Source organism: Leeuwenhoekiella marinoflava DSM 3653 (assembly GCF_900129005.1).
GTDB lineage: Bacteria > Bacteroidota > Bacteroidia > Flavobacteriales > Flavobacteriaceae > Leeuwenhoekiella > Leeuwenhoekiella marinoflava.
In genome coordinates this window covers 1-57,671 of the sequence record NZ_FQUN01000021.1, presented here as the reverse complement: position 1 = coordinate 57,671, position 57,671 = coordinate 1, and the positions used below count along the sequence as shown (strand labels likewise).

General features: G+C 37.3%; 57 protein-coding genes, 1 rRNA gene and 2 pseudogenes (1 of these 60 running past the window's edge). 35 read left to right on the top strand and 25 right to left on the bottom strand.

Annotated features, from left to right (window positions below; genetic code table 11):
- From BUB91_RS17415 to BUB91_RS17315, 21 genes are all read right to left on the bottom strand, one after another.
- A protein-coding gene (locus BUB91_RS17415; protein WP_034886831.1) for a type II glyceraldehyde-3-phosphate dehydrogenase crosses the window boundary here: on the bottom strand, window positions 1–61 show its beginning. Its footprint begins 953 nt before the window's first position; 61 of the gene's 1,014 nt are visible here — the first part of the coding sequence; the start codon lies at window positions 59–61; its stop codon lies beyond the left edge, outside the window.
- An 18-nt stretch (window positions 62–79) separates the two neighbouring features.
- On the bottom strand, window positions 80–1,435 hold the full coding sequence (locus tag BUB91_RS17410) for an APC family permease (RefSeq protein WP_034886832.1): 1,356 nt from the start codon (window positions 1,433–1,435) through the stop codon (window positions 80–82).
- Between the two features lie 7 nt (window positions 1,436–1,442).
- On the bottom strand, window positions 1,443–2,798 hold the full coding sequence (locus BUB91_RS17405) for an NAD(P)/FAD-dependent oxidoreductase (RefSeq protein WP_034886834.1): 1,356 nt from the start codon (window positions 2,796–2,798) through the stop codon (window positions 1,443–1,445).
- Window positions 2,799–2,832: 34 nt separating this feature from the next.
- Window positions 2,833–3,294: a universal stress protein gene (locus tag BUB91_RS17400; protein ID WP_034886836.1), complete on the bottom strand. Its 462-nt coding sequence runs from the start codon at window positions 3,292–3,294 to the stop codon at window positions 2,833–2,835.
- Window positions 3,295–3,322: 28 nt separating this feature from the next.
- Window positions 3,323–3,838 (bottom strand): hypothetical protein, encoded by a 516-nt coding sequence (locus tag BUB91_RS20675; RefSeq protein ID WP_051931021.1) that lies wholly within the window; start codon window positions 3,836–3,838, stop codon window positions 3,323–3,325.
- 4 nt (window positions 3,839–3,842) lie between these two features.
- On the bottom strand, window positions 3,843–4,559 hold the full coding sequence (locus tag BUB91_RS17390; RefSeq protein WP_034886837.1) for a lycopene cyclase domain-containing protein: 717 nt from the start codon (window positions 4,557–4,559) through the stop codon (window positions 3,843–3,845).
- Window positions 4,560–4,563: 4 nt separating this feature from the next.
- The gene (locus BUB91_RS17385; protein WP_034886838.1) at window positions 4,564–5,358 is read right to left on the bottom strand and encodes an AlbA family DNA-binding domain-containing protein; all 795 of its coding nucleotides are present in this window, start codon (window positions 5,356–5,358) and stop codon (window positions 4,564–4,566) included.
- A gap of 6 nt (window positions 5,359–5,364) precedes the next feature.
- Window positions 5,365–6,519 (bottom strand): hypothetical protein, encoded by a 1,155-nt coding sequence (locus BUB91_RS17380; protein WP_034886840.1) that lies wholly within the window; start codon window positions 6,517–6,519, stop codon window positions 5,365–5,367.
- A gap of 17 nt (window positions 6,520–6,536) precedes the next feature.
- Window positions 6,537–7,811, bottom strand: coding sequence for a multicopper oxidase family protein (locus tag BUB91_RS17375; protein ID WP_034886841.1), 1,275 nt, complete (start codon window positions 7,809–7,811; stop codon window positions 6,537–6,539).
- 3 nt (window positions 7,812–7,814) lie between these two features.
- Window positions 7,815–8,093 carry a DUF5676 family membrane protein gene (locus tag BUB91_RS17370; RefSeq protein WP_034886842.1) on the bottom strand — a complete coding sequence of 93 codons (279 nt, stop codon included), beginning with the start codon at window positions 8,091–8,093 and terminating at the stop codon, window positions 7,815–7,817.
- 17 nt (window positions 8,094–8,110) lie between these two features.
- Complete coding sequence (locus BUB91_RS17365) at window positions 8,111–8,329, bottom strand: SHOCT domain-containing protein (protein ID WP_034886843.1); 219 nt, start codon at window positions 8,327–8,329, stop codon at window positions 8,111–8,113.
- Window positions 8,330–8,349: 20 nt separating this feature from the next.
- On the bottom strand, window positions 8,350–8,568 hold the full coding sequence (locus BUB91_RS17360; protein ID WP_034886844.1) for a heavy-metal-associated domain-containing protein: 219 nt from the start codon (window positions 8,566–8,568) through the stop codon (window positions 8,350–8,352).
- Between the two features lie 12 nt (window positions 8,569–8,580).
- On the bottom strand, window positions 8,581–8,838 hold the full coding sequence (locus tag BUB91_RS17355; RefSeq protein WP_034886845.1) for a hypothetical protein: 258 nt from the start codon (window positions 8,836–8,838) through the stop codon (window positions 8,581–8,583).
- A 25-nt stretch (window positions 8,839–8,863) separates the two neighbouring features.
- Complete coding sequence (locus BUB91_RS17350) at window positions 8,864–9,325, bottom strand: hypothetical protein (protein WP_034886847.1); 462 nt, start codon at window positions 9,323–9,325, stop codon at window positions 8,864–8,866.
- 159 nt (window positions 9,326–9,484) lie between these two features.
- Complete coding sequence (locus BUB91_RS17345) at window positions 9,485–10,087, bottom strand: WG repeat-containing protein (protein WP_034886849.1); 603 nt, start codon at window positions 10,085–10,087, stop codon at window positions 9,485–9,487.
- A gap of 70 nt (window positions 10,088–10,157) precedes the next feature.
- Window positions 10,158–10,739: a helix-turn-helix domain-containing protein gene (locus BUB91_RS17340; protein ID WP_034886851.1), complete on the bottom strand. Its 582-nt coding sequence runs from the start codon at window positions 10,737–10,739 to the stop codon at window positions 10,158–10,160.
- A gap of 171 nt (window positions 10,740–10,910) precedes the next feature.
- Window positions 10,911–11,333, bottom strand: coding sequence for an HYC_CC_PP family protein (locus BUB91_RS17335; RefSeq protein WP_034886854.1), 423 nt, complete (start codon window positions 11,331–11,333; stop codon window positions 10,911–10,913).
- Window positions 11,334–11,498: 165 nt separating this feature from the next.
- Window positions 11,499–13,946 (bottom strand): TonB-dependent receptor, encoded by a 2,448-nt coding sequence (locus tag BUB91_RS17330; RefSeq protein ID WP_031427473.1) that lies wholly within the window; start codon window positions 13,944–13,946, stop codon window positions 11,499–11,501.
- Between the two features lie 8 nt (window positions 13,947–13,954).
- Window positions 13,955–15,319 carry an HTTM domain-containing protein gene (locus tag BUB91_RS17325; protein WP_031427474.1) on the bottom strand — a complete coding sequence of 455 codons (1,365 nt, stop codon included), beginning with the start codon at window positions 15,317–15,319 and terminating at the stop codon, window positions 13,955–13,957.
- Between the two features lie 3 nt (window positions 15,320–15,322).
- Window positions 15,323–16,447 carry an imelysin family protein gene (locus tag BUB91_RS17320; RefSeq protein ID WP_031427475.1) on the bottom strand — a complete coding sequence of 375 codons (1,125 nt, stop codon included), beginning with the start codon at window positions 16,445–16,447 and terminating at the stop codon, window positions 15,323–15,325.
- Between the two features lie 72 nt (window positions 16,448–16,519).
- Window positions 16,520–17,740, bottom strand: coding sequence for a DUF4856 domain-containing protein (locus BUB91_RS17315; protein WP_031427476.1), 1,221 nt, complete (start codon window positions 17,738–17,740; stop codon window positions 16,520–16,522).
- A 248-nt stretch (window positions 17,741–17,988) separates the two neighbouring features.
- On the opposite strand from BUB91_RS17315, the gene BUB91_RS17310 reads away from it, so the two are divergent.
- The 30 genes and pseudogenes from BUB91_RS17310 to BUB91_RS17165 all read left to right on the top strand — a co-directional run bounded on the left by BUB91_RS17310 (window position 17,989) and on the right by BUB91_RS17165 (window position 48,391).
- Window positions 17,989–18,405 (top strand): HYC_CC_PP family protein, encoded by a 417-nt coding sequence (locus tag BUB91_RS17310; protein ID WP_013073638.1) that lies wholly within the window; start codon window positions 17,989–17,991, stop codon window positions 18,403–18,405.
- 103 nt (window positions 18,406–18,508) lie between these two features.
- Window positions 18,509–22,261 carry an efflux RND transporter permease subunit gene (locus BUB91_RS17305; RefSeq protein WP_013073637.1) on the top strand — a complete coding sequence of 1,251 codons (3,753 nt, stop codon included), beginning with the start codon at window positions 18,509–18,511 and terminating at the stop codon, window positions 22,259–22,261.
- A complete protein-coding gene (locus tag BUB91_RS17300; RefSeq protein ID WP_013073636.1) occupies window positions 22,258–23,475 on the top strand; it encodes a TolC family protein in 1,218 nt (405 codons plus the stop codon). The genes BUB91_RS17305 and BUB91_RS17300 overlap by 4 nt, the downstream gene beginning before the upstream one ends.
- Before the next feature lie 4 nt (window positions 23,476–23,479).
- Complete coding sequence (locus BUB91_RS17295; protein ID WP_008610774.1) at window positions 23,480–24,046, top strand: helix-turn-helix domain-containing protein; 567 nt, start codon at window positions 23,480–23,482, stop codon at window positions 24,044–24,046.
- A gap of 64 nt (window positions 24,047–24,110) precedes the next feature.
- Window positions 24,111–26,498 (top strand): multicopper oxidase domain-containing protein, encoded by a 2,388-nt coding sequence (locus BUB91_RS17290; protein WP_031427478.1) that lies wholly within the window; start codon window positions 24,111–24,113, stop codon window positions 26,496–26,498.
- 18 nt (window positions 26,499–26,516) lie between these two features.
- Entirely contained in the window at window positions 26,517–26,711 is a 195-nt protein-coding gene (locus BUB91_RS17285; protein WP_013073634.1) for an SHOCT domain-containing protein, read from the top strand.
- 119 nt (window positions 26,712–26,830) lie between these two features.
- Window positions 26,831–27,418 carry a DUF3347 domain-containing protein gene (locus BUB91_RS17280; protein ID WP_013073633.1) on the top strand — a complete coding sequence of 196 codons (588 nt, stop codon included), beginning with the start codon at window positions 26,831–26,833 and terminating at the stop codon, window positions 27,416–27,418.
- Window positions 27,419–27,871 (top strand): heme-binding domain-containing protein, encoded by a 453-nt coding sequence (locus BUB91_RS17275; protein ID WP_013073632.1) that lies wholly within the window; start codon window positions 27,419–27,421, stop codon window positions 27,869–27,871.
- A gap of 23 nt (window positions 27,872–27,894) precedes the next feature.
- The gene (locus tag BUB91_RS17270) at window positions 27,895–28,455 is read left to right on the top strand and encodes a DUF3347 domain-containing protein (RefSeq protein ID WP_008610779.1); all 561 of its coding nucleotides are present in this window, start codon (window positions 27,895–27,897) and stop codon (window positions 28,453–28,455) included.
- Window positions 28,456–28,511: 56 nt separating this feature from the next.
- Window positions 28,512–28,943 carry a hypothetical protein gene (locus BUB91_RS17265; protein WP_008610780.1) on the top strand — a complete coding sequence of 144 codons (432 nt, stop codon included), beginning with the start codon at window positions 28,512–28,514 and terminating at the stop codon, window positions 28,941–28,943.
- 410 nt (window positions 28,944–29,353) lie between these two features.
- Complete coding sequence (locus tag BUB91_RS21080) at window positions 29,354–29,491, top strand: hypothetical protein (RefSeq protein WP_008610782.1); 138 nt, start codon at window positions 29,354–29,356, stop codon at window positions 29,489–29,491.
- A gap of 16 nt (window positions 29,492–29,507) precedes the next feature.
- Window positions 29,508–30,182, top strand: a complete 675-nt coding sequence (locus BUB91_RS17260) for a DUF2231 domain-containing protein (RefSeq protein ID WP_013073630.1) — start codon at window positions 29,508–29,510, stop codon at window positions 30,180–30,182.
- 9 nt (window positions 30,183–30,191) lie between these two features.
- Window positions 30,192–31,718, top strand: coding sequence for an FMN-binding glutamate synthase family protein (locus BUB91_RS17255; RefSeq protein WP_028376592.1), 1,527 nt, complete (start codon window positions 30,192–30,194; stop codon window positions 31,716–31,718).
- Window positions 31,719–31,731: 13 nt separating this feature from the next.
- Window positions 31,732–32,259: a YceI family protein gene (locus tag BUB91_RS17250; protein WP_241077759.1), complete on the top strand. Its 528-nt coding sequence runs from the start codon at window positions 31,732–31,734 to the stop codon at window positions 32,257–32,259.
- A gap of 29 nt (window positions 32,260–32,288) precedes the next feature.
- Complete coding sequence (locus BUB91_RS17245; protein ID WP_013073627.1) at window positions 32,289–32,885, top strand: DUF4136 domain-containing protein; 597 nt, start codon at window positions 32,289–32,291, stop codon at window positions 32,883–32,885.
- A gap of 257 nt (window positions 32,886–33,142) precedes the next feature.
- Window positions 33,143–33,700, top strand: coding sequence for a potassium channel family protein (locus BUB91_RS17240; protein ID WP_013073626.1), 558 nt, complete (start codon window positions 33,143–33,145; stop codon window positions 33,698–33,700).
- An 18-nt stretch (window positions 33,701–33,718) separates the two neighbouring features.
- Window positions 33,719–34,201: a YybH family protein gene (locus BUB91_RS17235; RefSeq protein WP_013073625.1), complete on the top strand. Its 483-nt coding sequence runs from the start codon at window positions 33,719–33,721 to the stop codon at window positions 34,199–34,201.
- Between the two features lie 134 nt (window positions 34,202–34,335).
- The gene (locus BUB91_RS17230) at window positions 34,336–35,454 is read left to right on the top strand and encodes a hypothetical protein (RefSeq protein WP_241652663.1); all 1,119 of its coding nucleotides are present in this window, start codon (window positions 34,336–34,338) and stop codon (window positions 35,452–35,454) included.
- Between the two features lie 71 nt (window positions 35,455–35,525).
- The gene (locus tag BUB91_RS17225; protein WP_013073623.1) at window positions 35,526–36,068 is read left to right on the top strand and encodes a hypothetical protein; all 543 of its coding nucleotides are present in this window, start codon (window positions 35,526–35,528) and stop codon (window positions 36,066–36,068) included.
- A 157-nt stretch (window positions 36,069–36,225) separates the two neighbouring features.
- Entirely contained in the window at window positions 36,226–36,519 is a 294-nt protein-coding gene (locus BUB91_RS17220) for a hypothetical protein (RefSeq protein ID WP_013073622.1), read from the top strand.
- A gap of 74 nt (window positions 36,520–36,593) precedes the next feature.
- Window positions 36,594–37,949 carry an APC family permease gene (locus tag BUB91_RS17215; protein WP_013073621.1) on the top strand — a complete coding sequence of 452 codons (1,356 nt, stop codon included), beginning with the start codon at window positions 36,594–36,596 and terminating at the stop codon, window positions 37,947–37,949.
- A 14-nt stretch (window positions 37,950–37,963) separates the two neighbouring features.
- Window positions 37,964–40,501, top strand: coding sequence for a heavy metal translocating P-type ATPase (locus BUB91_RS17210; RefSeq protein ID WP_028376591.1), 2,538 nt, complete (start codon window positions 37,964–37,966; stop codon window positions 40,499–40,501).
- A gap of 2 nt (window positions 40,502–40,503) precedes the next feature.
- Window positions 40,504–41,217, top strand: coding sequence for a PepSY domain-containing protein (locus tag BUB91_RS17205; protein ID WP_028376590.1), 714 nt, complete (start codon window positions 40,504–40,506; stop codon window positions 41,215–41,217).
- 17 nt (window positions 41,218–41,234) lie between these two features.
- The gene (locus BUB91_RS17200; protein WP_013073618.1) at window positions 41,235–41,714 is read left to right on the top strand and encodes a DUF305 domain-containing protein; all 480 of its coding nucleotides are present in this window, start codon (window positions 41,235–41,237) and stop codon (window positions 41,712–41,714) included.
- Window positions 41,715–41,782: 68 nt separating this feature from the next.
- Complete coding sequence (locus BUB91_RS17195) at window positions 41,783–43,567, top strand: efflux RND transporter periplasmic adaptor subunit (protein WP_073100508.1); 1,785 nt, start codon at window positions 41,783–41,785, stop codon at window positions 43,565–43,567.
- 256 nt (window positions 43,568–43,823) lie between these two features.
- Window positions 43,824–44,388: pseudogene (locus BUB91_RS17185) on the top strand (helix-turn-helix domain-containing protein).
- Window positions 44,389–44,530: 142 nt separating this feature from the next.
- A complete protein-coding gene (locus tag BUB91_RS17180; protein ID WP_008610798.1) occupies window positions 44,531–44,851 on the top strand; it encodes a four-helix bundle copper-binding protein in 321 nt (106 codons plus the stop codon).
- Window positions 44,852–45,096: 245 nt separating this feature from the next.
- Window positions 45,097–47,355, top strand: a complete 2,259-nt coding sequence (locus tag BUB91_RS17175; RefSeq protein ID WP_008610799.1) for a heavy metal translocating P-type ATPase — start codon at window positions 45,097–45,099, stop codon at window positions 47,353–47,355.
- A gap of 23 nt (window positions 47,356–47,378) precedes the next feature.
- Entirely contained in the window at window positions 47,379–47,591 is a 213-nt protein-coding gene (locus BUB91_RS17170; protein ID WP_008610800.1) for a heavy-metal-associated domain-containing protein, read from the top strand.
- 14 nt (window positions 47,592–47,605) lie between these two features.
- Window positions 47,606–48,391, top strand: a complete 786-nt coding sequence (locus tag BUB91_RS17165; protein ID WP_008610801.1) for a M90 family metallopeptidase — start codon at window positions 47,606–47,608, stop codon at window positions 48,389–48,391.
- A gap of 112 nt (window positions 48,392–48,503) precedes the next feature.
- Here BUB91_RS17165 and BUB91_RS17160 read toward each other — a convergent pair whose 3' ends face one another.
- Both BUB91_RS17160 and BUB91_RS17150 read right to left on the bottom strand, forming a co-directional pair.
- Window positions 48,504–49,718, bottom strand: coding sequence for a site-specific integrase (locus BUB91_RS17160; protein WP_008610802.1), 1,215 nt, complete (start codon window positions 49,716–49,718; stop codon window positions 48,504–48,506).
- Window positions 49,719–50,112: 394 nt separating this feature from the next.
- Window positions 50,113–50,268 (bottom strand): transposase, encoded by a 156-nt coding sequence (locus tag BUB91_RS17150; RefSeq protein WP_073100507.1) that lies wholly within the window; start codon window positions 50,266–50,268, stop codon window positions 50,113–50,115.
- A gap of 221 nt (window positions 50,269–50,489) precedes the next feature.
- Here BUB91_RS17150 and BUB91_RS17145 point away from each other — a divergent pair, with 221 nt between their 5' ends.
- Window positions 50,490–50,777 (top strand): DUF6922 domain-containing protein, encoded by a 288-nt coding sequence (locus tag BUB91_RS17145; RefSeq protein ID WP_073100514.1) that lies wholly within the window; start codon window positions 50,490–50,492, stop codon window positions 50,775–50,777.
- 815 nt (window positions 50,778–51,592) lie between these two features.
- Here the strand turns inward: BUB91_RS17145 and BUB91_RS17140 are convergent.
- A complete protein-coding gene (locus BUB91_RS17140; protein ID WP_073100506.1) occupies window positions 51,593–52,813 on the bottom strand; it encodes a HEPN domain-containing protein in 1,221 nt (406 codons plus the stop codon).
- Between the two features lie 225 nt (window positions 52,814–53,038).
- Here BUB91_RS17140 and BUB91_RS17135 point away from each other — a divergent pair, with 225 nt between their 5' ends.
- From BUB91_RS17135 to BUB91_RS17125, 3 genes are all read left to right on the top strand, one after another.
- Window positions 53,039–53,446, top strand: coding sequence for a helix-turn-helix domain-containing protein (locus BUB91_RS17135; RefSeq protein WP_073100505.1), 408 nt, complete (start codon window positions 53,039–53,041; stop codon window positions 53,444–53,446).
- Window positions 53,447–53,847: 401 nt separating this feature from the next.
- Window positions 53,848–54,045 carry a hypothetical protein gene (locus BUB91_RS17130; RefSeq protein WP_073100504.1) on the top strand — a complete coding sequence of 66 codons (198 nt, stop codon included), beginning with the start codon at window positions 53,848–53,850 and terminating at the stop codon, window positions 54,043–54,045.
- Between the two features lie 838 nt (window positions 54,046–54,883).
- A complete protein-coding gene (locus BUB91_RS17125) occupies window positions 54,884–56,053 on the top strand; it encodes a HEPN/Toprim-associated domain-containing protein (protein WP_073100503.1) in 1,170 nt (389 codons plus the stop codon).
- 192 nt (window positions 56,054–56,245) lie between these two features.
- Here BUB91_RS17125 and BUB91_RS17120 read toward each other — a convergent pair.
- Window positions 56,246–56,536 (bottom strand): annotated as a pseudogene (locus BUB91_RS17120) (transposase); the annotation flags it as partial.
- A 947-nt stretch (window positions 56,537–57,483) separates the two neighbouring features.
- On the opposite strand from BUB91_RS17120, the gene BUB91_RS17110 reads away from it, so the two are divergent.
- Window positions 57,484–57,671 (top strand): 16S ribosomal RNA (locus tag BUB91_RS17110); the annotation flags it as partial.

Here is a 57,671-nt window from a genome sequence, read left to right as displayed (position 1 = left end):
TGATGGCATCGGCCACCCTTTTTCCGATGACTCCGTATCCTATAACTGCTATATTTTTCATATAAATTGTTTTAATTAATTATGATTTGTTGTTTTTATTATTTGTATTCTCCATTCCCATAGGCATATTGCCATCATCGTCTGTATGCGAAATCATAAAAAAACGTTCCGCAATGAGAATCAGGATAATTCCAATTGCTGCTACGATGAGCACCATTGGATCATTCAGATATTTTATATATAGAAAGGCTGCCAGTACTACCGTGTCCATTACAATAGCTATTAACGGAATGATGGGTTTAAATTTCACCTCGTTTTTTAGGTAGCGAAAAAGCCCCCAATGGATAGCTATATCCATAATAAGGTAGAAAATAGCTCCTATAGAAGCGATTCTTGTTAAATCGAAAAGGGCAGTGAGTAAAATGGCAAGGGAAACCGTGAATATGAGCGCTGGATTTTTAAAATTACCTATCCTTTTTAAAGAGGGTACTTGTTTCATATTACTCAACATCCCCAATAAGCGCGATGCCGAAAATACACTGGCGATAACCCCTGAAAAGGTTGCTACAATAGCGATTGCTATAGTAAACCATAAGCCCCATTCCCCAAAAACAGGTTCGGCTGCTGCTGCCAAAGCATAATCTTTTGCCTTTATTATTTCAGGAATGCTTAAACCGCCTGCAACAGCAAGTGCCAAGGCTACATAAATAAGTGTGCAGATAAGAATAGAAATCACAATGGATCTTCCAAGGTTTTTGTGTGGATTTTTGATGTCTCCACCTTGATTCGTTATTGTTGTGAACCCTTTATAGGCAAGGATTGATAATGCCAATGCCGCTACAAAGCCGAACCCTTGTGGTAAGGTTTCGGTATTTTGTGGGATATAGTCTCCTGTAATATCCGCAAATCCAGAAGCTACCAGACCTGCAATCGCAAGTAGTGCAATACCACCTACTTTAATAATTGCTGTAAAAGTGGCCGTTGCTCCAATTACTTTATTTCCTAGAATATTTATTATATAAGCTGTTACCAAAAGTAGAATACCAAGTATGGATGCATAACCAGCATAACTTTCTGGGAATAATCGAAGGGTATAAGCGCCAAAGGTTCCTGCAACTAAACTTTGTGCAACGACCATTGAAACATACATTAGTAAAGAATAGACACCGGTTGTCGTTCCAGGTCCATAGGATTTATTGAAAAACTTAACCACACCTCCAGAGGATGGAAAAGCATTTGAGAACTTTACGTAGGAATAAGAGCTGAAACCCACAACAACAGCTCCCGCAATAAAGGCAATCGGGAACAGATCTCCAACTAACTCCGCTATTTGTCCCATAAGAACAAATATGCCAGCACCAATCATTACACCAGTTCCTAGAGATATAGACCCTATTAAGGAAAGCTTATTGTTTTTATCTGTTGTGTCTTTCATTCGTAAATTATTTCTTTATGTTATTAACCGACGGTTTTGGTTTAAAATTTCTAATAATTAGGCGGTTGCTCTTTTCATAAGTGAAATAGCTTACCGCCCAATTAAAACCAACCATCAATCTATTTCTAAATCCGCTTATGGATAATAAGTGTACAACTGACCATAATAGCCAAGCGAAATAACCTGCAAATTTGAATTTGCCCAAATCAGCTACTGCCTTACGTTTCCCTACTGTAGCTAATGAACCTTTGTCTTTATATTCGAAAGAGTTCACACCCTCATCCTTAATAATTTTCAATAATACATTACCTAAATATTTACCTTGCTGAATAGCTGTTTGTGCTACTTGCGGATGTCCTTTTGGCGTTTCTTCTGTAATTACAGCCGCTATATCGCCTATGGCAAAAATGTTTTTGTAGCCTTCTACCATTAAAAATGAGTCTGTTTTTAAGCGGTTACCCTTTACCACGTGTTTTTTATCAATACCTTTTGGAAACTGTCCTTTCACACCAGCTGTCCAGATTAGGTTTTTTGTTAAAATAATCTTATCACAATTTGTGACAACCTGTGAACCATCGTAATTGCTTACCGATTCATTGAGTAATACCTTTACCTCCAAATCCTTCAAATATTCTAGCGTTTTTGATGATGCCTTGTCTGACATCGTACTTAAAAGCTCATCAATGGCTTCAATTAAATAGATGTTCATTATGGAAGAAGGGTATTCTGGATAATCTTTGGGAAGAATATATTTGCGGAATTCTGCCAAAGCTCCTGCCATTTCCACACCAGCGGGACCACCGCCAACGATGACGAAATTTGTTAAGGCATCACGTTCTTTATCATCACAAGTGATTGCAGCTTGTTCCAGATTTTGCAGCATCATATGGCGAATATTTAAAGAATCGCGAATGTTTTTCATCCCAAGACTATGGGACTCGACATTGTCCATACCAAAAAAATTAGTTGTTGTACCCGTTGCCAATACGAGATAGTCGAAGTGAACTCTTCCTTTATTGGTTATAATTGTGTTTGTAGAAGGTTGGATTTCCTCGACTTCAGCTAAACGAAACAATACATTTTTATAACCACTAATTTGTTTTCTGAAAGGGAATACAATACTATCAGGTTCCAAAGCACTCGTTGCCACTTGATAAAATAAGGGCTGAAACTGGTGGAAGTTGTTTTTATCGAACAGTACCACCTGCACCTCTTTGTGTTTCAGTTTTTCAACCAACGCTAAACCTGCAAACCCACCACCTATAATAATAACACGAGGTAAATTAGAGTCTGGAAGGCAGATTTCATCTGTTACTTTGCAAGCAGATTCTTTTGTATTATTATTTGAGTGGTTAGCGTTCATATTTAATTTTTATATCATTGGTATTAGCAATAGTTTACTTTGCGTCCTTGTCTTTTACAATCATTACTGAACATTTGGCGTGTGTTGCTAAATACTGTGAAACGGAACCTAATAAAAGACGTGAAAATGCGCCTTGCCCTTGCGAACCCACTACAATCAAATCGGCATCAAAAGATTCCGCTTTTTCCAAAATTTCTTTTTTAGGAAGACCGCTGACAACATTTGTTGTTATACGAAGTGAGCTATTTTTTTCTTTCAATACTTTACCAGCTTCGGAAACAATCTTTTTCCCTATTTTTTCAGCGTTTGATAAAAACTCTTTGTAGTAGGAATTAATAGAACTTGTTGATGTAATTAATGATGGTGTTGATATCGCAGGATGTTCATACACGTTTATAATGCAGACCTCACTTTCATTTTGTAAGGGTAATTTTGCAAGTTCTTTTACTGCTAGTTTACTAAAATCAGAACCATCTATGGCTAACACTATTTTCATAACTTGAATTTTTATGAATAAAGATTTCCTATCCTTTATTCTTATTTATAAATGATTGGGCATCTACTATGGAAGCGAAATAAAAAACACTTCCGCTACTTTTATCTTGAACAATAATTGCTGAAGCTTTATCAACTTTTGTATCATTTAGTGGATTACTCCCAAAGCGAACATCATCTAGATTTTTCTGTAACTTTTCAACACAATTTTCACAACAACCATAGTAGATAGTTCCATTGACGTCAATAGGTATTTGTGACACACCCATAAATCGGTCATTGACCATACAGACTTTTTCGTTGGGAACGATTTCATAATTTTGGGCTGATATAATGGCCTCATTTGCTGTTTGGGATGTTTCAACAGTTGGCTGTGTTACGCTTTCTGCAACATCTTTTTTCTTGCCAGAACAGGATAGAACTACTGCTGAAAGCAGTAGAAGGAACAATATAGCGATGGATACCTGGTATATCTTTCTTACTGGGTTCTTAATGGCTACAACTTGGATAGCATTGTTTTTTTGATTTGAGTGTATTCGTTTCATAGTGTTAATCTTTAAGTGGAATAATTATTTCAGTTTGAATGAGTTTTCGCCAATAGATATGTTCATACAATCCAGACCAATACATCCCAAAAGTGAAGGCGAACATTAATTCTTCAATAGGAATGCCCAAGACAAGAATATGGGTCAGGTTGTCTAGATTCCAGTACAACTCCACATATTGAGGATAGAACGGAAGGATGCTTCCGAAATAAATGAAGTACAATACCGTAAACAGAATTCCCCCAACCCAAATCTTTCCTTTTAAATCTGGGCGACAATAAAGAGTCGCCAATCCACCTATGAACAAAGCTATAATGCCGCAATAAATGTGATTGAGCGACGTAAAAAGCGCCAGAATGATGAATACAGCTGCTGGTATAAAAAGTATATAAATATGCAATCGGTGCCTACTATGACTTCGTTCGCTATGTGGTATTTCGGCAAGTCCTCTTTTAAAAATAAGGTTGTAGAGTACAGTGCCAATTCCACCTATTGCGAAAGAGAAAATCAAACTTTCGATATCGAAGCCTGTTTTTTCGGCCAAATCAAAAAGCGAAGGTGGAAACCAATATTCTGGTACAAACAACGGTTCTGTTAAACCAAAGGGCATCGTAATTAGGCTCATTTTGAGCATTTCTCTTCTAACTCCTTTTTTAGATAGATAGATAACTACCCAAAGAGCGAGAATGATAAGTGACCATATAAACCAGATGTATTGCATAACTTTATATTTTTCTAGTTTCTAAATAATTAACTGCCTCCTTGACCGTAAGTGGATAGGTGGCGTTGCCAGTACGAACATAAAAGGTGGTGTTTTCGGTATCGCTAACATAAACAGGTTTTTCAGAAGGTTCGATATCTACTAAACACACATCTTTTTCATTTAAACTATAGAATGAAATATGATTACTGAAACAAGCCTCGTGACCTAATTGTGTAGAAATGATTCTGAAAACTTCCCGCTCATAACCATCCCTGTTCTTGTGTTTAAGTGTTTTATAATCTTTTTCTAATCCTAAAACATTTCCGTCATCATCTACACCAATAATTAGTTTGCCACCCTTTGCATTCATAAAACCAGTGATAGTTTTAGCAATAACCAGCTCCAGTTCCTTATTGGTTGTTTTTCGATAATAGTCATAGCGTATGGAAGACTTGAACTCCACCATTACGTTTTCACCGGCTTGTATCAATGCTTCAATATCACGAATTAGCAATCGTTGTTGTGTGCCGATAAGCTTATTCTTTTGCTTAATGGTTATGAAAAACAGACCTGAGATTGTACCTAGAAAAATTCCTAAAAGCGTGAGCAAACCACCCATTCCCCTCATATCAAAAGAGAAAGACTCTAAAAAACGAGTTTTTAAAACGTCTTGAAACAAGGAAAATGAGAATGCCGTATTGCTGTACTCAAACCAATAGAGCACCATTGTGAAAGGGTGTACCAAGAAGTAGAAAATACCTGCCCAAATAAGTATCTGTACAATTATTGTTTTAATATGTTGCGTGGTATAGGTCACTTACTTTTATTTTATATAATTGTGTTCTAAGTTTAATAAGTCTTCGCGGTCACCAAACTGCTTATTAAATATTTGACTAAAAGAATATACAATAGCTAGTTGTAGACGATGCTCATTTTTTCCAAAAAGGTTTTGTGTAAAACCTTCATTTTCAGTATATCTATACTGAAATCCAATATCAAAATTTTGCCCCATTCGATAAAACCCGTTTGCTATAAATAGTAATTGGTTTGAGTCGGTCGATAAATTGTCCAAGGATTTATAACCACCACCAACAGAAATTTGATAATGTGGGCGTTCTAATTTTTGTTTCAAATATCTAAAAGTACCAAAGAGAGATGTTGACTGCGTTCTTGTGTAATCAAAATAATCATTAAGCTCTGTTATTTCATCCCAACCAAAGTTTTGAATAGCTTGAAATTTAAAATCCACAAAATTTATTGGGTCTGGCTTTAAATTCAGTATAGTACTAAAAAGTAAGTTTTTTACCGAAGAGTCAAAATCGTTAGAATATCCTGGTCTATCAGTGAAATAGTTGTTGTAACTCAATCCAATTTGTTGTAAGATATTTCTATTCCACCTTTGACTTTCTGGTACTCTGTAAACCAACGATAGTCCCATAGAGTTTAACCTAAAATCGTTAGGTTCTAAACTATCGTAGAAGTTTTCACCGTGTATTGAAACAGAAAAGCGTTGCTTAAATATGTGTGTGTAATCCAGTACATTGGCATATTGGTCACGTTCTGTATTTACACCATCAGAAAATGGGTTGAGTGCATAGACGAACTGTTGTGCATCATCATCACGTAATGTTGGGAATTCATTTAAGTTGGTCTGTGCAAGTGTACGCCCTACTTTAAAAATGTTGGTTTGGTCTTCCAATTTCATAAAAATATTATTGTAAAAGACCTCGCCCAAATTTGAATTGGCATCAGGAAATTGAAGCCCTAAAACAAATTGCGCTCTCCAGTTGTTATAAAGCTTTTGGCTAAGCCCCATTAATAATTGGGTATCAGAGAAATCTGTAACTGCATTGGACTCTTCGGAATTAAAGTTTAAATTGCCTGAGAAAACACCTTTGGCTCCAATTTCAAATTCTGGTGTAATCTGTGCGTTTGCAAGCCCAGAAATTAAGATGGCTATATATATGATTTTTTTCATTTTAACTGTTTTATAAATTATTCATCAAGAGCGATTTTTGGAAGTTTATCTTCTCCAAACATCATTTTGTTCATACTTCCCATATTTTTGTTTTCCATACCTTTCATATCTCCCATACCAGCATTTGGATTGTACATTGGATTTCCTGAATGTTTTGAAATAATCAACTCATCAGCTGGTAAGTCTTCGTATACTAGTGCTAACAAATTTCCTCCAGGATATAAACCGTTATTGGTCACTTTACGCGTGTCGTGATCGTGAAAAGTCCAAATACCCCTGTTCTTGCCTTCAACAATAATGTCAAAAGTTTTACCAGGTGTAAGAGGCACTGTGTTGCGTTTGAAAGGGTTCTCTAGAGGTACTCCATCGTCAGCTACCATCCAAAAATCGTGTCCGTGTAGATGTAAATGATGGGTTTCTGCACCAGCGTTTATAAGCCGAATTCGAATGTTCTCTCCAGATTTGATAAACAAATAAGGTGTAGATGGATATGACTTACCGTTAACTGTAAACCAATTGGCTTGTGGTAGATCTGAATTTGATCTTCGGTTGGTTACGTATGGTGGTTGATATCCGTTTTCTAAACTGGCGGTAAACTGTTCCTTATTATCAAAAACCGCCCATTGCTCGCTATTAAACCTTCCTTGTTTCATCAAATAGCTACGCTGTTTCATTCGCTCTAGCATACTATTCATTTCTTCACGTATATAGTTAGTGTCGTGTGATGAGTACACTAGAGTATATTCACGTTCATAGGGGAATTTCTTTTTAATTGAATCGTTTGGGTTTTCAACAATAAGACTACCAAACATTCCTGCCTGCATATGCATAAGTGTTCCCCAATGACAATGGTAAAAGTGTGTTCCTTCAGGCTCTGCTACAAACTCGTATATGAATTCATTTTTGGGCATTACTGGCAGTTGTGTAACGAAAGGAACGCCGTCCATTCGCCAAGGCACATAAACACCGTGCCAATGTATGGTATGGTTTAAATCTGTTTTATTGATGAATTTGACGCGTACCTTATCCCCAGCATTTACTCTTATTTCTGGCCCAGGAATCATATCATTAAAAGCAAGCGTATGATACTTATAACCTGGCGCAGGCTCGTGGGTATGAACATCTATATACAGCTCAAACTCTTTCCACTCGCCATCCATTTTATAGGGTAGCGTTTGTACTAGTTTGTGCTTATTGTTAGTTTTTGCTTCCTTGGCTAGTAAGTTACCAGGAAAGAATAGCATCCCTGCTGTCGAAACAGCTCCAGTGGCTAAAAAATCTCTTCTATCCATAATTTATCTTTTTACTTTAATTTGAGCATTATAAAAAGCACCTATGCACGCACCAATAAGCCACCCTAAAATGAATGTTTGAACGATACCGAATAATGCTTCTATTAGAGGAACATCCATTCTTATAATATTCGTGGTGTCTAGACCGTGTAAGAGGCTATTAAAGAAGGTGATTGTTCCTTCTTGACCCGCTGTGGCCATCACAATCATACAGCCCAAATAAATTAAGGATCCTGTTAGACCAAAAGCAAAACCGAGTTTTTTTATGTTTAATCGATACATAGTTTTATGATTTTCAGTTAGTTTTCTGACTTTAAAATCTTTACAGATTCTTCGTATTCTTCCTTAGAAATTTCACCTTTTGCAAAGCGTTTTTTAAGAATCTCTAATGGGCTTTCCTTCTTTGTTTTTTGATAGGGTATGTCAGCTGGGATAAAAAAGATCCAAGCAATTAAAATGATCCATATAATCCACCATATTAGGTGCATTCCTCCAAAGTGTCCGTCGTATAAATGCATAGTTTTTTAGATTTTAATTGTTATTGATTAAGTTCTGTGATTGTATATCCATTGAGCTCATCGAGTTGCTTTTGCAAGTCGGCAACCGAAAGTGCTTCATTCATCGTGATACGTGTAGCTCCTTTTGGTGCCAGAAAAATTTCTGCCTTTTCGATATTGGGATGTTCTTCCAAAGTCTTCTTGACCCTTGCTACACATCCACCACAACTAATTCCGTTTATTTGAAATTTTTGTTTCATTGTATATAGTTTTTAGTGATGTTGATGTCCTTTGTGTTCTTCTTTTGTTTCTTGTTCAGAATGATTGTGGTCGCTATCCTGATGCTTATGATTATTGTGCCTTCCGTGTCCGTGTGAACCGTGGGGCATAAACAGATGGATGCCGAACATAAAAAGGATGAAAATAAATAGTGATGAACCACCTCCTATACCAAATGAGGGCGCTAAAAAGATGAACAATAGTGGTAGCCCACAACCTATGACCATCCAAATCCAGTGATTGTTTTTCATTGTTTTTGTATTTAGAAGTTAAAAATTAATGATGCTCGGTATGATCCTGTTTGTTTGGACTATTCATATTCTGCATATCCATTCCTTTTTCGCCCATCATCTTTGAGCAAGATTCCATACAGTCCTCGCTCATCATTCCTTTTTCGTGCATCATTTTCATCATTGTTCCCATCATTTTTCCGTCATTCATCATTTGGTTCATCATCGAATGCATCATTGTACTGTCCTTCATCATCATTTGCATTCCTTCTCCTTGCATCATAGAGCCCATCATTTTTTTGTTGCCCTGCATCATTGCCATTGTGTGTTGACTGCCGTGCATACTTTCCATAAACTCGGTCATATAATCGTGGTTCTCGGTAACGGCATTAAACACCTCCGTACGAGTTTCAGGATTTTCCAATAGTGCTTGAGGATCTGCTCCTTGGTTGCAACTGCTTAAGCTTAAAAGCCCGATTGTTGATAAAACAATTAGTAATGTTTTCATAATTTTCTATTTTATTGAGTTAAACATTTATTTTTATAAACCCATTCCCAACAATCCACAAACCGTAGTTTAGGGAATGGGTTATCAGCTATTAACTGTCAGATTTAAAAAGGTTTTCAATCTTCTTTAATTTCATTTCTGTCGGGAACTTTTTCATTGTTATTCAATTTTTTTTAAACGCCATTTCTTGTTGCTGTCTTTAATGGCCACTAAATTTTCCGAAATGAATTTAGATGTTATGGTAGGTGGATTTTTATCCTCCTTATCTTTAGGCGATATATGAATGGCCAATTGAGTTAGATGGTCAATGGCTTTTCCTTGTTTATCTATAATTACTTCAAAATAATGGTAGCTAACGACGTCTTTGTTGAAAATGTCATTATAGCCTATGGTCTCTTTTTCAACTTTTAGTACCAATGCCTTATCATATTCGAAATTGGTCGCATTCAAGAATTGAGGTGTAATGACAGTTTTTCCAGTTTTATCGATATAGCCATAATACAGTATGCCATCTTTTTGATGGGCAATCAAGCATTTTTCGTTACTGAATATGGGGTAGGTTGCATTTCCTGTTTTGGTTAGCACCAAATCATTTCGAAAATCAATGATTACTTTGCCGTCTTGGTCAATAAACCCCCATTCGTTCCCTTTTTTAATGGCAGCTACTTCATTGTTAAAAGGCGAGATGTACTCTAAATTTTCTATAGTTTGTGTAATCCCTAGAAAGGGAATTAATACTAATGTGATGAGTAGTTTTTTCATTTTAGTTTGATTTATTTTGATAAAATTAATGATTGCCTTAAGCGTTTATCTGCATAACTTTCGTTGTTATCTACATAATTTCATCGTAAAAATTTCTTTTCCAGTTTTCAGTATTTTTATAATCGGTCATACTCACTCCAATTACTTCTTTGAACTGTCTAGACAGATGGTTGACGCTGCTGTAGTCCAATAAGTACCCTATATCTGAAAAGGAATGTTGTTTGAGTTGAATGAGCTCTTTAACTTTCTCTATCTTTAATTTGATAAAGTACTTTTCAATGGTTGTCTGTTGATTTGCTGAAAATAATTTACTCAATGTCTTGTATTCCCTATGAAGGCTTGATGCCAATAGTTCAGATGTTTTTACTTTGATATGTAATGGTAGCTCTTGTAATTGTTCAATTAGAATAATCTTGATTCTTTCTACGAGCATTTCTTCTTCGTTCTGCACTATTTCAAAATCATTGGCGTGAAGCACGGTTGTTACTGCATTGATGATTTCACTGTCTGTTTTATTTGGTGCTTCTACTAACAATCTTCCCAATTCCAATGAAAGTACGGTTACTTCAAGTTCTTGTAACTCCTGCATAATTACTTTTAAGCAGCGATTACAGACCATATTCTTAATCCAAAATTCTTTTGGTTTGCTCATAGTATATAATGTATTGTCATTGAGTTTTAACTCAATGGTTTGAAAGGTTAAGACCTAACAGGGTTAATGGTGTATAGTATTGTTGGGAATAGAGTACAACAAATGTTAGCCAGAAGTGAAACTTTGGCTATAGAGGTAATGCAGATTAAAGTCAATCTGCGATGTAGAAAATCAAATTAAGAAGGTCTCGTTGAGAATTATAATATCTGTAGATAATAAAGGCGGCCTATAGGTTTTAAAAGAAATGACTTTTTCTTCTAGCCCCTCGAACAGATTAATATAAGTATTAAAAAAAGTATTTAAGAAAACTAAAGTCTCAATCTCTAAAATTGTATTGGACTTCTTAAAGGTGTCATCTCCTTCTTTTACAATGGTCTGATTATCGCAACAATCCTTCTCTTGTATGGAAGTACATTGCTTGGAATTATTATCTTTTTTTTGTACAATCTCCATACAGGATTCTGCCTTACTAAAAAAAGCCATATCCACCAATTTATTACAGCAAAAGTGCATATCCACCGTGAAAGAAGAAGTAGAAAACAGTATAAAAACTGCTAAAAAAAAAGATAGTATTTTGGTAAAAAAAGATTTCACAGTATTAATAAATTTTGTCTAACATTAAATGTTTTCGTAAATTAAATGCTGCTGTTTAACAAGCTTGTTATCAAATTTTTATGAATTAACAGCAAAATTAATTAATGCGAAGATAATTTTAAAGGTTCAACAGAAATATGATTTTTGTCATTAATGCAGATTAACTCAAAATTTAAGTTGTAAGAGCACATATATGGTTCGTGGTAAACTTGGTATGATCCCTGGGCCCGGATAGCCCGTCGCACGGCGTGTAAAATAACTTTCGTTCAAAACATTGTTGACCCCCGCTTCCAGTTTAAACCGATTATAGGTATAGGAAAAAGAAAGATCCATAATATTATAGGCAGGTATTTCACCTACAATACCACTCTGGCTTTGAAAATCCCTGGGCGAATTGGTGGCATCGGTAAACTGTTGGCCCAAATAAGTATATTGCAAACTACCCAAAAAGTCTTTATACCCAAAATTTAATCCTGTTTTTAGGTTAATACCGGGAATGAACTCCACTTTTTTGCCCTTCACATTGTTTTCTTGGGAAGAGGTGTATTTTGAATCTGTAAGGGCCAGGTTGACAAAAGTACCGAGTTTGATATCGTTTTTTTCTGTGGACAGGGTTTCCCATATATTCCAGTCCACAAAACTTTCAATGCCATAGGTAATGGCATCCCCTATGTTCCCTCTAAACCGCTCCTGTTGGATATCACTTACTTCCCGTAATATCACACCCAAACGATCTTTGTAATTTAAAAAAAATGCTCCCACATCATAGGAAAGGTATTTCTTTATTCGCCCGCGAGCCCCTATATCAAAAGTATATCCTTGCTCATCTTTGATGTTGGGATCTACGGTCAATGACGGATTGGTAATTCTAATATCATTAAAAGTAACCGAGCGGTAATTCTGGCTTATATTCCCATATAGTTCAACCGTTTTATGGGGTTTATAACTTAGCCCAACACCCAATAAAATAAAAGAACGTTCAAGATCACGGTTATCCGCCACATCTTCGTTTAAGATGGGGTTACCTGCAATATCAAAGTTGATCCGTTTAAATTCGCCCCTACTTCTAGTCTTTATATATTCAAACCGTAGCCCAGGAGTTACCGAAATTTTTTCGGAGAACTTAAAGACATTTTCGGAAAACAGGGCAAGGTTCAAGTTCGGAAACCTAAAATCGCTTTGCCTTGGGTAGTTGGGGTAGGTCTGTTCTTCAAAATTAAAATTGGCGTTGCTGCCGTTGCTGCCGGGCCCCTGCCGCTCTGTATTATTGGATTGATAGTACTTTCCACCAAAAAGCACCGTATTCTCTTTTCCGAAGAAATTATACCGCGTCAACAAACGGGCCTCTGCCCCCCAATTGTTAAAATTACCTACTATCAATTCCCTTGGAGCCTCCACATCATCCTCCTGTGAAACCCTGTTTTCGCGAAAACCAACCGATTTCCTATAGGCGTCCAAGGCAAAGAGGTTGAGGCTAAAATCGGTTTTATTGCTCAAAGCGTGTTCCAATCGCATAGCATATAATTTCCAATCCACATTAAACCAGTTTCGGGTTCGGTTGCTAAACGTGGGGTCTTCCTCAAACTGTTCATCGGTAAGACCGCCCGGTTGCTGTGCCAAATAGTTTAAATAGCTTACCTCAAAGGAAATTTTGGTCCTTTCTGTAGGCGAATAATCCAAATGTACGTAGCCATTGAAGGATTCAAACTGGGAGTTGGGACGAAAACTATTTCCTTTTTTATAGTTGAAAAAAGTATAATAACCTACCTTGCCCAAGGTCCCGCCTAAACTGTTAAAACTGGTGAACAAGTTGTAAGAACCCAAGGATTGCCGGGATATCCACTCTATTTTCTTGTTGGGATCGGGTTGTTTCAGTTTAAAATTGATAAGGCCTCCAAATTGTGTCCCATACTGCAAAGATGCCGCACCGCGTACCACTTCGATCTCTGAAATGGATTCAGCCGGCGGTGTATAGTAACTTTCGGGATATCCCAGTACATCTGCAGAGATGTCATAACCATTTTGTCTTGTATTGAAGTTTGCACTGCGGTTGGGATTGAGGCCACGCCCACCAATATTCAATTGCAGTCCCGCATCGTTGTTTTCGTAGATATTGAGCCCGACCACTTGGGAGTATATCTGCCTGGCATTACCGCCGGCAAGGTTAGCGGTAAGGTTGCTTACCAATACCACTTCGCTCTTCTTGCCCGCATAAATGGCAGTTCCCTCAACGTCCCTTAATCGTTTTAGGGCGAAAAGGCGTTCTTTTCTTTGGGTGACCACTACTTCAGAAAGTTCTATGCCCAAAGATTCAAGTTCTAAGTTCAGTGACGTATCATCGGAAATGCTAACCTCGTGATCCAGTATAGCATACTCGTAGGCAAATACGGTAAAATTATAGGTCCCTTTTGGAATGTCCTGAAATTTGAAATCCCCAAAATCATTCGTGATGGTTGATTTTCTTAGAGTAGTGAGAAACACTTCGGCATTTGGGACAGGTTCGTTGGAAGCTGCAGAAACTACTTTTCCCTGAACCACATATTGTGCAAACATTGCAGAACTTGTGAAGGCAAAAAATAGGGTTGCGATTATATGTTCTTTTTTTAAATACATTTTTTTGTTTAAAAACCTTTGATTTCATCCTTAAATTCCAATATCCAGTCCTTAGGCCCAAACGACTCTTCTTGCTCCAGTAAATTTACTTTTGGGTCAATATAAGGTTGGCTAAGCCTGCCATTCAGTGCTACATAGCTCTCTACATAGACCGCTACATTTTTATGGCCTTGTGCTGTAAAATGTTTTCCGAGGAACTGGGCGTACTGAAGGATAAAGTCGGGTTGGGTGCTCATCTGTTTTTCCTGAAATGTTGACAGAAAATCGGTATTGTCAACAAGGAAAGCTGTTCCCTTTTTTTTATCCACAATCTTAAATTGTGCATATCCAGCTTTTTCCATTAGCATTACCCGCCAAGAAAAACGGTATCCCTCCTCGGTCCAAAAAAGCTCGTTTTTGTAGAGCAGATAACGCCAAGGAAAAAGTAACTGAAAGGCAATAAACAAACCCACGATAAGCATTGGGGCCATGGTTTTATTGCGATAGGTTTTATTGCGTATCCCTGCATCTGCCTTTTCCTTTTTAATCCTAAAAATAGTCGAAAGCGTTTTCAATATTTTATGGTGGACTCCCGCATCGAAAAAAACGAGTGCGCTCACTATCATCACATAAGGGAACATACCTATGGGAAAGAGGATGCGGGTCATCAAATGAAAAATTACCACCAGACCGAAAGCTGCCCAACGGGTGGGTCTATAAAACAACAAAAACGGTATCGCCAGATCATAGGCGGCACCGCCCCAGCTAAAGGCATAGTGAAGCCATTGTTGCTGCATTAAATTTCCCAACAATGGCAGGTCATATTGGGCCGGCAACCATATCTTAAGCGGCATTGCCCCAACGAGCCAGTCGCTGTTCAGTTTTGCCAGACCGGCGTAGAAATAGACTAGTGCAATCAATAATTTTATGGCATCAACGGTCCATTTGGGAATCTGTTTATAGGCCTTATCCTTATTCCTTTGTGCATCCATTGAATAATAGGCATTTGCGGGAAGGAAGATCATTAAAAAACTAAGACAACTAATAAAATAGTAATGGTTAAGATAGGTCGTCTTATCCATCAACTCGATGTAGGTAAAGCTTAAAAAGAAAAGGATGATCGCCATTCTGTATCGATACCCCAACGCAATGCAGATTGCGGAGATACCGCAGATAAAGAACAATAAATAGGTGTAAACACCCAAAGGCCGTACCCATTCAAACCCATAATATGAAAAAAAGAATTTGGGTTGAATATAAAGTTTATCGATCCAGCCATAGCTCCAAAAACGGACGATGCCAAAAAACATCATCAGTCCAAAAAAAATACGAAAGACCGCCAACGGGGCAGCCTCTGTAGTTATATTTCGGTATGCATTTAAACGTGAGGCCATTGACTAATCGCCATCGGCATCTACATAATCCACATTTATGCTCAGTGCCTGCAACATATCCACTTTTAAGAGGATAACGTTGCGTTGTAGCTCATCATAAGTACTTAGCATTTTGGTATTGTCAGTTTCAATCTGTAGAGCAAAATTATTGTTCAGTTCATTTGCCTGGGTTTCTGCAGCATTGAACTGCGCATTGATAAGGCCACCTAGATCCTCCCCATTTTTAATACTGTTCAAAAAATCAAGATAGGTCTTGAAGCTTTCCCCGGTAGTATTGTTGTTAAAGTATTTTCCGTTGAAAAAATCCTGGCTTGCCTTAACTGCTGTTAGCATCAATTGTTTGGAAAAATCTTTTTTATAGCGCGCCTCTACATTTTCGGGTAATGGTTGTTGGGAGAAAACACCTGCGGGTATCCCTACTTTACCCGCCCGCAACGATTTTTCAAAATAGAATATATAGTCGTTCGTTAGTTTGTCAACAGATCCAGTAGCCGAAGAACTAGTATTTGCAACAAAAACATCCCTAAAGTTGGCATTCCAATCATCGAGTACTGTTGTGGTCAATTGCAGGATAGTTTCCGTAAGGGTGCCGAGATAATTTTTATATCCCAGGGCATTGCCGTTGGTAGTATAGAAACTTACAATTTCGGTATCTGTTGCTCCAAGACCGTTGATCAGATAATCTATAGCAGGGAAACCCTGTACATCCATTGTAGATGGCAAGGCCAGATCGTAAGAACCGGTGGCTACAAAATCTTCAATTTTTTGGGTGTTTGATGGATAAATATTCAGTCGGTTTCTGTACCGTAACTCTTCGGCCTTGCCTATTTCGAACATAGAGACCTTTTGAAAGGAAATGTAGGCCGCTGTCCACGAGGCGCGCAAACTCTGTAGGCTTGCCTCTGTAGGCTCATTTGAATAGACCGTTGCGGCATTGTTCAGGTTTTCGGCCTCTGTTTTAAAAGAAGTATATGCAGGGACAATGATATTATCTGCCCAATTTAAAAGCATTGCGCCACGATCAAAATTATTGTTAGCCGGTGGCAAGTTTTCGTTCCCATTATCTTTTGAACACGCTACAATCAGCAGTCCGATACTAATAAAACTCCAAAGTTTCCAGTGTTTCATAACTATTTTTTTTAAATCAACCGATTTTTCCATCGGCGGTAAATCGGTTGATGTGGCTAATTCAATTTTTATTTAATTTGCGCTGGCAGCTTGCTCGACCGTGAAGTCAAATTTAGCGGCAATAGCTTCAGTAATACTGTCCAGTGTTGAAGGTTCAAGGTCCCAAAAACCATTGAGTCCATCCGCCAAGAGAGCAGATGTAAAACCATCAACTTCGCTTGTGCTAAAGAAGGAAGTATCTGTACTCTGGTTTCTAGTAAAACGCAAGCTAAAAACAAACCCATAACCCTCAGAAAGGTTTTGGAATGCGGCGCCAAAATCACCGTTTGCAAGCAAATTTTTTCCTTGTTGTAAATAGTATACCGCACGTATGGCAATTACCTCGGATATTTTTTGACGTATAATGGCAGCCTGGGTATCCCGTACTGTATAATCTTTTGCCACTATCGCGGCACGACCCAATTTGAATGCATCAAAAATATCGGCAGCAATGGTAGAAAAATCCGGGTCTGCGTTTACTGTGCCCAAATAATCATTCAAAAAACTATCATCGCCCCCAATGGTTACATTCGGGTTGGCTGCATCAACGGATGTTCCGTAGAGGTATCCATAGGCCTCGTCCCAATTATGTTCCATCGTGGTAAAGGTCTCTCCATCCTCTGTAATCCCATTGTCGTTGTCCGCAACTTTATTATCAGCATCAAGAACAGCTATGCTGAGATAGTTGTTAAGCATCTGATCTGCCATCAGCGCCCCAATAAGGCTTTTTGCAAACATTTGGTTGTACACAAGTCCTTTAGCGTTAACATACCGGGTTTTTGTCCCATCGGCAAGTTGACCGGCACTGCCAGCGACTGCTAGGACATCCTTGTTAGGGAATACCTCATTGACCTGACCGGAAATATAGCTATCGAATAGGTTTCTTATAGCTGCCGCTTCTGTGGTGTTTGCGCTAAAATAATCTTGGGACGCAGCCGTTTTACTGCGTACGTTTTTATCTGACGCATTTAAGGCAGCGTCTGAAAAATCTAGGTCCCCTTCCTGATGTGCATACATTGCCTGCAAGGATATCACAGTCGTGTTTTCGAAATCTGTAAAGGAATTAAGGATTTCTTCAGCCATTAAAATTCGGGTGGTCTGGCCACTAAAATCCACTGTGGATTGTCCATCTCTTTCGAAGGTGTAGTTTGAAGGCACCTCAATGTTTGAGGTTTCAGTAATCGGCTCATCATCAGAAGAACACGAAGCAAAAATAAGGCTTCCTATAATTGCGGTAAAAAACATTTTTTTCATCATTAAATTTATTTAGACTTAATATAAGTAAGTGATTATTTCAGCGACAAAAATAGAAATGAAATTTAAAAAAACAAACTTATTTAGAACAATTCTTAATAATAAATTTAAAACAGGTTTGTATTCGGCATTTTTCTAGAAATTAGATAATCTTTCATATAGATTTAGGAGAATATGTTGCATATGAAATCAAAATTATTTGTTAAATAAAGAAAATTTACTTGAAATTTTGTATTTTTGTAAAATTAATGAAGAAAATCTTTTTTAAAATATCAACATTCTCTATGGCACTGTTAGTGTTGTTGTCAACCGTATCATTTACGGTAGATAGTCATTATTGTGGAGATATTTTTGTGGACTCTTCATTATTTGGTCACGCTCAAACTTGCGGTATGGATGTTCAACAGCAATCGCAGTCATCAGAGTGTGATATTTCTAAAAAAGATTGCTGTAGTGATGAACAAGTGATTGTTGAAGGGCAAGATACTTTAAAAACATCGTTCGACAAATTAGATAAAGACCAACAACTATTTGTTGCTGCTTTTATCCATACCTATATACACTTATTTTTCGAATCTCAAGAAGATTTAAATTCATACAGAGATTATACGCCTCCTCCCTTGGTCAGGGATATTCAAGTTTTAGACCAGACTTTCCTTATTTGATTTTTAAGTAATTAGAACTGTAGTCCTGCATTAATTTGTTTTGGACATTTCTGCTTGTTTGTCACTTTTAAACAAGATTTATAATTACTTAATAATCATTTCTATGCTGAATAAAAGCATCAAATTTCTAATAGAAAATAAATTAGTAGCTGTTTTACTATTAGCTTTGTTCGTCGGTTGGGGCGTTGTAAACGCACCTTTTAATTGGGAGACCGGTATTTTGCCTACTGACCCTGTAGCTGTGGATGCCATTCCCGATATTGGTGAAAACCAACAAATTGTTTTTACCAAATGGCAAGGGCGCTCGCCACAGGATATTGAAGACCAAATTACGTATCCACTTACAACTTCGCTTCTAGGTATTCCAGGCGTGAAAACTATTCGTAGTTCCTCTATGTTTGGGTTTTCCAGTATCTATATCATTTTTGAAGAAGATGTGGAGTTTTACTGGTCACGTAGTCGCATTCTCGAAAAACTCAATTCGCTTCCTTCCAACTTGCTGCCAGATGGCGTTAACCCAGCTTTGGGCCCTGATGCCACAGGTTTAGGACAAATATTCTGGTACACCCTAGAAGGTCGTGACAAGGATGGTAATGTAACCGGTGGTTGGGATTTACAGGAACTGCGTAGTATACAGGATTATTATGTGAAATACGGATTGTCATCGGCAAGTGGTGTTTCCGAAGTAGCGTCTATCGGCGGTTATGTTCAGGAATATCAAGTAGATGTGGACCCGGAGAAAATGCGCCAATACAATATTGGATTAAGTGCCATTGTCAAAGCCGTTAAGCAGAGCAACCAAGATATTGGTGCACAAACATTGGAAATCAATCAGGCCGAATATCTGGTTCGTGGTTTGGGCTATGTAAAATCCGTTGCAGATATTGAAAATGCCGTGGTCACTTCAGAGAATTTTACGTCTATCCGAATAAAAGACATCGCAACTGTTCATTTGGGACCGCAAACTCGTCGTGGTATTTTAGATAAAGAAGGTGCCGAAGTTGTTGGTGGTGTTGTGGTAGCGCGATATGGCGCCAACCCTATGGAAGTTATCAATAATGTAAAAGAGCAAATCGCTGAACTGTCATCTGGGCTTCCAACAAAAGTTCTGGCAGATGGCCGCACCTCACAAGTGACCATTGTCCCCTTTTACGACCGTACCCAGCTTATTCAAGAGACCCTACACACGCTTAATGAAGCACTCACGCTTGAAATCTTAATAACCATTCTGGTCATTATCGTAATGGTGTTCAACCTACGCGCATCCATCTTAATTTCAGGTTTGTTACCCGTTGCAGTATTAATGGTTTTCATTGCAATGAAACTTTTTGATGTAGATGCAAATATTGTAGCATTGTCAGGGATTGCCATTGCTATAGGTACAATGGTGGATGTGGGCGTTATACTGGCCGAAAATATGATTCGGCATTTGGAAGATGAAAAATTACGCTTTCGCGAAAGCGGAATCGAGTACACCACAAATGAAATCATCTACAATGCAACTGCTGAAGTTTCTGGTGCAATTTTAACGGCAGTATTAACAACCATTATCAGTTTTATTCCTGTATTCACTATGATAGGTGCTGAAGGAAAGTTGTTTCGTCCACTCGCATTTACAAAGACAATGGCGCTCACGGCGTCTTTGGTTATCGCCCTTTTCTTGATACCACCATTTGCCGCATTCCTTTTCAAAAAGAGTACTATTAGGGAGCACGCTAAATATATTATTAATGCTGTTCTCATCGTCCTTGGTATCACAGCCATCTTCTATGGTTATTGGTTGGGTATTATATTAATTGCCTATGGAATCGTTGCAATTTTGAGTGTACGCGATATTATCACGGCAAAAAGAGCCAATCTAATACATATCGTTATTTCTTGTATTGCTATTGTTTTCCTTCTAGCCGAATACTGGCGACCACTAGGTTTTGACCGCGGTATTATAATGAACTTGATTTTTGTTGCGATTATCTGTTTCGGATTACTGGGGGCGTTTTCAATTTTCCAAAAATATTACGACACTATATTACGTTGGGCACTTCAAAACCGATTACTGTTTTTAATAATTCCGACCACAGTGTTGATTTTAGGGGCCATAATAATGCGCAACACGGGTAAAGAATTTATGCCATCGCTCAACGAAGGCTCATTCCTGTTAATGCCAACATCCTTGCCACACGCAGGTGTTGAAGAAAACAAGCGTGTGTTACAGCAGCTTGATATGGCCGTAGCCAGTATTCCTGAAATCGAAACGGTAGTAGGTAAATCGGGTAGAACAGAATCTGCTCTTGACCCTGCGCCGCTCTCGATGTATGAAAATGTGATTCAGTATAAGTCTGAATATATGCGAAACAAGAATGGCGAGAGACAACGCTACCGCGTAAACGATGATGGTTTATTTGTTCTGAAAAATGATAAATTCATTATTAATCCAAATAATGAAATCGATGATGACGCTAATTATGAGGCCTCGCAACTAAAAACAAATGCAACCCATAACGATTTAATTGAAGACGGCAGCGGTGAATATTACCGAAACTGGCGGCCAGAAATCGACAGCCCAGACGATATCTGGAATGAGATTGTGAAAGTGACCAAATTTCCAGGGGTGACTTCTGCACCAAAACTACAACCTATCGAGACAAGGCTCGTAATGCTTCAAACAGGTATGCGTGCGCCTATGGGTATAAAAGTTAAAGGGCCAGACTTGAAAACAATAGAAGCTTTTGGTCTACAGCTCGAAGACATTTTAAAACAAGCTGAAGGTGTAAAAGAACAAGCTGTCTTTGCAGACCGTATTGTGGGCAAGCCCTATTTACTAATTGATATAAAACGAGACCAATTGGCACGCTATGGAATTTCCATAATGGATGTTCAGGAAGTACTTCAGGTAGCTGTGGGCGGTATGCCGCTTACTCAAACGGTAGAAGGTCGTGAGCGGTATGGAGTAAGAGTGCGCTATCCGCGTGAGTTGCGTGCAAACCCAGAAGATTTAAAAGATATTTATGTTCCGGTTGAGAAAGGAAGTCCGGTTCCACTGAGCGAATTGGTAGACATACGTTATGAACAAGGTCCACAGGTCATAAAAAGTGAGGACACCTTCTTGATAGGGTATGTACTGTTTGATAAACTCGATGGTTTTGCCGAAGTTGATGTGGTCGAAAATGCCCAAGCGCTCATTCAACAAAAAATAGACAATGGTGATTTGATTGTGCCACAAGGTATTAATTACCGTTTTACGGGTACGTATGAAAATCAGCTGCGCGCAGAAAAAACACTTTCCGTAGTTGTGCCTTTGGCATTGCTTATTATTTTCTTGATTCTGTATTTCCAGTTCCGTTCTGTTTCCACCTCGTTGATGGTATTTACAGGAATCGCAGTTGCCTTTGCAGGTGGCTTTATAATGATTTGGCTTTACGGTCAGGATTGGTTCTTCAATTTCAGCTTTTTTGGTGAGAATATGCGGGATTTGTTCAATATGAAAACCATCAATCTAAGTGTTGCTGTCTGGGTTGGCTTTATTGCGCTTTTTGGTATCGCAACAGATGATGGTGTAGTTATGGCTACCTACCTCACACAAACTTTTGACAGAGAGAATCCCAATGATAAAAAAGGAATCCGACTTGCCACATTAGAAGCTGCTGGAAAGCGAATTCGTCCGTGTTTGATGACTACTGTTACCACCGTGCTTGCACTCTTACCTGTACTTACTTCTACGGGAAAAGGAAGCGATATTATGATACCTATGGCAATCCCCATTTTCGGTGGGATGATTATAGATATTACATCCTACTTTTTAGTACCAGTATTATATAGCTGGAAAAAAGAGTACCAACTTAAACGAGCAAACAAATGAAAAATATAAAAATTATTACCTGTCTTTTGTTTGTTTCCGCTTTCGCGAAAGCGCAACAACTACAATCATACATTGAAGAGGCACAATCTAACAACCCCGAGATTCAAGCCTTTGAACTGCGCTATAACATCGCCGAAGAAAAAGTGAACGAAGCAAACTGGCTGCCTAATACTGAAGTGAGTGCTGGGTACTTTGTCAGTGAGCCCGAGACCCGTGTTGGGGCGCAGAGAGCACGTATTGGCTTTAAGCAAATGTTGCCTTGGTTCGGGACCATAACGGCAAGAGAAAATTATGCAGCCTCAATGGCTGAAGCTGAATATGTGGAAATCATAATTGCCAAAAGAAAACTGGCACTTTCTGTAGCTCAATCCTATTATCGTTTGTATGAAATACAAGCAAAGCAAAGGGTGCTCGATAAGAACATTAAATTATTAGAAACCTATGAGCGTCTTGCCCTTACATCGGTTGAAGTAGGCAAGGCATCTTCTGTTGACGTTTTGAGATTACAGATTCGTCAAAATGAATTGCAACAGCAAAAAGAGGTGCTCGAAGAGGAATTTGGGTCAGAACAAATCACCTTCAATAAGCTACTCAATCGTGATGGAACTATGATGGTTGATGTGGTCACATTAATGGAAATTCCAAGTGAAAACGCCGTATCTGGTAGAGATGCACTATCACTTAATCCTGAACTGCTTAAATATGATAAACTCTACGAATCTATAGCACAATCTGAATTGCTCAACCAGCGTGAGGCATTACCTATGTTTGGTTTTGGGGTTGATTATCTACCAGTGAGCGAGCGAGCGGATATGAATCCAATAGACAATGGAAAGGATATACTAATGCCTATGGTTTCAGTTTCCATTCCCATTTTTAATAATCGGTATAAATCTATTTCAAGGCAAAATGACTTGCGCCAACAAGAAATCGAGACTCAAAAAGCACAACGATTGAATGTTTTGGAATCCGCTTTCGCAAAAGCAATATCGCAACGCAACCAAGCACGAATAGCATATAATACACAAGAGAACAATCTGAAACAAGCAGAAGATGCTGAAGAAATTCTCATTAAAAACTATGAAACGGGCACCATTGATTTTAATGATGTGCTGGATATCCAAGAGTTACAGCTCAAATTTCAGTTAAATCAAGTGGAATCGATACAGAAGTATTACACACAATCTGCAATTGTTAATTACCTAATCAACTAACCGGATGGAAAAGAAATTATTTATAAAAAATATGGTGTGTAATCGCTGTATTAAAACAATCCAGAGTGATGTTGAAACATTAGGGATTCACTTAAAGCATATTGAATTGGGTTCTATTATTTACGAAGAGAAATCTATAGATGATTTTGAAAATATAAAAAATGTTTTAGAAAACAATGGTTTCGAAATTTTACTGGCGCAAGACCAGCAATTAGTAGAGCAAGTTAAAATTGAACTTATTAAATTATTACAAAAATTACCACTTCAATTAAATAAAACGCTGTCCAAGCATTTGGAAAGTAAATTAAACCTTGAGTACTCAAAAATCAGTAAAATATTTTCTGTTACGGAGCATATTACCATAGAAAAATACTTTATAAAACTCAAGATAGAAAGAGTGAAAGAGCTGATTCAATTACAAGAGGGTAATTTTACGGAGATAAGTCAGCTGCTTGATTACAGTAATGTAAATCATTTAAGTAGGCTGTTTAAAAGTGAAACTGGTATGAGTCTGACTAATTATAAGAATAATCAAAAAAGTATTAGAAACCCTTTAGATCAAATAAGGTAGATAACAACCATAATTATGACACAAACTTCTCATAATCAATATTAATTTTAAAAAAAGTAATCTTATGAAAAAAATAAGCTATGCATTTATTCTTTTGTTACTGTGTACCTATACAGCATCTGCACAGTCCGTGGAAGGTAATGTCGATAATCTACCCGTTCACGAATACACGTTGACCCTAAAGGAAGAAATGGTTAATAAAGCCGGTAAAGAAGTAAAAGGGATGACCGTCAACGGAGGTATTCCAGGGCCAACGCTCGAATTTACCGAAGGGGAGTACGCAGTAATCTATGTAAAAAATGAAATGAGCGTGGAGACATCCATCCATTGGCACGGCTTGTTGTTGCCCAATTTTTATGATGGGGTACCCTACCTTTCTACACCGCCCATAGAACCCGGTAAAACACTAAAATATGAATTCGCAATAAAGCAAAACGGCACCTATTGGTACCATTCCCATACAATGTTGCAGGAACAGAGCGGTGTTTACGGCTCAATTGTAATACAGCCCAAAGAAAAAACCTTGGAGTATGATAAAGAGCAGGTTTTGGTACTATCTGACTGGACCAACGAAAAACCGCGGGATGTACTTCGGTTTTTAAAGCGAGGTACAGAATGGTACAATATAAGAAAAGGAACAGCTACGCCGCTTAACCAAGTAATTGCAAGGGGCGCATTTGGGGCGCAATTAAATTTTTGGAGACAGCGTATGGAAAGTGCAGATGTGGCAGATGTGTATTACCCAGCGTTCTTAATTAATGGAGAAGAAAAAGTGGAGTACCCCGAGTTTAAACCTGGCGAAAAAGTGCGCCTTCGCATTATAGACGGCTCTGCTTCTACTTCGTTCTGGATGGCCTTTGGCGGCCCTGACCCTTTGCTTGTCTCGGCAGACGGTAAAGATGTAGTACCGGTTAAGCATAACAAGACATTTATAGGGGTCGCTGAAACCTATGATTTTATCGTAACCATACCGGAGAACGGCAAACTGGAATATAAAATTATGGCCCAAGACGGCTCTGGTACCGCAACGGCATACCTAGGCCAAGGACCTATTGTTGCTGCACCCGATGTATCCAAACCTGATAAAATAGGGATGATGCAACAAATGGCCAAAATGAAAATGAAAATGGGTGCACCCGCTTTAAAGTTCCGACCAGGCAAAGATGAGCGTTACGAGATGAAAGAAAAATGGGGAATGCAGATGGAAGGAATGAAAGATATGGATATGGGTACAATGAATATGGACAAGTCCAATATGAAGGGTATGGAAATGAAGAAGCATAAAATGGACGAAATGCAAATGGATATGAAAAAGGATTCAATGCAGATGGACCATTCCAAAATGGCAGGGATGGACACAAAAATGGATACCAAAATGAAAAAGGCCTCTCAAATGGATGATATGAAAATGGACGAAGCAGATGGAATGCAGGGAATGAATATGTTTTCAGAGTATAACTATGACTACTTGAAATCGCCGGAGAAGACCAATTATGACCCAGATGTTCCTGTAACGGATATCCTATTAAACCTTACCGGGAATATGCAGCGCTATATCTGGAGTTTGAATGGGGTTCCTCTATCTGAAGCAGATAAAATAAAAATCAAGGGAGACGAAGTAACTAGGATTACCTTCAATAACCTGACTATGATGCACCACCCAATGCACCTACACGGTCATTTTTTTAGGGTCATTAACGAAAATGGGGAATACTCACCCTTAAAACACACAGTCAATGTTCCACCAATGAAACAAGTTACCATTGAATTTTATGGTGATGAATATGGCGATTGGTTTTTCCATTGTCATATTCTATACCATATGATGGGAGGTATGGCGCGTATTGTAAGTTATGATACCCCTAGGGATCCAAGGTTGAAGGAATATCCCGTATCTAAACTTATTGACGAGACCGACCAGTTCTATTCCTACGGAATGATAGATGCCGCATCACATATGACCACTTTGAACCTTATATCTTCAAATATCCGAAACCAATTCAGTTTGAGGGGCGAATATGGTTGGAACAGGAATATGGAGGTTGAAGCTGCCTACGATAGATACCTCTATGATTATCTAACCGTTTTTGGCGGTGTAAATGTCGAGAACGAAATGGAGGATAGCCTTGAAGAAATAACAACAACAGCTATAGCAGGGATACGATACCTTACGCCCTACTTATTTACGTTGGATGTGAGGATGGATAGTAAGCTACGCCCGCAGATTAGCTTAAGCCGTGCTATTACCATTTTCCCTAGAACTATTGTTTTTGGGATGTACGAGTACCAAGCAGATTTTGGGTGGGTAGATGACCTGCCTCAAGGAGATAATTTCAAAAAAGAGATTACTTGGAGTACGGGTGTTGAATATCTTTTATCCAAAAATTTCTCATTGATGGGAAGTTATGATAACCGTTTTGGTGCAGGTGGAGGATTATCACTAAGATTTTAATGACTAAAAAATAAAACGATGGACTACAATTGGGATTTCTTAACCATTTTCGGTGTTATTATTCTAGGTGTTTTCATCTATGCAGGAGGAAAGAAAATAAAGCGGACTAAAAGTTCAAAGGCTATGGATGTCCTTGATGAAAGGTACGCTAAAGGAGAGATAACCAAAGAGGAGTATGAAGAAATTAAGCAGGCTATAGGCTCAAAGAAATAAAAAAAAGAAGCAATCCAAAAATCTGTTAGACATAGCACTATGTAAAAAAAAATTAAGCTGTGTAAACAGGTATAACAATAAATTAAAATCAAATATTAACTATTAAAATCGAAATTAAAATGAAAAAATTAAAAATGACCGTCGGTATTTTAGTAATGACCTTAACCCTTACGGCTATATCCTGTAAGGACGGAAAAAAAGATGAACCAGCTGCACCTATGAGCAATGAGATGTACCAAGAGTCTATGGATGACAAAGATGATATGGCAATGAGTGACAACCAAGACGCAAAAGCAGAAGCAATCCTGAAAGATTATTTCAACTTGAAAGATGCACTTGTAGGCGATGACAATGATAAGGCAAAAGAATTGGGAGCAACGCTTGCAAGTACTTTTGGAAATTTTGATGCATCCAGCTATTCAGATAGTGAGCAACAGGAACTCAAGGATATTATGGAAGATGCCACAGAACACGCAGAACATATTTCAGAAAGTGATATAGCACACCAGCGAGAACATTTTAAAATCATAAGTAAGGATGTAACAGATATGGTTGCTATAACCGGTACAGAAAACACCTTGTATCAACTATTCTGCCCAATGTATGATGGAGGTAGTAATTGGTTAAGTATGAGCAAGGACGTTAAGAATCCTTATTATGGAAGTAAAATGTTGACCTGTGGTGAAATGCAAAAGGAAATCAATTAAATGAAAATTTTAAAAATCATAGCAATAATAGCACTGGTAGGGTTTGTGGGGATTCAATTTATTCCCACGGAACGCAATCAAAGTTATACGGTTCCCGAAACTGATTTTATGTTGGTACATAATGTTCCTGAAACTATTCAGAAAAAATTACAGGTATCCTGCTATGATTGTCACAGTAACAATACGCAATATCCTTGGTATAATAAGATTCAACCCGCTGCTTGGTTTTTGGAAGACCACATTAAAGAAGGCAAGGCCGAACTTAATTTTAACGAATGGGATTCGCTTTCAAGCCGAAGAAAATCAAGTAAACTTCGATCAATTATCAAACAGATAGAAAGCGGAGAAATGCCTTTGGATTCTTACACTTTGATACATAAAGATGCTAAGTTTTCTGAAGCGGAGGCAGAAGAATTAATCAATTTTATCACACAATTAAAAGATAGTTTATAAACAATAATTTAAAAATAATAAAAATGAAAAATTTAAAAATGAGTATAGCAGTAATGCTATTGTTAGCAGTTTCTTTTACCAACGCCCAGGAAAAAGAAAAAATGAACCACAAGCACGGTGAAATGGAAATGGATCATAGTAAAATGAAAATGGACAAAATGAATCCAGCGGCAGAAACGGTTCTTGCCGATTATTTTATGTTGAAAGATGCTTTGGTAGGCGATGACACCAAGAAAGCGGCACAATCAGGTTCTAAATTGGTAGCCTCTCTTAAAAAATTCGATAAGAGTAGTTACTCAAAAGAACAACAAAAAGAGCTGGCCGATATCATAGAAGATGCTACCGAGCACGCAGAACATATTTCTGAAAGTGCGATAGACCACCAACGCGAGCACTTTAAAACGTTAAGTAAGGATATTACTGATATGGTAGCTATTACGGGTACAAAAAGCACGTTATATGAACAATTTTGCCCAATGTACGATAAAGGAAGTGCTTGGTTAAGTACAAGTAATGAAGTAAAAAACCCCTACTATGGCAGCAAAATGCTTAAATGTGGGAAAGTTCAAAAGACAATTCAGTAAAGTTGTAATCCTTTTGACCAAAATCAAGAGAATTAAGCAACCAACAATAATCAAAGATGAGGACTAAAATAATCAAACTCTTTTTGCGACTTGCAATATCAATCGGATTTTTATCGGCAGTAGCTGATAGATTTGGATTGTGGAACAAAGATGTTTCTGTGTGGGGGAATTGGGATAATTTTCTTAACTACACACAACAGATAAATCCTTGGATTCCGGACTCATTAATTTCAACAATCGGAATTATTGCAACCGCAGCTGAAATTATTTTTGCATTCTTCTTGATAATTGGATTTAAAACAGAATTGTTCGCAAAATGGAGTGGATTTTTACTGCTACTATTTGCGCTTTCAATGACATTTTCCACTGGAATAAAAGGAGCATTAGACTTTTCAGTCTTTACAGCTTCTGCTGGAGCTTTTGCGTTAAGCCTAATGAAAGAAAAGTATATGGAATTGGACAGCCTAATTGCAAAAGGAAATAATTGAGTGTAAATAAACAAAGTAAGAAACCGATAATATGGTAGTAGGAAGTTTAAATATGGCAAAATACAAAAGACTATTCAATAGGTAATCCCTTCCCTAAGCATCTTTTGTTGCTCTGGTTTATTAGTTAACAGAAGTAAATAAGATGTCTGGGATATCTTGGGTAGTCATTAAGTCCTGTCGTGGGAAGGAAAACAATGTTGATGGTTAGTGTTAATTCCTTCCCAGGTCAGGCAAAAATTTAAGTCCTAATAAGAGAGAGGGCACATACTTTTGGTTGGTTAGTGAAGCCCTTTCTCTTAATTAGGCACAAATAAAATAGTATGAAATGAGCCATACAAAAAAGTTGATAACAAGCGAAATGTTGATTGGCCAATTACATCTGATAATTAAAAATAAATAAATATCAACAGATGAAAGATTGTTGTAAAACCGGTAGCGAAACCAAACAAAAGAGAAGTGGCTTCAAAAAATGGTTCAATTATACCATTTATGCCATTATAGCCATTATTGTGATAGGTGTATTGATCTTGCAATTAACAGGTGATTAATTTAAAACTATATAAAATGAAATCTAAAAAAATAATTTTCACCGTATTGATGTTAGCCTTGTTTGGAGGTTTTTCGACGGTATTTGCTGATAGTAATTTTATTGTTTCTGAAACTAAAACCGACATCAAGGATGAGAAATCACTTTCTATTTTTGAAACAAGCAGTCCAATTTCTGTCTCACAAGACCATACTGAAGCCGGTTTGGACGATTTCCCTAATCTGCATCCATTAGTTGTACACTTCCCGATTGTACTGCTTTTATTGGCAGTTTTGTTACAGCTCATCCAGCTGTTCGTTTTAAATCGCACACTGGATTGGGTCATTTTACTAACAGTAGGATTCGGATTTATCGGAGCTTACGTAGCAGGTACACTGGTGCACCCACATACCGAAGGACTTACAGAAACCGCAAAAAAGGTCTTGGAACTGCACGACAAATATGCAGATTGGACTTTATGGGCAAGTGCTTTGGCAGCCCTATTAAAAATAGTAAGCCTCTTCTGGTACAAATTAAAGCGAGGTTTTGAAATTGGGGTATTTGTAGTTATGGCTTTTGCAGGATATTCAGTAGCACAGGCAGGACACTATGGTTCACAGCTCGTGCATATTGAAGGAGTTGGCCCACAGGGGAAATATCTTGGTAACGAAAACGAAGAAGGTCACGGAGAAAGTGATGAACATTCACATTAATACTGAAAAATGAGAAAAGGATTTATTATAACCGCTATATTTTTAGTTGCTGCATATATCGTTATGGTATTTTGGCATCCCCATTTGTGGTGGATTGGATTGATTATCCTTCCTTTACTCGTTCTCGGTCTTGTGGACTATTTTCAAGAATCAAATAATATTAGGAGAACCTACCCTTTGCTTGGTAGAATCACAAATCTTCTTGAGGAGCAACGCCACGTTATTCAGGAAACATTATTGCTCAACCGTACCGAAGGGCAACCCTTTACTTTAATTCAAAAGGAAATTGTCTATAAAAGAGCTGCCGATGCGCTTATAAATCAACCTTTTGGAACACAGATTCCGTATGACAAAGTGGGGCGCGAGTGGTTTACCCATTCCACATATCCTGCAAAACAAATCAATGACGACTTTAGAGTTCTTATAGGAAGTTCCCACTGCTTAAAACCTTACTCTGCCAGCATTCTCAACCTTGCGGGAATGAGTTTTGGTTCCATAAGCAAAAATGCTACCCTTGCTTTTAACGGTGGTGCGAAAATAGCAGGTTTTGCTCAAAACACCGGCGAAGGTGGCTTTACACCCTATCATCAAGAATACGGTGCAGATATTATCTTTCAGTTTGGAACAGGCTATTTTGGATGTCGTGATGCAGAAGGAAATTTTGACGCCAAAAAATTCGCCGATATCGCAACCAACGATGTAGTGAAAATGATTGAAATAAAAATATCGCAAGGTGCCAAACCTGGCTTTGGGGCAATTTTGCCGGCAAAGAAGAACACAAAGGAAATTGCCAAATTCAGGGATGTGGAGCAGGGAACGGAAATTCATTCCCCAGCCTTTCATTCGGCATTCGACAATGACGTTGAAATGCTACGCTTCATTAGAAAATTGAGAAAACTCTCTAAAGGAAAACCTGTGGGAATAAAGCTGTGCATTGGTCAACAAGATGAGTTTGAAAGAATGGTTCAAACCTTTGCCGAAAAGCAAAATTGCCCAGACTTTATAGCCATTGACGGTGCCGAAGGTGGCTCTGGTGCTGCCCATATGGAATCCTTACATTGGGCCGGTATGCCAATAATTGAAGCCATCCATTTCGCAAACGGCATTCTTAAAAAGTATGGGTTGCGAGATGAAATTAAAGTAATGGCAGCTGGTAAAATTATATCCGCTTTTGATATCTATAGAATGATGGCGCTCGGCGCAGATGCCTGTTATAGCGCAAGAGGGATGATGTTTGCCTTGGGCTGTGTGCAATCGCTAAAATGCAATTTGGATACCTGCCCTACGGGAATTACCACAATGGTGCCTTCCCGAGTTGCATCCATTGTTGTAAAAGATAAAAAAACCAAAGTTGCCAACTATCATAAAAATACCATCGAAGGTTTTAAGGAACTGCTAAAATCAATGGGTATTGAAAATAGAAAGGGTATCGACAAAAAGTATATTGTCCGCCGAATCAATGAGAATGAGACCAAGACATATCAAGAGTTATACTCAAATGGATTGAATGGTCGAAAAATAAAAAGTAATGGGTAAAAACTTAATTTATTTGTTAATAATACTGTTGTTTTCAAGCAATGTATCTATAAAGGCCCAAAATTATATAGTAAAGGAAGGAACCGCATCCTTTAAGGCAAAAATGCCACTTAATTCCTATATCGGCAAATCTGATGATTTACAGGGCACCATAGGTTTTAAGGACGGCACGTTGACCTTTTCGGTTCCTGTAAAATCCATAAAGACAGATAATGAAAAACGGGATGGACATATGTATGATCTGGTAAAAGCGGAAAAAAAACCCAATGTTGTTTTTGAAGGAAAATTTATGGACGATTTTAATTTTGAAGAAAAAGCGACACAAACGCTCAACGCAAAGGGAGATTTCACCCTTGCCGGAGTTACTCGGGAAATAACCATTCCTATTGAGTTGAAACTTGTTTCAGAAGATACAATTCAATTAACAGCTTCTTGGTCTTTATTGATTACCGATTATAATTTGGAACGCCCAAGTTTGGTATTTATAAAAGTTAATGACAAGCACGACTTGAGTGTGGATGCAATACTTACGAAGAAATAAAATAGATTGTTGAATTAAATAAATGGATTATGAGAACATTAATAAAATTGGCAGTCTGCCTTTTAATAAGCATTACCGCAGTAAGTTGTTCGGTCACTTCTTCGGCCATCGTTACCGATTATGACCAAGAAGCACAGTTTGGAACCTACAAAACCTTTTACTGGTCCGATGATTTTCAAATGGACAGCGACAAGGAAAACGAACCGTTATTTTTCAACACATTGATAAAGAAACGGTTAAAAGGCGCCATTCAGGAACAAATGGAAAATAAAGGCTACGTCTTGAATAAGAGCAATCCTGATTTATTGGTAGATTCCCGTATCGTTGTACAGACAAGAGATATAAACACAGGTGGTGGCTACCCTTATTTTCCTTCTTATGGTCACGGTTATGGTCATTTCGGGTCTTACGGTTATGGATATTATGGCGGTTACCAATCATCTCAAGAACACAAAGAAGGTGGCGTTGTCATAGAACTTATAGATATGAAACGCCGTCAATTAGTCTGGCAAGGATTTGCGCCAGATGTGCTGCACGCAAATACCACCGACAAGCAAAAGGAAATTAAGGAGGCGGTGGCAAAAATATTTGCAAAATATCAATATGGGAATACTGTAAAAAACTGAGCTTAAAATGATATAAAAAGATATCAAGAAAAAAAGCCCTAATTAGGGAAGGGTCAATGTTGATGGTTGGTTTTAGTCCCCCCTTGTTAGGCACTAGAAATTTTGTGAAAGAAAATCTTATTGTAAATACTGGATTTTCAGGATGTATATTTTTATGGAGTGGCCACTAGAGTTTCATCTATCCTTTCAAGGCATCAATACTTATTTATTGGTGTTGCAATGATATAACTAATATTAATGTATTAAAAAAATCAATAGTGAAAGAAACTATAAATGATATATCAAACGGCAATGGGTTTTATGGACAGCTCTTTAAAAAAGTATTGCTTACCGCAACGGCGGTTATCGCTATATCACTGAGTTATATATTTTGGGCACAAGCAGATGATAATGGCCTATGGCGACCTATTTTAATTGTGGCTTTGGCTCTAATCAAGACCATTTTTATCGTTCGGCTTACGTTCATACAATTGGCTAAAATAATAGGCGAAAGCCATCAGCTTGCGCACGTCCTAACTTTATTTGCGGTGTTGATTGTTTTGATTGTTTTTTCATTCACGACTGATTATCACGCGTTATATATTTTGAATTCTGAAAATTTCAAAGAGAGTACTTCGCTCAATGGTTCATTCTTCTTGCAATTTTTTGAATTTATCTATTTCAGCTTGATAACTTTTTCCTCGGTTGGATATGGCGATATTGTACCAATTTCAATTGCGGGAAAAACGCTGGTAATGATGGAAATTTTCTTGAGCTTTTTGGTACTTGTCTTTGGCATTGCAAATATTAATAGAATACACGTTGATAATAAATAACCTTTAAAAACTAAAATTATGAAAACAATTAAAACAATTGCACTCGTAACAATTCTCATTGCTACTTTCAGCTTATCCAACGCACAGGAAACAAAAGCAAAGACGGATACGGAAGCGGTTATTGCTGTGATGAAAACCTACAAGGATGCCATTCAAAATTTGACAACTGAAGGCACGTTCAATTTATTTGCAGAAGATTCTGAAGTATTTGAATCCGGTGGAGTCGAAGGCACGTATGCACATTACATTGAGCATCATCTTGGACCAGAATTAGGCGAATTTAAAAGTTTTACCTTTTCTGATTATGAAATCGATGCCAAAGTAGATGCGCCCTATGCTTTTACTACTGAAACCTACATTTATACCATAGTGCTTAACCCAAATGAAAAAGGTGAAACACGAACGATTCGCAAAAAAGGCGTGGCAACGTCTATCCTAAAAAAGATGGGTGGCGAATGGAAAATCATCAAAACACATACCTCTTCAAGAAACACGAAATAACAGCAACAATGAGCAATTTTCCTCAAATAATCCATCAATATAAAACCGACTCGGAAAGTGTTTACAATACTTGGTTTGTTGACAATGACCAGAGATTGAAGGCGTTTAGAACCATCCGTAGAGGCGTTTTGCAGGTGATTGAGGACATTAAAAACAAAACCTTCCCAAACGATTTTAAGGAAAGCAGTCTGGAATTTGTGTTGGGCAGCATTGCAGAGCAAAAGCAAGTTTTTGCGGGTGTGGCGCATCCTTTTTATTGGAAGCCGAAACTGCGCATTCCTGATATCTATGAAAATCAGGACAATAAAATAGCTTTTGGTCAATTTTTGGAAAACTGTATTAATGCCAAAACGGAAGAACAGGTCGTAAGGGAAATCGTAAAGTTGGATGCACTCAAAGTAAAAGGCCTCGGCCCAGCGGTAGCAAGTATTTTATATTTTTTGCATCCCACTTGGTTTCCACCATTTAATACGGCCATACTAAATGGGTTTAATTTTCTGTTCAAGGATAAAAAGAAATTGGGAAGTTGGACGGAGTATCTGAAAATCAGGGAAATCTTGATAGAAACCAATACTAAAAACAAAACGGAACTGTCAAACGATTTAGGCGCAATTGCAGGATTGTGTTTCGAGATTGGCACCCAAAAAATGCTCATAGGTAACGACGAATATTTAAGTGAGGCCGAACGGGTCAAATTTGAAAAAAACATCGTAAAACGGCAAAGGGAAATTCAGGAAGAAAAGCAGGAAGAGAAACTTCACGACGAAATGCAATACCATTTATTGAAAATCGGCATTTCACTTGGTTTTGACGTTACACCTGCCAGCAACGATAAAAGTAAATCTTTTGGCGGTCAAAGTTTTTCGTTCATTTCAATGAAAACATTTCCAGCGCTTCCTTGCGATAAGGAAACCCAAACCACCATTAAACTCATTGATGTGCTTTGGTTTGAAAAGGGAACCAATAATATAGTAGCCGCTTTTGAGGTTGAAAAAAGCACCAGTATCTATTCAGGAATTTTAAGACTGTCCGATTTATATTTCAGCATTTCCGATGGCGATGAGGTTTTTTATATCATCATTCCAAACCATCGTGAAAAAGACGTCATACATCAATTGAATCGACCTGTAATCAAAAATTCCAAGATGCATATAAAGTATATTTTGTTTTCTGAATTGAGGATGCATTGCGATGCGATTTGCAAATTTGGTACAGACCTTACAATTATGGAAAAAATAGCAAAATCAGTTTGATTTGAAATTGGCAATTGCGGATTATGGTTATACTTACTTTATATAGAAAACAATTAGCAACAATAAACATTATGAAAACTAAACTATTGATGTTCGCAGTTCTTTTAATAACATATTTCGAGGTTTCGGCTCAAAAAATATATAGAACCGATGATGGCCATATTGAGATGATGACTTTGGTGGACGGTAAGACTATCAAGGCAGAAAGCCATAGTCTGGCACTATATCTTGATTACAATTCTAAAGTAGTAAATGGTGTTCTAGACCTTAAAACTTTAGTAACAGACCTTCCTGAATTAAATGCCATTATACAAGAAGGGGAAGCACCTGCAATTCTTCGGTTTACAGGTACTATTCCATCCGTTGATTTTTTATCAAAACGGCACGACCCTATCAATTTTAATTGGCTGGTTGATGTTTTATATCAAGGGGAAACCTATAAATCACAGTTTAAAGCAACCATTACCCATATAGAACAGGGCATAAATATGTCTTGTCTGATAAGTGCAACGGGACAGGTTTTGGTTTCAGATACGGGGTTAGATTCTTTAATGCAAGGTTTGGATAAAACAATAAATGTGCAATTTGCACAATTGGTGCTGAAATTGGAATAACTATGTGTTTTCTATATTCAAAAAGAATGATAAGAGTATTTATGATATTTAAAACAGGCCAAGAGAACATAAAATAAGTCCTGATGTGGGAAGGGAATGGAAAATTTTTCATTGTTGATTAGTTAAAACTCCTTCCCAAGTCGGGCACTATTATAATATGAAAAGCTACGATACACTTTCTGAAACTATGGCTCATTTACAGGCTAAAGGCTACACTGTTGATTTCAATTTGAAAGAGAAACATCTGGAATGTAATGCTCTAAAGTTGAAATTCCATCCAGAAGATTTTGAGGTGGACGAGATGCATCGTTTTGAAGGAATGAGTAGCACAGATGACAATAGTGTACTATATGCCATTTCTTCCAAAAATGGAATAAAAGGCTTATTGGTGGATGCTTATGGGGTTTACTCTGAAAATATTTCTGAGGCAATCCGAAAAAAATTAAGGTAATTTGAAACATATATATAACATATAAAAAGTGACCCGCAACCAATATTGTAATCAGATTAAATAGAAATTTCGAGATGAAACCATTAAAAATAAATACCCAAAAGCTCTCATTATTAGGCTCTGTATCTTTAGGTACAGGCGTAATGATTGGTGCAGGTATTTTTGTTTTAATGGGGCAGATAGCCGAATTAGTCGGCGATTTATTTCCTATTGCTTTTATCGCAGGCGCAGTTGTAGTAGGCTTTAGCTCCTATTCGTATGTTAAATTTTCAAACGCCTATCCTTCTTCTGGAGGTGTTGCTAAATTTTTGACAAAGGCCTATTTACCAGGTACACTTGCTGGTTCATTTTCTTTGCTGATGTATGTATCAATGGTTGTCTCAGAAAGTTTAGTGGCAGGTACTTTTGGGGCGTATGCGTTACGACTGTTTCCGCAAGGATATGAAGGTTATGCATCTGCATTGGGTGTATTGCTTATTGTTGCTGCATATATCATCAATATTTCGGGTAACAAGATTATTGAGACTACCGCTACCATTACTGCAATTATTAAAGTAGTGGGTATTGCAGTTCTTGCTATATCAGGATTGGTTATTTCTGGTTTACCCACAATCACAGGTACTTATAGTGCTGCCAATGGCCAATCCCTGCCTGAAGGTTTTGGATTTATTGCCGCATTGGCCTTGTCTATCCTTGCATACAAAGGATTTACGACCATTACCAATCAAGGTGGCGATATAAAAAATCCTCATAAAAATGTAGGGCGTTCCATAATTATATCAATAATCGTTTGTACGGTTATCTATGTTGTTTTGGCATTATCGGTTGCTGGCGGATTGAGTATTGAAGAAATTATAATAGCAAAAGATTATGCTCTCGCAGCAGCAGCAAAACCTCTATTTGGCGAATGGGGTTCAACGCTAACTATTTTACTAGCCATTGTTGCAACAGTTTCCGGTGTAATTGCCAGCGTATATTCTGCCTCGCGAATGTTGGGTATGTTAAGCAATATGAAACAAGTTCCTGATATGAACAGAATGAAGCAACTTAAAAATCCTTCGCTGATTTTTACTGTTTCTTTAGCGATACTTTTGACTGTTTTGTTCGATTTAACTCGCATAGCTTCCATTGGTGCTATTTTCTATTTGATAATGGACATTGCTATTCATTGGGGACTTTTTAAATATTTGAAAAAGGAAGTAAAATTCAACCCGATTATTCCAATAATTGCCATACTGTTGGATGTTGTTATTTTGGCAGCATTTATCTATTTAAAATATGTAAACGACCCATTTGTACTAATAGTTGCTGCAATTGGTATTGCCCTCATTTTTCTTTCTCAATTTATTTTTATGAAATCGCATACAGATAAAGACGGAAATATGAATATGGGAATGGAAAACAGTGAAAAAGAACAAATGAAAATGTAAAAATAACAGATACTATGAAACACACCTATAAAATACACGGAATGACCTGCAATGGTTGTCGAAATCACGTAGAAGGAACACTTTCCAAAGTGAAAGGTGTCTCAAAGGCTACTGTGAATTTAGCAAAAGCTGAAGCTACCATTGAAATGGAATCACATATTCCTATTGAGAAATTCCAAGATGCCCTTAAAAAAGAAGGTGGTACTTATTCTATCCACAAATCTGGAGAGCGACATCATCAAAACGATACCGCCGGAGTTGATGCTGAGCGTAGTCGAAGTACGAAAGCAAAAAATGAAAAACCTAAAGGTAAAGGAACTGGCACTTTTTACTGTCCGATGCATTGTGAGGGAGACAAAACATATGAAAAAACTGGAGACTGTCCTGTCTGCGGAATGGATTTAGTTGAAGAGCAAAATTTATCTGCAAAAACTTCTGAACAATGGACTTGCCCAATGCACCCGGAAATTGTAAAAGATGAACCTGGAGCCTGCCCAATCTGTGGGATGGACTTAGTCCCAATGGAAGCAGATAGTTCAGCCGAAGAAAAGACCTATAACAAATTACTCAAGAAATTCTGGATTGCAGTCGCCTTTACCTTACCTATTTTCTTAATCGCAATGAGCGATATGATTCCGAATAATCCGTTATATACGGTAATGAAGCAAAAAAACTGGAACTGGATTCAGCTTGCACTTTCAATTCCTGTGGTGTTTTATGCTACGTGGATGTTCTTTGAACGTGCCTATAAAAGCATCAAAACCTGGAACCTCAATATGTTTACCCTAATCGGCATTGGTGCTGGCGCAGCGTGGTTATTCAGCGTATTCGGTATGCTTTTTCCCGATTTTTTCCCGGCACAGTTCAAAACAGAATCTGGTGCCGTTCACGTATATTATGAAGTATCCACTATTATTTTGACCTTGGTGCTCTTGGGTCAGGTTTTGGAAGCACGTGCCCACGGCAAAACCAATTCAGCAATAAAGGAATTGCTAAAGCTCGCGCCAAACAAGGCCATACTAGTCAAAGATGGCAAGGAAGAAGAGGTTACGATTGATAGCATTAAATTGGGCGATATCCTACGGGTGAAACCAGGCGAAAAAATTCCAGTTGATGGCGTGATTTCCGAAGGTAGTACAACGGTCGATGAATCTATGATTACAGGCGAACCTATTCCCGTAAACAAAGCGGCAAATGACAAAGTTACCAGTGGCACCATCAACGGCAACCAATCTTTTTTGATGAAAGCCGAAAAGGTGGGTGCAGATACCCTACTGTCCCAAATTATCCAAATGGTCAATAATGCCAGTCGCAGTCGTGCACCAATCCAAAAATTGGCGGATACCGTCTCGGGATATTTTGTACCCATAGTTGTCCTTATTTCCATTATCACATTTGTGGTTTGGGCTATTTTTGGTCCGGAACCCGTCTATGTTTATGCCTTTGTAAATGCAATTGCAGTATTGATTATCGCCTGTCCCTGTGCCTTGGGCTTGGCAACACCAATGTCCATTATGGTCGGTGTTGGTAAGGGCGCACAAAATGGTGTGCTCATAAAAAATGCCGAAGCTTTGGAAAAAATGGACAAGGTGGATACACTTATTATCGATAAAACAGGAACCATAACAGAAGGCAAACCAACGGTTGAAAAAGTCGGAGCCTTCGGAACTAATTTTTCAGAAAAAGAAGTGCTTCAATACATCGTTTCCCTAAACAGCAAAAGCGAGCATCCGCTTGCCGAAGCAACTGTAAAATATGGTAAAGAAAAGAATGTTGAGTTTTTGAGCGCTGAAAAGTTTAGCGCAGTTACCGGAAAAGGTGTTGAAGGAAACATCAACGGGAAAAAAGTGGATTTAGGGAATTCCAAAATGATGGCATACGCCAAGGCTGAATTAACTTCGGAAATGGAAACCGAAGCACAAAGTTTTCAAAAGCAAGGAAAAACAGTTTCATACCTATCCATCGATTCAAAAGTTGTGGGATATGTTGTCATTGGCGACAAAATAAAGGCGACCAGCGCCAAAGCGATCAAAGCACTTCAAGACAAAGGTATCGCAGTAATAATGCTTACTGGCGACAATCACGATACTGCCCAAGCGGTCGCAAAAGAATTAAATCTTGCTGATTTTAAAGCAGGAATGTTGCCCGAAAACAAACTTCAGGAAGTAGAAAAATTACAGAACAGCGGAAAAGTTGTAGCAATGGCAGGCGACGGCATCAATGATGCGCCAGCCTTGGCAAAAAGTGATGTTGGTATCGCAATGGGAACAGGAACAGATGTTGCCATTGAAAGTGCAATGATAACCTTGGTAAAAGGCGATTTGCACGGTATTGTCAAGGCACGGGAATTGAGCGACGGTGTAATGCGTAACATCAAGCAAAACCTATTTTGGGCTTTAGGATATAACATTTTAGGAATCCCAATCGCAGCAGGTGTTTTGTTCCCTATTTTCGGGTTGTTATTATCACCAATGATAGCGGCTTTGGCAATGAGCTTTAGTTCAGTTTCCGTTATTATGAACGCTTTGCGGTTACGTTCGTTAAAACTTTAAAGATGGTGAAAAGGAAAACCGCACTAAAAATACGAAAGACCCACAGATATTTGGGGCTCTTTTTGGGGGTACAGTTCCTGTTTTGGACCATTAGCGGAATGTATTTCAGTTGGACAAACATAGACGACATTCACGGTGACCAATTCTGTAATTTAGATTACGTGCCCAAAGCCTTTGATGATTTAATAAGTCCTTCACAAATAAACAATCCTGAAGGCATTGGAAGTATCGAAATTAGGGACATCAACAACGAGCCTTATTACTGGATAAACAATCAAAAATTGTACAGTGCAAAAACTGGGAAAGCAAAAAAAAATATTACGGAAGAAGAGGCCTTGTCTGTTGCCAAAAACTATATGAAAGATGGTTTGAAAGTCGCCAACATCGAAAAAATAACCGAAGTGGACGACTATCACGAATATCGGGAAAAGCTATTGCCAGCCTATGTTATTTCATATGATACCGATGAAGCTCTTAATGCTTATGTTTCGGTAACAGACGGAAAATTCCAGACTGTAAGGCATCGAGCGTGGCGTTGGTTCGACTTTTTATGGATGACCCACACAATGGATTATGACACGCGCGACAATTTCAATACCATTGTATTAAGGGCGTTTTCGCTCTTGGGATTGATTACGGTGTTAAGCGGATTCCTGCTGTGGTACACCTCCTCGCCAACCATTAGAAAATTAAAAAAGAAAATAATTAAATCATAACCAAAAACTCTAAAACAATGAAAAATTCAAATCAACACACAAACAAAGGCAATTACACAAAATTTATTTTGATGCTTGTCGCATCTTTTATTGCAATGTACATCACGATGTATCTAAATAGTTATGCGTTAGACCACGTATATTTTAGTTTAACCAGATTCTATATGAGTTGTTTGGGTATTGCAGCAATGGCAGTAATAATGTGGTTTTTTATGCGGAAAATGTATCAAAACAAGAAAAAGAACATCGCTATTTTATTAGGTAGCTTGGTGCTATTTTTAGGCGCACTTGGTTTGGTTAGGGCACAAAGCCCAATCATTGGCGATATTCTGTGGATGAAAGCAATGATTCCCCATCACTCAATTGCAATTTTAACAAGTGAAAGAGCCGATATCAAAGACCCTGAAGTGCGCAAACTGGCTGATGATATTATCAAAGCACAACGTAAAGAAATTGGAGAAATGAAAGCAATGATAAAGCGTTTGCAAGCAGAATAATAATAATTACCAAAACCTAACTGGTCTTAAAATCTGTTGGGTTTTATAAAGAAATAAAAAAATATACTATGAAAAAATACATCATTTATACCGCAATTTTAGCCATAGGATTGGTCTTGGGCTATGTCTTTTTTGGCCCTTCTGCGGAAGGTTCCGTAAACAGCAAGAAAGTAACAGATTTGAGCGAAGACGTTAACCACTCCGAAGAACATCAAATGTGGACCTGTTCAATGCACCCACAGATTATGCAACCAGAACCTGGCGACTGCCCAATATGCGGTATGGATTTAATTCCCGCCGAAACTGGTGCGGAAGGGCTTGCAATGAACGAAATAAAAATGAGCGACAATGCAATGGCACTGGCGAATATCCAAACTACAATTGTAGGAAATATTTCAGGAACCGACGATAACAAAATAACACTTTCCGGAAAAATAATGGCCAACGAAGAAGCCAATGCGGTACAGGCAAGCTATTTTGAAGGACGTATTGAAAAGTTGAATGTCAATTTCACGGGCGAAGAAGTACGAAAAGGACAGTTGTTGGCAACGATTTATGCACCAACGCTCGTTGCTGCCCAACAAGAACTTTTAACTGCTTCTGACCTGAAAGAATCACAACCAGGTTTATACAAAGCAGTTCGAAACAAATTAAAATTGTGGAAACTTTCTGAAAGCCAAATAGACCAAATAGAAAGTTCTGGCAAGGTGCGGGAAAATTTTCCGATTTATGCAACTGTTTCAGGCACCGTTTCCCAAAAAATGGCAGAAGAAGGCGACTATGTAAAACAAGGCCAGCCCATTGTTAAAGTAAGTGATTTGGGTACTGTTTGGGCAATGTTTGACGCCTACGAAAGACAAATCTCGCAACTAAAGGAAGGTCAAAAGGTAACAATCACTAGTAACGCTTATCCCAATAAAGAATTTGAAGCATCAGTTTCATTTATCGACCCTACTTTGAATACAAAGTCCAGAACTGTTTCAGTGCGCGCCACATTGAACAATAAGGAAAATCTATTAAAACCAGGAATGTTCGTAACCGCAAAAGTGGCAATGACAAAAGGCAATACTATGGAAATTGCGATAAGCATACCTGCAACGGCAGTAATGTGGACAGGCGAGCGCTCATTGGTGTACGTAAAGACCAATCCCAATGAACCCGTTTTTGAAATGCAAGAAGTGACTTTGGGAACGAAAAATGGTGAGAACTATACCATTATCGAAGGGCTTTCTAACGGCGATGAAGTGGTAACCAACGGAACATTTACCGTAGATGCCGCTGCACAGTTACAAGGAAAAAAATCTATGATGAATGCATCAGGTGGTAAAACAATGACAGGTCACGAAGGGCATTTGGGAATGGAAAATTTAAACAACACAGTTGACGCCGCCAAGCGTATGGATGTAGCTTCCAAATTCCAAGAGCAGCTCAAAACAGTTTTTGATGATTATATTATGCTTAAAACAGCATTGACAAACGACCAAAGTGAAAAAGCAAAAACGGCCTCACAGACCTTACAGAAAAGTTTAACACAAGTTGACCTTGCTTTGCTAAAGGATAAAAATGCGAATAACCACTGGGCGCAACTTGAAAAAGAATTGAAGGCTTCCTCAAATGAAATTGCCCAGACATCCGATATTAAAACCCAGAGAAATCATTTTATCAGTCTTTCAGCACACCTCATAAATGCAATGAAAGCGTTTGGCATCAACCAAGAAATTTACATAGATTTTTGTCCAATGGCAAATAATAATGAAGGCGCATATTGGTTGAGCACAGAAAAAAAGATACAAAATCCCTATTACGGACAAGCAATGTTGAAATGTGGGGAAGTAACAGAAACCGTACAATAGTTTAAAACTATACTTAATTGGGTAGTTTAAATTAGTCATCTTGATTTTTTGAAGGAGAACGAGGATGGGTGAAAGCAGAAGAAATAGAAGAAAGAATAAAAGAGTAAAGCAGCAGCAGCCGAAAAGTGGTATTTCAAAAAAAGATAAAATTATAGCTTTAGTCGTGATAGTATTGATTTTTGTAGTTGCTGCAATAGCTGCTGTTTATTATTCTCTATACAAATCTGGATTAACATTATTTTGAAACAAGTACTATATGAATGAGATTATCCATATTAAAAATATGGTCTGCCCAAGATGCATCTCGGCGGTATCTAATATTTTGGAACAACTTGAATACTGTATGTTTCTATAAAATTGGGGGAGGTTTAATTAGTTCGATTATTAAATGTCCAGACCAAAAATGGTCTTTCCAAAGCGCTTCAAAATTCAGGTTTTAGTTTGATAGAGGACCGTAAAAATCAACTTATTGAACAAATGAAAACATTGGTTGTAGATAAAATCCATCATTCTTCCGAGGAGCTCGATTTTAAATGGGCAGATATTGTTACAGGCGAACTTAACTTGGACTACAAATATTTAAGTTCACTTTTTTCGTCGGTAGAAAGTATACGTTCGAGCAGTACATCATAAACCAGAAAATTGAACGTGTTAAAGAACTTATAGTTTATGACGAATTAAACTTGAGTGAGATAGCTTTTAAACTTCATTATAGTAGTGTCGCGTATTTAAGCAATCAGTTTAAAAAGGTTACAGGAATGACACCTACACAGTTTAAAAAAAGCACAAATCAGAATCGCAAATCTTTGGATGAAATATGATGTTAAATTCTGTTAATCCGTAAATTTCACAAATCATTCGGCATATTTTATAACAGAAAAGGATATTACCTACATTAAATTGTCTTTAGTAATATCCGCTATAGTAGTGGACTATTTTAACAATTTAAATTCTAAAATATTTATGAAAAATTCAAAATTAATCGAAGCTTTAAACAATTGTGTAGCACATTGTAATTACTGTGCAGATGCCTGTCTTGGCGAAGACAACATCAAGATGATGGTAGATTGTATAAGAACTGATAGGGCTTGTGCTGAAATCTGTAGTGCAACTGCAAATTTACTTGCGTCAAATTATAAGGATGTAAGAGGTATGGTAGAGCAATGCCGTGATATCTGTAAAAAATGCGCTGATGTATGTGCCAAGCACGATCACAAACATTGTCAAGAATGTGCAGATGCCTGTAGAAAATGTGAGGAAGCTTGTGAGGAATATTTAAAATAATACATCTCACTTTTGTTAAGCATTAAGAGGTTTTTTCACCTCAAATTCCGAAAGGCCACAACCAACATTGTGGTCTTTTGTTTTGTTAAAATCAGGTATGAGTTATCTTCTTCGTATCGGAAACTTGATAAGTTTTCAAACTGGCGACCTTTACCAAGGTAATTCTACAAATCATTCAGCATATAACGTAACATATTAAAGACTTTAAATTCTGAAATTTGTAATGCATCAATAAGAATGCGATTATGGAGACAATCAACATATTTGAAACCAAAGAAAAGAATACTAAAAAAGGAGTAAAGGAATCATTTCCTGTTACGGGAATGACCTGTGCCTCTTGTACAGCGAGTGTTGAATCTGTATTAAAACACACAGAAGGAGTGTTTGATGCCAGCGTCAATTTCGCTAATAGTTCTGTTCTTGTGGAATATGACAAGGAGTTGAGTCCAAATCAACTTCAAAACGCGCTTCGTGAGGTCGGTTATGATATTATAATAGATGCAGAAGACCCTTCGGAAGTACAACAAGAACTTCAGCAAAAGCATTATCAGGACATAAAAAAACGTATCATCTGGTCGGCTATCCTTACACTACCCATTTTTGTTTTGGGAATGTTCTATATGCAATGGGAACCAGGCAAATGGATTTCTTTGGTATTGACTTTTCCTATACTCTTTTGGTTTGGGCGCAGCTTTTTCATCAATGCCTTCAAGCAGGCCAAACACGGAAAAGCCAATATGGATACATTGGTAGCTTTAAGCACCGGAATCGCTTTTCTGTTTAGTGTGTTCAATACTTTTTTTCCTAAATTTTGGTTGAGTCGTGGTATCGAACCTCACGTGTATTACGAAGCGGCTACCGTGATTGTCACTTTTATTTCCTTGGGGAAACTATTGGAAGAAAAAGCAAAATCAAATACATCTTCGGCCATTAAAAAACTAATGGGTCTTCAGCCTAAAACCCTTAAAATTATTGAGAATGGGGAAGAGAAGGAAATCCCTATTTCATCGGTACAGGTGGGTCAGACCATTTTGGTACGTCCCGGAGAAAAGATTCCTGTGGATGGCGAAGTTTCTAAAGGAAGCTCGTATGTAGATGAAAGTATGATAACGGGAGAACCTGTTCCCGTTCAGAAATCCCAAGGGGAAAAGGTCTTCGCAGGCACGGTAAATCAAAAAGGGAGCTTTCAATTTACTGCCGAAAAAGTAGGTGGAGAAACCTTACTATCACAAATCATTAAAATGGTTCAGGAAGCTCAAGGAAGCAAGGCGCCGGTTCAAAAGCTGGTTGATAAGATTGCCGGAATATTTGTTCCTGTCGTATTAGTCATTTCTATCATTACATTCATTGTCTGGATGTCAGTTGGTGGCGATAACGCATTTTCACAAGCTTTGTTGACCTCTGTAGCCGTGTTGGTTATCGCTTGTCCTTGCGCATTGGGCTTGGCAACACCTACCGCAATTATGGTGGGAATTGGTAAAGGCGCAGAAAATAATATTTTGATAAAGGATGCCGAAAGTTTAGAACTCGGTTATAAAGTGAATGCTATTATCCTTGATAAAACGGGTACAATTACCGAAGGAAAACCCTTAGTAACTGATATAATTTGGAAGAATAACCTTGAAAATCAAAATGAATACAAGCAAATTCTTTTGGCTATAGAAGCACAATCGGAACATCCTTTGGCGGAAGCAGTAGTCAACCATTTAAAAGATGAAAAGGTTGAACAAGCTGAAATTGCTTCTTTTGAAAGTATTACAGGAAAAGGTGTAAAGGCGCAATCAGAGAATGGTTCAAAATATTATGTGGGTAACCATAAACTAATGGTCGAAAAGAATATTGAAATTGAATCTTCTTTAATGCAAACAGCAGAAAGTCTCGAAGAGCAGGCTAAAACGGTCATATTCTTTGGTAATGAAAAACAATTGCTGGCGATACTCGCCATTGCAGACAAGATTAAGGAAACTTCAGAAAAGGCCATAGTAACGCTTCAGGAAAGAGGTATTGAGGTTTGTATGCTTACAGGAGATAATAATAAAACCGCATCTGCTGTCGCAAAACAAGTCGGAATAACAAATTACCAAGGCGAAGTAATGCCTTCGGACAAGGCAGCTTTTGTTGAAAAATTGCAGGCGGACGGAAAGATAGTCGCAATGGTTGGCGATGGTATTAATGATTCCCAGGCTTTGGCGCAAGCCAATGTGAGTATTGCAATGGGAAAAGGTTCAGATATAGCGATGGACGTAGCAAAAATGACCTTGATAACATCAGATTTACGATCCATCCCAAAAGCGCTGGAATTATCAAAAAGAACGGTGTTGGGCATACGTCAGAATCTATTTTGGGCATTCATTTATAATCTCATTGGTATTCCAATTGCAGCAGGCGTTTTGTATCCCGTAAATGGGTTCTTATTAGACCCAATGATAGCAGGAATGGCAATGGCTTTCAGTAGCGTGTCTGTAGTTCTAAATAGTTTAAGGCTTAAAGGAGTAAAACTTTAATATTAATTATAAATTCAAATACAATGAAAACTTTAAAATTTAAAACAAATATCAATTGTGGTGGTTGTGTATCAAAAGTGACCCCTTTTTTAAACAAGCAAGAAGGTGTCGAAAGTTGGGAAGTGGATACCGCTAATCCTGATAAAATTTTAACCATAGAAAGCGATGGTGCTTCAGAAGAAGATGTAAAGGCTACCTTGCAAAAGGTAGGCTTTAAAGCGGAACGTGTAGATTAATACCTCGCTATAATATGGTTTATATTTTAATTTTGGTTGTGATTCTTCTGTTTGCTATTCATTTTTATCGAAAAGAGAAACGGCATAGCGTAAAGCCATTTCCAGAGCATTGGCACAAATTATTAATGGAGAATGTTCTTTATTATAAAAATCTTTCAAAAGGCAGGCAACTTGTTTTTCAACAAAAAATGATGCAGTTTTTAAGTGAGGTTTATATAGATGGCGTGCAGTTTGAATTGGAAGAATTAGACAAAATTTTAATTGCAGCAAGTGCGGTAATTCCTGTTTTCGGCTTTAAAGAATGGCATTACACTAATTTAAGTGGAATCCTCTTATACCCAGATAATTTTAATGAAGATATGCAATTTAGCAGTAAGGGTAACTCGCGCAATATTGGTGGGATAGTCGGGAACGGACGTTTTGAGAAACAAATGATTTTATCTAAAAAAGCATTGTATCACGGTTTTAGAAACACAACAGATAAAAGCAATACAGGCATACACGAATTTGTACACCTTATTGATAAGCTGGATGATAGAACAGATGGCGTTCCAGAGCGATTATTAGAACATCAATATGCAATACCTTGGCTGAATTTAATTCATAAGGAAATAGAAGCCATAAACGACAACCATTCTGATATCAGAAAATATGGTGGTACAAACCAAGCAGAATTCTTTGCAGTAGCTTCAGAATATTTCTTCGAGCGCCCAGATTTGCTCAAAAAGAAACATCCAGAACTTTATAAAATGTTAGTTAAATGCTTCAATCAAAAATTAGCAAATCCAATTAAAAATTAGTTTCTATTTAGGAGAGATTAAATCTGTAATTGAAAATCGTAAAGAGCGGATATTTTGAATATGCTAAACTACTTATAGCAATAAAATATACGCTCTTCAATTATTTATTTCCTCAAAAGTTTATAACACTATCCAATGCATCATCTGCCTCTTTATGGATGAAATTGGCTTGATAGTTCAAGGTGGTTTTCAAATCACTATGGCGATATAATTTCTGTAGCATTAACGGATGAATGGCATCCCCAGCAATATTTCCAAAACTATGCCGTGCTATGTGCATCGTTATTTTCTTATTTATTTTAGCCTTTTTAGAGATTGATTTTAGATTGTCATTAAACCTCTTTGTAGCAGTTTTTCTCTTGTTATATAAATCTTTCGCATTTTCAGGGTCTGCCTTTTTCAATTCAGGGAAAACAAAATCATCATCACTTCTTTTATCATCTTTATATTGGTCTAAAATCTTTAGTACTTTTTCAGGAATTTTTAATGATAGAAGTTTTGCGTTTTTATGCATTCTATAATGCAGCCTGTTATCATAAATATCTGACCATTTGGTTCGTAGAACATCAGAAACCCTCATACCAGCAAAATTGAAACTAAAAAGCCAAACATTTCTAGTATGTATTTCAGAAGGTTTGAGATTTATCAAATTTTCAATTTGTTGAATCTCTAAAATATTTAGTCCGACTTTGGTAGTTTCAGGAAATTTGATTTTTATTTTATCGCCACCGAAGGGATATAATTCTCTGCTTACAATTTTGTATTTAATTGCTCTGTTAAATAATAGCCTTACAAATACCAAAATGTTCATTATTGAGGTTTCAGACAGGGAGTACTTAACTTTTAAAGTTAACATCAATTTTTTAAGAAAACGTTCATCAATTTCTTGAAAAGACAATTGTTTCGAATTGTGATATTTTATAATAAAGCTCAACCACGCTTTATCAGTAGATAAACGATTTAGCTTTTCTGTACTTTCTAAATCGTCAAGATGTTCTTGTGCTAATTCAAAGAATGTAGCATTGATACCGGAGGAATATATTTCCTTCTTAATTTGATTGGCAGAAGCATCTTTTTGTTCGGATTGAAGCGTAATAAGAGCATTGTTTAATTCAGAAAGTTTCAAGGATAACAAATTGTTCAAGGTTTTGAAATTTATGTGTGATTTCTTAACCCGAATATTCTTTTCATCCCAATCTTCCAATTCAATGTAGTGACCTATATATTGGTATGTTGAGCGACGATTTTTTGTAATACGTATGGCAAGAGGATACAAGCCTTCTTTATTAGGCTTTTTGCGAAGAACTATTTTAGCGTTTGATGACATAATTGACCTAGTTTTGCGTACGAAAGCCAAATCAGGTACAACATAGGTACAACATTCAATTTTGAATGTTTAGTTTACCAAGAAGTTTTCCTAAAGATACAAATTTATTAGTTTCTCTGGGTACAACATAGGTACAACAAATATTGAAATCAATTGATATTAGATGATATCAAAGAAAATGACATATTATATAATCAATTGAAAATGAGTGGCTTTGGTGCTGTTTGGGCAAATGTACGCTAGACTTAGGATCTAGTGCCGCAAGGTGTGGGAGTTCGAGTCTCCCCGCCTGTACAAAGGGATAAGCCGACTTTAACGAGTCGGCTTTTTCATTTTGGTACAACAATGGTACAACAAATCTCGGATCAAGTCCAAAATCTGGGTTTTTACGATTTTAAGAATATAATTTAATCAATCGATATAAGAAGTATTCGGTATTCCTCACTCCTCTGAATTGTGATCTAAAAGCCTTTACTTTTGCATTAAAGGATTCTGCTGAAGCGTTTGTACTTCTGTTTAAAAAATAGTTGAGTACAGAGCGGTAATTCAAAGTAAAAAAATCAGTCTTACATAAAAACCTCTATAGCTGAATATTAAGGGTGTTTAATATGAAAGTCTTTAGTATATTGTATAGTTGTAAAACTATTGCTAAGCAATAAATTTTATTAGCACCGCCAAATGGTTTAATACTCCGAGGCTTGCCTCGAAATTGAAAATTTGTTTCCAACTAATGCCTCACGGGCTTGCTCTGAGGTAGTTTACAAACGCGTTTTGAAAGCAAGAAAAGGCATAATGAAGATTTTTCCAAAGCATTTGTTTTGGGATATGGATTATTCTAAACTATCTCTCAAGAGAGATAAGGATATTATAATTCCAAGAGCTTTGTATGCAACTACTAAAGACACTTTTCAAGAAGACATTGCAAAACTAGAACGTTTATATTCTAAACAAGAAATACTTACTTGTTTAAGAAATACTAAAGAGCGTATTAGTAATAAAACATGCGTTATGATTGCTGAAGCGTATAACGTTGAGCCTTTTTATCGTTACGCTATATGAGTTCCGTTTCTCAAGAGCTCATAACTTTAATTAAAGAATTACAAAATTTACCAAGCCTATCGAAGTTTTCATTGGGAGGCGGAACCAATCTGTCCTATCGTTATAATCACCGGAAATTTATTGATGTTGATTTGTTCTCCAATGAACTAAGGGGGAGAAGCAAGAGGGTAAAACGCTGCGCGATGTTACGGCACACATTTTTAATTACAAATGACTGATAGATAGCGTTTAAGCAGATAGTCTTTGCGGCTAGTAGATTTAGATTTGCGACAAATGCGCTTTTAAGCCCTGTAAACAAGCCGGTTTTTGCGACAAATCCCATTTAGATAGGTGTAAAAAGAAGGATAATTCAGGTAGTCCTCACCACATTCCCCTGCACTGAGTTTCGTGGAAAGCGGTTCGTCCAGAAGTCTTGAACACAGGCCAAAAAATTCAATTAGTATCTTATTAAATGGGTAGGACTTTTTTGACCTGAGTTCGCCGGGCATTCTAACTTTAGATGACCTATTAATTACTTTCGTGATTTATCTTCTTTATTTATCTTCTTTTTGATGCACTCCCCACAGCATACCTTTTTTGATAGAAAAAATACAGGATTCTAAATGAGTCAGGCGCATAAACCGGTCGGCTGCGCCTCCCTATTTATAGCCCTCTTCTAATTTAAAATCCCGAAACGATAGCCTATCAAAAAAGTAAAGCGACTGCTCTGGAGGAAGTAAATGAAACAACCAAAACCCGTATGCGTTTTGATCTATAATTCTATTTCAGTTGAGCAAAAAGGACATGCTCAAGATGAAATAAGTAAATGTTTTCGTTTAAGACATTTGATTGTGAGCAGTATTTTTAATGAAATCAGGATGGTTTTTTACAATTTCTTCCAGACATTCCATTTCTTCAAAAGGGAGTAGTTCGTAAATATGCTCCAATGTGGTTTGTATGTTTACATTGGGTTGCGGTATGATTCGGGAATAACGGCCGTCAGCATAATTACAGGCAAGAATACAAACTTTTAGTATTCCGCTAATGGTGAAAAGAACATCGGTTATGCTCTGTAGTTCCAGGTTTAAACGGTAGCCTGTTTGTGTTGCTTCTTTTCGTTTGATTATTTTTTCTTCAATCAGCTTTTTTAATTTTTCGTTACTATCTAAATAAGCTTTATCTCCTGAAGTAGATTCAGGAGTAGTCGCTTGTGATTTTTTCGCTATTTTAATGGGTTCCCCATTGATTCGCTTTAAACAGTACTGCAGGTGTTTGGTATACAGATCCTCTACTTTAGTCTGAAAAGAGGCGAGTTCGCTTTTTATTATTTCAAGTTCCTTCTCATTAATGAGATATTCATCCTCATACCTCCCGGCACTATAAGCGTGCTCTAAAAGAATCAGCACTTCTTTTTCCTCGGGAGTATTGGAAAAGGGAATCACCTGAGGGAAAAAGGCTTTACAGTAGTTGATATGACTGCAAATGCTGTGGGTTATTTTACTCTTGCCTATAAGCAAGCGTTCTATACACCGAAATAGCAATTCAAAAGCCTGATGGAAATTAAAAGCCGCCAGGCCCAAATGCTGTTCTTTTACAAAGGCATCTGCAGCGCTCTCAAAGGCCCGTACTTTTAACTGCTCCCGATTAAAATGTCTCTGAGCGTATCTTACTAAATTATCTAAGGGTAATTCTGAATACATAAGTACGTTCTCCCCTTCAGGGTTGGCATATACACAATCCCCAAGGCTGCAGTGTTCAATAAAATATAAGCTTCCACGCTCTAATTCGGTTTGAGCCTGTTCTTCGGTGTATAGCCGAATTTTGAATTGCGGATAGTCCTGCTGCATTTTTGAAACCAGAGTTAATACTTCATTGGGAATCGGGTCTATATTCAGGTCGATAAAACCGGTAAGAAAATAATAGCTGATATCATTCTCTTGCTGTAATTTGGATAAATAAAAGGAATCCAATGCAATTGCATTTAAAATGCTGTGCAGCACCTGTGCTAAGCGTTCTTTGTGCTGAAAATCCTGCGGAATATTCAAATAAGTGGTCATAACCGATGTTTTTAACGTACAGGAAGTTACTGCCAGTACCGCCGGTGCCGAACCAAGCGTAATAGTAAATGACCCATCGAGATTGGTAAGTTACCAAGAGACTAGGAGGATAAACCTTTTTAAATGTATAGCACTGAAAAATACCGCAAGTATTTATAAAACTGAAGATAAAGTTTTACCTTGTCTACGATTTAAAACCATGCACACTTCATAAACTCCAGGATTATGACCACTACAACCAAGCCCAACCACATCGGAAGAAAGATCGCTCGCATTCGCGAATTGCGTGGGATGAAACAGGAAGCTCTGGCCCACGAATTGGGAATCAGCCAGCAGAGTGTCTCGCATATCGAACAAAGTGAAACTCTGGACGATGTAAAGCTGGAAGAGGTTGCAAAAGTACTTGGCGTAACTAAGGAAGGAATTGAAAATTTTTCTGAGGAAGCTATCTTAAATATAATAGGGAACACCTATCATGTTGATAATTCTTCGGCCGTGAATTATGGTTGCACCTTTAATCCTTTAGATAAGCTAATTATAGCCTACGAGGAAAAGGAAAAACTCTATGAGAGATTACTTCAGGCAGAGAAAGATAAAGTGACCTATTTAGAAGAACTGCTTAAAAAGAACTAGGTTTTTTTAAACGTTAATTTTAACGATTACTTGCATTAAAAAAAGAGCGGCCTCCCGACTTGTTAAGAAAATCTTAAATTTGGCCTTTTCAAAAGCCGTTTTCATACACTCTTCATACACTATCCTAGGGGATGCCTAGGGGTTGACTGGGAGTTGCCCTGCCTGAGGCTTGATTTTGCGTCTTTTTTTCTCTATAATTAAGGTCTTAATTCGAGTATTGCTATTCATTCTGGCTCCTAAATCCTGAATTAACTATACATCTTTAGGAGATTACGGGATTCTGTAAAATATTTCTAATGCTATAGACTATTTTTAGGGGCACGACAATAAAATGTTGGCTGCTATATCGATATATTTAGTGTTGATATAACAAGTTGTAAAACATTAAAAAAACTAAAAAGATGGAAACAACAACAGAAGAAGATATAGAAAAGGAGCTTAAAGATTTCTTTTCTACAGACTCAAAATACTTTGAAGAATCGCAAAAACAGCTTAATACTTTAATTGCACTTAACGGACTTTATAAATCAAGTGGAAATGCAGAATACTATAAAAGTAAAGTTAAAGAGGAGTTTGACAGAATCTATTTAACTATGTAGTTTCTCTCTAATACAGGTGTGCCACTTAGATGTGCTGATATTACTATGATAGCCAACCTTCCATCATTAGGATCAGTTTCTAAAATTGGAGAATTTGTTAAAGAATCATACATTATTTGAGCATTATTATTTGCTGTCTTAATAGATTCTTTTTAAATGTTATTTTTTGCAGAGTCTAAGTCTAGTAGATTAATTTTAATTTCTGCGGGCATAATAAAATAGATTTTAAGTTTCTCAAATATAGAAAATTAAAAATCTAAAGTTTTTTGAAATATTGGTAATTTGTTAGTTTTATGTTAATGGTTCTACCTAGACGATATAAGAAATATATCGCTTTACAAGATTGAACAATTTAAACAACTAACCTTTAGTTGAGTAAGTTAAAAATTAGCAGTCGCAACCGCATTTGTTTAACTTGTAAGCTTTATAACAGTACTTACAAACTGCACATAATAGGCGAGAGCTGAGAACAATCCCTAATATGATTAAAAAACCTCCTATCATCTGTGGACTTTTTAAAATTACACCCTTAGTCTAGGTCAAGAGATTTAACCACAACAAATGTTTTTCAAAGAGCTCGTTGTAAAAATAGAAAGCAAATTGCCAGTATTTCAATTATTTAACGCAAGTGCTAATAGTTTGTCAATTATCTGTTAACAAGAAAAACGTTTTACAACAAATTATATAAAAATAAGGGAGTAAGAGTTCGCCCAAAAGACACTCAAAAAATTAACAATCACAACGCCCGAAAAGACAAAGGTCTAATCTCCTTACTTTACATATAAATAGACGTTATGGGCAAGACAAGGATGAACTATGATAAACAGAATTGACTAAGATGGGAACATATTCTTCAATGACATTTGATGATTATTCAGTTTTTGATAATAAGAACTGGTATTCTCAAGAGATAGTTAATTTACTTTTTCAACCAGAGGACTTTGTTGTTGAGAATAGGAAAAATTCATCGAGAAATGAAATGGTATGGGGTGATGCCTATGCAGGAGACGAAGAAATATATGAATTCAAAGGTTTTATTCAGAATGCCAAAATTTGTAGGGACAGACTTGAGATTTACGGGAATTCATTAAAAAAATCAAGGAAAGATTTTAGCCAAGCAAAGAAAATAGCCAGAGAAGAAGGATTTTACTCTTTCCCTTTAAGTCGTATTTCGTATGACAAGTATCTAAATGAGATAAGGTCAATAATCTCTGAGAGAGAAAAACATTATGACGAGTTATTTACAAATCTAAGAGATAGTTTAATTGCAGGAGACCTTGGAATTCACGGACAATCTCTTGAAAGTCATTTGTATTCAATTCTAAGCGTAATACCTGATAGTGCAATTATAGAATATGATTTGTCTGGAGTAATCGAAAGTGGATGGGTAGATGAAGATATAGCAAGGGCTTTGAACTATGAGAAAATTATTGTACTAACAGAAGGAAAGACTGATGTTGAATTTATTTCAAAAAGTATTGAAAAGTTATATCCGCATTTAAAGAATTACTATCATTTCATTGATTTCCAAGAATATAAAATTGAAAGTAATGCATCTGCTTTAGTAAAACTTGTTACATCTTTCGCTGCTGCAAATGTAAAACATCCAATCATTGCATTATTTGATAATGATACAACTGGTATTATGGAAATGAATAAATTGAATACAAAGACTTTAACTGATAATATCCGCGTTCTGAAATTTCCAGATATTCCTTTAGCCAAAAAATACCCTACAGTTGGACCAACAGGTAATAAGATTATGAATGTTAATGGTTCAGCTTGTGGCATTGAAATGTATTTAGGAGGTGATATTCTTACAAAAGAAGACGGTTTAATTCCAGTTAGGTGGAAAAACTTCAATGATAAAGAACAAAAATATCAAGGAGAAATTATTGAAAAAACATTTGTGCAGGATGAATTTCGCAAGAAATTGAAAAGTAAAAGCAAAGAAGGTTATTTAGAAATGAATTGTCTTCTAAATGAAATATTTAATGGACTCAAATAAAGCCCAGCCCATAACAATGGTAACCGTTGCACAAGACTCTAATTCTTATAAGATCTAACGTATTGCAAACTCATGAAGCCTCGGGATTAAGCGGTTTTTCTAGTTTTATACCATTGATGAATTGATAGTTTATGTGCGTTAGAATTGATTTAAACGCTTCTTTTAAGGTTGTTTTTGGTCTAAAAACAAGCCGAGCATCGCTGCCCCGCTTTTGGTGCGTTTTTCAATAAACTTCAGGTACTTTTTAACGTTGTAGGCAATGGCAGCAAGCTGCATACACTTATTGGCCTGTTTTAATCCAATGGCATTTACCTTCCTTAACCCCATAAACTGAGTCAAGGTGCCAAAAACAGGTTCTACCGTGCTTTGGCGTTTACCTTTCATATACCTGCCCTGAGGGCTTTCTACCTGGGCGATGTTGCGTTGGTATTCTGCTCTGTAATAGGTCACACTAAATTTCTTTTCCTGAGCACTTTTGCCCAGACGGCTGGTGCGTATATAAGCTTACCGAAAAATAGGACAGTTATTTATTCAAAACTCTGAATACCTATAACTAAAAATCAACCACACTATTTAGTGCTTTATCCGTTGCGGTACTGGCAAAATAGGATTGATACATCATAGTCGTAGTAACAGAGGAATGTCTGTACAATTGCTGTAGCATTTGAACCGGGATCTTATCCCCGGCAATATAGTGTCTGTAAATCTAATTGGGAAGATAATTTGGTGCTGTAGGTAAAATCCTGTGTTCTCAACATCCTTTTACCAATTACTAACGATCTGATTTTGCTTTGTTGAATATACCTGTTTCCCTCCGGGTATTGTGGGTTTTTTAGCGTTACGGAGCCTTGGTTTTAAGAATGCTTTAAAATAGTTTGAGGCTTAAGGAGTGGATAATCAAGGGGTAAGAAAAAACTTCAAAAAATCCCTTGCCGGGTTAGTTATTGGTTCTATATTTGCGCCTCCAAAATCGGGTATAGCAAACGGTTTTGCGTTCTTTGTTAAATAGATAAAATAAAGTTTTAGAAAAGCTTGTTAGTAATAGAAAAAGGGTAGTATCTTTGCCCTCCGGTTTTTTAACAAGAAAAGCGGGTGAGTTCTTAGAAAAGTTGCTTGTAGAGAGGCTAAAAAAAACTTCAAATTTTATTTGTTTGATAAATAAAAAGAGTTGTATATTTGCAGCCGCTTTCACGGAGAGCAACGCACATTGAAAATGAGGTGGTTTGGTGCTAAAATTAAGGTTCGATTCCTTAGCATCTATCAAGAAGTTTCTTCTTTAATTAGAGGGAAAGTTATTTGACATATTGAATTGACAACGCGTATTATTTAGAGATAGATAATATTTGAATTAAAACTAGAACGACCATTTTGAGCACTCTTTTAGAGTGTGATTAAATTTCCTTATATCGTGGAATATTATATAAGATACTACGATGAAGAGTTTGATCCTGGCTCAGGATGAACGCTAGCGGCAGGCCTAACACATGCAAGTCGAACGGTAACAGGGAAAAGCTTGCTTTTCTGCTGACGAGTGGCGCACGGGTGCGTAACGCGTATGCAATCTGCCTTGTACTGGAGTATAGCCCAGGGAAACTTGGATTAATCCTCCATAGTCTAT

Coding starts and splice junctions, on each gene's coding strand:
- BUB91_RS20675 (WP_051931021.1), bottom strand. CDS start 3,838: ATGAAACGAATACACTCAAATCAAAAAAACAATGCTATCCAAGTTGTA.
- BUB91_RS17390 (WP_034886837.1), bottom strand. CDS start 4,559: ATGCAATACATCTGGTTTATATGGTCACTTATCATTCTCGCTCTTTGG.
- BUB91_RS17195 (WP_073100508.1), top strand. CDS start 41,783: ATGAAAAAATACATCATTTATACCGCAATTTTAGCCATAGGATTGGTC.
- BUB91_RS17135 (WP_073100505.1), top strand. CDS start 53,039: ATGACCACTACAACCAAGCCCAACCACATCGGAAGAAAGATCGCTCGC.
- BUB91_RS17370 (WP_034886842.1), bottom strand. CDS start 8,093: ATGTATCGATTAAACATAAAAAAACTCGGTTTTGCTTTTGGTCTAACA.
- BUB91_RS17340 (WP_034886851.1), bottom strand. CDS start 10,739: ATGAGCAAACCAAAAGAATTTTGGATTAAGAATATGGTCTGTAATCGC.
- BUB91_RS17295 (WP_008610774.1), top strand. CDS start 23,480: ATGGAAAAGAAATTATTTATAAAAAATATGGTGTGTAATCGCTGTATT.
- BUB91_RS17305 (WP_013073637.1), top strand. CDS start 18,509: ATGCTGAATAAAAGCATCAAATTTCTAATAGAAAATAAATTAGTAGCT.
- BUB91_RS17140 (WP_073100506.1), bottom strand. CDS start 52,813: ATGACCACTTATTTGAATATTCCGCAGGATTTTCAGCACAAAGAACGC.
- BUB91_RS17235 (WP_013073625.1), top strand. CDS start 33,719: ATGAAAACAATTAAAACAATTGCACTCGTAACAATTCTCATTGCTACT.
- BUB91_RS17280 (WP_013073633.1), top strand. CDS start 26,831: ATGAAAAAATTAAAAATGACCGTCGGTATTTTAGTAATGACCTTAACC.
- BUB91_RS17205 (WP_028376590.1), top strand. CDS start 40,504: ATGGTGAAAAGGAAAACCGCACTAAAAATACGAAAGACCCACAGATAT.
- BUB91_RS17355 (WP_034886845.1), bottom strand. CDS start 8,838: ATGAAAAACAATCACTGGATTTGGATGGTCATAGGTTGTGGGCTACCA.
- BUB91_RS17350 (WP_034886847.1), bottom strand. CDS start 9,325: ATGAAAACATTACTAATTGTTTTATCAACAATCGGGCTTTTAAGCTTA.
- BUB91_RS17130 (WP_073100504.1), top strand. CDS start 53,848: ATGGAAACAACAACAGAAGAAGATATAGAAAAGGAGCTTAAAGATTTC.
- BUB91_RS17315 (WP_031427476.1), bottom strand. CDS start 17,740: ATGAAAAAAATGTTTTTTACCGCAATTATAGGAAGCCTTATTTTTGCT.
- BUB91_RS17165 (WP_008610801.1), top strand. CDS start 47,606: ATGGTTTATATTTTAATTTTGGTTGTGATTCTTCTGTTTGCTATTCAT.
- BUB91_RS17320 (WP_031427475.1), bottom strand. CDS start 16,447: ATGAAACACTGGAAACTTTGGAGTTTTATTAGTATCGGACTGCTGATT.
- BUB91_RS17290 (WP_031427478.1), top strand. CDS start 24,111: ATGAAAAAAATAAGCTATGCATTTATTCTTTTGTTACTGTGTACCTAT.
- BUB91_RS17325 (WP_031427474.1), bottom strand. CDS start 15,319: ATGGCCTCACGTTTAAATGCATACCGAAATATAACTACAGAGGCTGCC.
- BUB91_RS17160 (WP_008610802.1), bottom strand. CDS start 49,718: ATGTCATCAAACGCTAAAATAGTTCTTCGCAAAAAGCCTAATAAAGAA.
- BUB91_RS17200 (WP_013073618.1), top strand. CDS start 41,235: ATGAAAAATTCAAATCAACACACAAACAAAGGCAATTACACAAAATTT.
- BUB91_RS17400 (WP_034886836.1), bottom strand. CDS start 3,294: ATGAAAATAGTGTTAGCCATAGATGGTTCTGATTTTAGTAAACTAGCA.
- BUB91_RS17210 (WP_028376591.1), top strand. CDS start 37,964: ATGAAACACACCTATAAAATACACGGAATGACCTGCAATGGTTGTCGA.
- BUB91_RS17170 (WP_008610800.1), top strand. CDS start 47,379: ATGAAAACTTTAAAATTTAAAACAAATATCAATTGTGGTGGTTGTGTA.
- BUB91_RS17300 (WP_013073636.1), top strand. CDS start 22,258: ATGAAAAATATAAAAATTATTACCTGTCTTTTGTTTGTTTCCGCTTTC.
- BUB91_RS17380 (WP_034886840.1), bottom strand. CDS start 6,519: ATGAAAAAAATCATATATATAGCCATCTTAATTTCTGGGCTTGCAAAC.
- BUB91_RS17180 (WP_008610798.1), top strand. CDS start 44,531: ATGAAAAATTCAAAATTAATCGAAGCTTTAAACAATTGTGTAGCACAT.
- BUB91_RS17175 (WP_008610799.1), top strand. CDS start 45,097: ATGGAGACAATCAACATATTTGAAACCAAAGAAAAGAATACTAAAAAA.
- BUB91_RS17410 (WP_034886832.1), bottom strand. CDS start 1,435: ATGAAAGACACAACAGATAAAAACAATAAGCTTTCCTTAATAGGGTCT.
- BUB91_RS17285 (WP_013073634.1), top strand. CDS start 26,517: ATGGACTACAATTGGGATTTCTTAACCATTTTCGGTGTTATTATTCTA.
- BUB91_RS17375 (WP_034886841.1), bottom strand. CDS start 7,811: ATGGATAGAAGAGATTTTTTAGCCACTGGAGCTGTTTCGACAGCAGGG.
- BUB91_RS17360 (WP_034886844.1), bottom strand. CDS start 8,568: ATGAAACAAAAATTTCAAATAAACGGAATTAGTTGTGGTGGATGTGTA.
- BUB91_RS17125 (WP_073100503.1), top strand. CDS start 54,884: ATGGGAACATATTCTTCAATGACATTTGATGATTATTCAGTTTTTGAT.
- BUB91_RS17405 (WP_034886834.1), bottom strand. CDS start 2,798: ATGAACGCTAACCACTCAAATAATAATACAAAAGAATCTGCTTGCAAA.
- BUB91_RS21080 (WP_008610782.1), top strand. CDS start 29,354: ATGAAAGATTGTTGTAAAACCGGTAGCGAAACCAAACAAAAGAGAAGT.
- BUB91_RS17245 (WP_013073627.1), top strand. CDS start 32,289: ATGAGAACATTAATAAAATTGGCAGTCTGCCTTTTAATAAGCATTACC.
- BUB91_RS17270 (WP_008610779.1), top strand. CDS start 27,895: ATGAAAAATTTAAAAATGAGTATAGCAGTAATGCTATTGTTAGCAGTT.
- BUB91_RS17220 (WP_013073622.1), top strand. CDS start 36,226: ATGAAAAGCTACGATACACTTTCTGAAACTATGGCTCATTTACAGGCT.
- BUB91_RS17225 (WP_013073623.1), top strand. CDS start 35,526: ATGAAAACTAAACTATTGATGTTCGCAGTTCTTTTAATAACATATTTC.
- BUB91_RS17365 (WP_034886843.1), bottom strand. CDS start 8,329: ATGCATTTATACGACGGACACTTTGGAGGAATGCACCTAATATGGTGG.
- BUB91_RS17215 (WP_013073621.1), top strand. CDS start 36,594: ATGAAACCATTAAAAATAAATACCCAAAAGCTCTCATTATTAGGCTCT.
- BUB91_RS17330 (WP_031427473.1), bottom strand. CDS start 13,946: ATGTATTTAAAAAAAGAACATATAATCGCAACCCTATTTTTTGCCTTC.
- BUB91_RS17275 (WP_013073632.1), top strand. CDS start 27,419: ATGAAAATTTTAAAAATCATAGCAATAATAGCACTGGTAGGGTTTGTG.
- BUB91_RS17345 (WP_034886849.1), bottom strand. CDS start 10,087: ATGAAAAAACTACTCATCACATTAGTATTAATTCCCTTTCTAGGGATT.
- BUB91_RS17265 (WP_008610780.1), top strand. CDS start 28,512: ATGAGGACTAAAATAATCAAACTCTTTTTGCGACTTGCAATATCAATC.
- BUB91_RS17255 (WP_028376592.1), top strand. CDS start 30,192: ATGAGAAAAGGATTTATTATAACCGCTATATTTTTAGTTGCTGCATAT.
- BUB91_RS17260 (WP_013073630.1), top strand. CDS start 29,508: ATGAAATCTAAAAAAATAATTTTCACCGTATTGATGTTAGCCTTGTTT.
- BUB91_RS17310 (WP_013073638.1), top strand. CDS start 17,989: ATGAAGAAAATCTTTTTTAAAATATCAACATTCTCTATGGCACTGTTA.